We start from the raw sequence: 57,671 nt of genomic DNA on the forward strand, positions 1-57,671 counted from the left end.
TATTTTGATGCGACTTATCCAGCCGCAAATTTAACGCCTGTTATTTCTGGAGACACCCCCTCTTCTTACACCGGTCTTGGCACGGCTTTGGTTTATAGCGGAAACGTTTATAGTGGCACCACCTTAGGTGCAACAAACACAGGTTTTGCTGAAGATACAGGAATTACCGCCATAGCTACTGGGGAGATTTACACCTTTAATGGAGCCACTGGTAAAGGAGCGGACATGGGTGCTTATACCCCTGCCACAGACGCTATGGTGGGCCATGAAATTGGTGCTTGTTTTCTAAATAACTTAGGAGTTAAAATAACAGATGGCGATTGCACAATCATAATCCCCGAATCTTTAATTGTTAGTAGCTTACCAGAACTCTCATATGAAGCAGGTAGTTATGATGTTGAAGTTAGTGCGAATGTGAGCTGGACAGCATCTACAAGCGACGCTTCTTGGATATCCTTTACACCTACTTCAGGTTCTGGTGATGCCACAGTTTCCATTTCGGTTACAGAAAACAATGGTACGGAAAATAGAACAGGTTCCGTAATATTTACACAAGTAGCAGGTGGTGATAACATTGTTAGAACCTTGAATATTACACAAGCTGCGCCACCGCCGCCAGACCCTCGTGATGGCTTAAACTTAATTAACAAAACAGCTACAGATGTGAGTGTGGTTTATGTTACTAATGAGGAAATAGACCCATCAAAATCTAAAAACAATTTAGCAATACATAGTTTAGATAAGAATCCTAATACCCAATGGGCTTCGGACGCGAGGTTAGATCCAAACGGCAGTGGCTATTCCATCATCATTTATGATTTAAAAGGTGCTTTTGATTTGGATTTAGTAGATATTGCAACAACCAACGGAAAAACCTATAATTTACAAATTTGGGTTTCCTCCAAAGTCCCAGAGTCGCCTGCCTCTTATCCAGATGCAGCCGATTTTACACTTGTATATCCGGAAAGTGGATTCTTTACGCTTAGCACTACCCCCGAAGTAAAGGTTCCGCACACTTTAATTCCGCCACCACCTGCCACCAGGTATGTAAAAATTGTTGGCGATGGACAGCCAGCTGGTTCCCGATTTACAACCATTCATGAAATAGAATTTTATGGCTCGGCAAACAGCCTTTCTATTGATGAAAAACAATTAAATAACAACGTAAAACTGTTCCCTAACCCTGTTAGTGACTTATTAACTTTAAGTGGCATAAAAACACAAGTTAAAAGCATTCAAATTTTCACATTGGATGGTAGAAAAGTTAGGGAAGAAACCGTAAAATCCTTAGATAATGAAATAAAAGTAGATACGTCTTCTTTTTCTAACGGGGCTTATATTTTAAATATTATTCAAAGTGATGCCTCTAAACAATCTAAAATATTTCTTGTTTCACATTAATTATAGTTGCTGTTGACTTTAAGTGTCATTTTATTTAAATACAGTATCTTTGTTTTTAAATAAAATGACACTTTTTTATGCCCTTTAACATTGTACTGATTGAACCCGAAATCCCTAATAACACAGGTAATATTGGGCGATTAACACTAGCCTCTGGTTCCATATTACATTTGGTAAAACCTTTTGGTTTCGAAATTAGTGACGCCCGATTAAAACGTGCTGGTCTGGATTATTGGAAACATGTTAACATCATTTACTATGAAAGTATTGATGATTTCTTCAGTAAAAACAAAGACCAAAAGATGGTATTTCTTTCTAGCCACGGAACCAAAAACCACTGGGACATTCCGTTTGAAGAAAATCTATTTTTTGTTTTTGGAAAGGAGTCTGTTGGCTTGCCTAAATACATCCTTGAAACTTACGCAAATCAACTGTACAAAATCCCTTTATATAGTGAACATATTAGAAGTTTAAACTTAGCCAACGCCGTAGGCATTGTTGTTTATGAAGGCCTTAAACATTTTAATTAATATTATAAACATGACATTAAACTTTTTTATAATTTCATAGTCTAAAGCACAATAACATTGTAATAAACAATTAATAAAAAAATAAGGACATGAAATTAACAACATTAAAATTAGGCGTATTAGCATTAGGTTTATTCGCTTTCTCACAAGGGAATGCACAAGACAAACAAAAACAGCAACCAGATCCAGAAAAAATGTTTGCTGCCTTAGATACCAATAAAGATGGTGCTATGTCGTTAGAAGAATTTAAAGCTCGAAAAACAAAAAAAGAAGTGGCTCCGGAGATTTTAGAAAAACGCTTTGCTAAGATGGATGCCGATGCTAATGGTTTGGTATTTTTAGAAGAATTTAAAACTGCCATGGCAAAAAGCGGAGGAAAAGGAAAAGGCGAGGGCAATAAATAAAGACTCGCAATAGCTATTAAGACCAACAAAAAAGGTTCAAGTTAATTACTTGAACCTTTTTTGTTGTTTTTCAGCATGTTTAAATACATGGCTTCCACTTTGGTTCGTGCCCAAGGTGTACGCCTTAAAAACTTCAAGCTGGATTTTACCGAGGGATTATCTATAAAACACTTAATTTTTATAGTATAGCCCATATATTCCCAGCCATAATGCGCCACCAAATCGTTAATGATTTGTTCTAGTTTTATACCGTGTAGTGGGTTATTTGGTTGTTCCATTATTTTGTCTGGTCGAGCGCAGTCGAGACCTCATTAAGTACATAATAATAAAACACCTCTCGACTGCGCTCGAGGGGACAAATCAAAATTATGCTACTAATTTTAAAATTTTTACAGCCTTCTCAAAATGGTCTAACTTATGTTCCTTAATCCACCAAGTAGCCGCTTCCATTAAAAGATCTGGATTGCTATTTTTATTTTCAAAAAACGCATAAAACGAAAGGCCAACGCCGTCTCCTTTGGCTGCTATCTTTTCAATACAGACTTTTATAATTTTTGCTTTTAAACTTGGTGTCATGTGTTTTAATTACGTCGGTCGTTTCTGCGTCGGTCTGTATTTCGTTTTGGGCGACGGCTACTATCGGTTTTTTGCGTATTCGTATTCGCCGCTTTCTCATTATTTCTAGAACGACCTCTACCACCACCCGTACGTTGTTGGCGTTTTTCTGGTTCGGTTGAAGCATTCGGATCTGGTTCAAAACCTTCTACAATTTCAACAGGAATTTTTATTCCTACTAATTTTTCAATATCTCTTAAAAAGGTTGTTTCATCAGCACTTACCAAAGAAATGGCTTCGCCGCTAGCCCCTGCTCTACCCGTTCTTCCAATTCGGTGTACATAATCTTCAGAAATATTTGGTAACTCAAAATTAATAACATGCGGTAATAACGGAATATCCAAACCACGTGCCGCAATATCAGTTGCTACCAATACACTTACGGCCCCATTTTTAAAACCTTCTAAAGCTTTAGTACGTGCACCTTGACTTTTATTTCCATGAATAGCTGCCGCCTTGATACCTGACTTTGCCATTTTTTCACAAAGTTTATTAGCGCCATGTTTAGTACGGGTAAAAACTAAGACTTGATGCCAGTTTCCGTCTGTAATTAATTTAATAATTAAATCGGTTTTTAAACCTTTGGCAACGCGATATACTTTTTGAGAAATAGCATCGACGGTTGTGTTTTCTGGGGCTGCTTCAACTTGCACCGGATGATTTAAAATACCATGTGCTAGCTTTTTTATATCTGGTGAAAAGGTTGCCGAAAACATTAAGTTTTGTCGCTTTTCAGGCATTAATTTAATAATACGTTCAATATCTCGCAAAAAACCCATATCCAACATACGGTCGGCCTCATCTAAAACCAAAATTTCTACACGTTTTAATGAAATATGGTTCTGATTGATTAAATCTATCAAACGTCCAGGGGTTGCTACTAAAACATCAATACCCTGACGCATGGTTGCTACTTGCGGGTTTTGATTAACCCCTCCAAAAATAACAGCACTACGCAAATTTAAAAACTCGCTATATTCTCTAACATTGGCATATACCTGTGCCGCAAGTTCGCGGGTTGGTGTTAAAATTAGGGCACGAATAGGCTTATATTTTTCTTTTGGATTTTCTGAAAGTATATGTAAAAGCGGCAATGTAAAGCCTGCTGTTTTTCCAGTTCCTGTTTGCGCACTAGCCAATACATCTTTCCCCTGTAATATGGGTGGAATGGCTTTTTGTTGAATGGGACTTGGGGTAGTGTATCCCTTTTTGCTAATTGCTTTTAGCAAGGCTTGGGATAAGCCTAAAGAATTAAATGACATATAATGTGTTTTGAGACCTTACGCTATACTTGCATATAGAACATCTCTTTAGTTAAGCCGCAAAGGTACTATTTATTTATTAAGTTTAATGTTTTGCTTATTTCCATGAATTATTTTAAACATAATTGACAAATTATTCAGAAAACTTTACAGCCACGCGAATATTCATTTTACCAATTAACACAAGCCATGCGTATTAATTGCCTAGTACAAAAGAGCTAATAACAGAAAAAAATGGACACTTGTACTCAAACCCAACAAAAAGGTTATTTAAGTTTTATTTATTACATTAGAGAATTAAATACACCTTAATTTTCCAAAAACTATTTTTTGGAATTTAGAACTTCTACTAAATCATTCAACTCTTATAGCTCGTAATTCCGAAGCACATAAATTAATTATTATGAAAAAATCTATCATTTTTCTTCTTATCATCATAAGCACTTACGCTTGTAAATCCAATTTAAAAGCAAGTGGAACTATAAAAACAGTAGCCGTTAACAAAGATTATTTTATTTCTGAAAATATTATTGGAGGGATAACTGAAGAACAAATAAATTTAAATGGGCTTGAAACCTTATGCTATGTTATAAAAACACATTCCCAGGCTACAGAACACCAAATGGGGCCTTGGTGCCCAAGACACTTAGATGATGGTATGGAGAAAGCAGGTATTTGGTTTGATAACGGTAACGTTTATGATGTTTCCGGACACTTTATTGCCAATCTCGACACGTTTTATAGTGATGATAAGTGGAAACTATACCGAGAAGACGGTTCTATAAAAGTTACCGAAACTTTAGAAGGCTGTCTAAGCGCTGCAAAACCAGAAGTTGAAGAAGCCTACCAAAATTATTGCGTAGAATGTTTACCGGAATTTTTTGAACACCAAGTAACTACCTTTGTGATACCTGTACACCCAATTTACCAAGACATACCTCAAAGACTGGGAAGAAATGGCCTTGGAGTAGCCTTAAATGGTGTGAAGTTTGACCCTCCTGCACCTATGCACGCCATATTAGCGGCACATACGATTGCACCTTTAGATGACCACGGCGGACATGTTAACCCTCATGGGGGTTATCATTACCATGCCGCTACAGGGGCTACCAAAGAAATTAAACAGGCAGACTTACACGCCCCACTTATCGGGTACGCCATGGATGGATTTGGTATTTATGCTTTTTTGGACACCGAGGGCAACAAACCGAAAGCGTTAGATGATTGTGGTGGACATTCCGACGACCTAAGAGGATATCACTATCATGCAGGCGAACCAGGGAGCAATCAAATTATCAAATGCTTCCGAGGCATATCGGGTTACGCAAAGGTTACAGAATAAACACCCCGCAGCATGGCGGTTATTTTTATAACTTTTAAATGCGGCATTGAAAGGTTGCAAATAAATTACAAATCCTTTCCCAATAATTTAAAACAGACAAACATGGAATTAGACTATGGCAAAATTTCCCTTTTAATAATCCCAGCGATTTTTTTAATTATTCTTTTTATTTTTTGGATACTAACTGCCAATCATCGCAAAAAAGAATATGGTAAGCATATGTGGAAACTTTGGGGCGCAAGAACGTTCTATTGGGAAGGGGCTATATACCTGAGTACGGGTATAACCATTTTAATACTTTTTATTTTAAAATGGCTACATCTTATTAGTTTTTAAAAGTGAACCTAGCTGTTTGAGCTGTTTACCATTTGATCTATAATATCTAAATAAAAGCTTAAAAAACAGACTCCTGCACTTTTGTCTTTCTTGGTTCTTTTAAGGCTTAACATCTTAATTGTGTATTATTAAACTGTATTTTACTGGTTATTATAGCATTTTTTATACTAATAAACTCTTAATTATTGTCGTTATGAAAATAATTAATAACTAAAAAAATGAGCCCTATTAGAGCAACCAAATAAACTATTTTAGTCCCAAGCATCATGAATCAATTTTTATACCCAATGCTTTAAAGATGAATTTAATCTCGATAAAGCCATGACAAATACAGCCCCCTCAAAAAAACCACATAAAACACCATTATTTTATTCAACAACATTAGATTATACTTACCTTTAGACTATAAAACACCTGATGCTGTATGCCAATTAACAGCGTAAAAATTAGTTTTAAACTGTGATCGTATTTCTGGACAGGACACTGTTGACAATAATAATGGAAAACAAAAGAACATTTTTAATTTTAGCATTTACACTTCCTTTTTTTACTTTTTCTCAGAATGCCTACTTGGACTTTGGTATTGATAAAAACCATGACACGATTTATGGCACGATTAGAAATTTTATTTCTAAAAGAGCTGTTCTTTATGAAAAAAATACCAACCCTGACGAAGACCGAATTAAGTTTCGTAGTCACAGATTACAGAAATTCAAAAAAATAAGATTTAATGATAAAATCTATGTTTATGTAGAGCCTCCAAAAACGGACGGAATTTACACAACAGAACGAAACAGAATCATTACGAAAGATAGCACTGCTATCACATTAGGAGATTTTATCAACATTGAAAAAAGGCTTCCTGATTATATTGTAACAAAATTGAACGACACCATTTACGGAGAAATTAAAGACCCTGCTCTTGGAAAACTGCACCTTTTAGATGCATCAAACACAAAAATTAATATCGATAAAGACAGTATAAAATCATACAGACTCAATAATGAAATTTATATTCATAAAGAAAAAAGAAAAGCCACTATTTTTGATAAAAATGGTGCTTATTTGAAATTAGTATTAGATGGAAAAGTTAGGTTACATGAATATGAACATCATAGTAAGTTTTTCAACTTTCAAACAAACCAATATGAAGGTCGATCAATAACTTATTTTTATATCGAGAAAGGACAAGAAATCTTATTATTAGGCGAATTTTTACATAAGAAAAAATTAGCAGAATTATTCTCTGAAAATCAAAACTTAGTCTCTAAAATTTTAAATGAAGAATATATAATCGACAATATGTATCTGATTGTAAAGTACTTCAATGAAAATGAATAACTATTACCGATACCGCTAACATTTCACATATTCCTAGTTTCAAAATACAGAGGGACTGTTAGTAACATAATCCAAAAGAAAATCATTGTTTTGAAAATACAATGATTATATACAACAACATTAGTTTATACTTACCTTTACACTATAAAACACCTGATGCTGTATACCAATTAACAGCTTAAAAAATTAGTTTTAACCTGTAGCCATATTTCACGAAACTATTGTTTTAAAATGGCTAATTCTTATAACTTTTTAGAAACATAATACTACTTTTTATTAAAGTAGTATTTGCTAAATTTGACCACTATATGGATAAAAATTATCCGACATTAATTAACATAAACAAATAACAACAAACACATGAAACAAATTTACCTAGTAACCTTATTCATTTTATTATCATTAAATGCCTTAGCAATGCAAATTTTTGTTAAAACTCCAGCCGGAAAAACCATAGCGTTAGAAGTTGAAGCAAATGACACTATTGAAAATATAAAAGCAAAAATTCAAGATAAAGAAGGCATTCCACCTTACCAACAAATATTAACGTTTGAAGACAAGCTGCTTGAAGATGGGAGAACGCTAGCCGATTATAACATACAAAAAGAAAGCACACTTCAACTAACTATCTCTACGCTTAATGTTTTAGATTTAGAACACCAAAAAAAGGAATTGAATTTCTACCCGAATCCTGCAATCAACCATATAACTGTTTCTGGCTTAACAAAAGATGAGCATTACAGCATTTATAATATGAATGGTACCAAAACCAACCAAGGAAAAATTACTAATGGTGAAACTATTGATGTAAAAAACTTAAACAGTGGCCTGTATTTCTTAAAATTTGATGATGGCAACACATTAAAAATCATAAAAGAATAAACATCATAAGGCATTTTTACCCTACCCTCAAAACAATTAAAAAAAGCGCTTGGTTATATGCCAATAAACCCAAGCGCTTTTCAAAAAAAAACCAAAAAATCCAATAATTACTTTAAAAATTTTTCATGTCTTTGAGATTTAATTATTAGTAATTATTTAACACACACCCTTACTTAGCAAAAAACATAAGGCACACTTTTGTTAAAATTTTGTCAATGAAAATAGTTGTGCATTATTAAGCTAAAACATTACATTTGTATGATATAAATCATTGTATTATGAACCCATCAGCTAATGGCTGGATAAAAAAGCTACTTAAAGAAGTGGCCAAAAACAACTCTTATTTAAACGTTGAAAGCGAAACATTTTACAACGCTTTAAGAGATTGTGGGTTTATTTATGGAAGTAATTTTGATGTTGTTTGTAATGTTATTGTTAATAAAGACTTTACAGACGAAGAACTATCAAAAACAAATTTGTGTTTAGCTTTATTGTATACACATACTAACACTGAAAACAACATCCCTTTTATAGACAGTGTTATTAACTTTTACACTGAAATAAACGAACTTAAAACCTCGTTTTTTAATGATTTATTATCTGGCAAAAAATCGAGCGAACAACTTGAAAACATTTTACACAAGCGCATTCAAATAGATGATAATTTTATTACAAAAACCTTCAATTATTTTATAATAAACGTACTCTTATATATTGATGTTTTAGCGTATCAGGAATATTTAGTCAATAAAAAAATCTCAATTGATTACATAAAAAACTTAGAATCTGCCATTGAAACTATTTCAATAGGTGCATTAAACTCTAAAGCCTCTAAAAACCAATATGACTATAGTTTAATTAAACTTTTTGAATCTTCATTACGCTACCATGATAGCACCCCTATTGCATATGAGGAAGCAATTAAATTTTTAAAAACTGATTTAGAAAAGTATTATGTAATGGATATTGCATGCATGGCAACCTGGAGCGATAAGACCATTGATGATAAAGAACAATTGTTTTTAATTAAATTAAGTAACGATTTAAATATGGACACCATACATATTAGTCAGTCCATAAAAACAATTAACACCTTTTACAGCTTACACCGCAACCAAATCGCCTTATTAAACTCCAATAATATGGCCAGGAGTTTTTATAACAACTCAAGTAAAATGGTGAAAAAGCTAATAATAAGAAATAGCAAGCGCCTTTACCAAGAGTTAAAAGACAGCAAAGAGCTAATGGTTTTATTAACCAAATCCACCCAACGAGATTTAACGCCAATGGAACAAAAGAAGGTACAAGAGCAGTTATTAGATATTTTTAAATCCATTCCGAGTTTAGCTATCTTTTTATTACCTGGAGGCGCCATTTTATTGCCTCTGGTTATAAAATTTATCCCTAAGCTACTACCTTCTGCTTTTGATGATAACAGAATTGAAGAATAAAAATTCTTAGTCTCCTTTTTTTGATTAAATTTACGACTACTTCATATTAACCCATAAACCCAACAAAATTTTGAAGACATCGTACTCTATTGAGGAAATTAACAGCCATTTAAACGGCGAGTTGATAGGAACTACCACACAAAGCATTGAAGGTCCTGAACAATTACAAAACGCCAAAAGCAATCATATTTCTTTTATAGGAAGCCAAAAATATTTAAAATATTGGGCTGATTCCAAAGCCTGCGCTGTAATAGTAAACGATACATTAAAAATTGAACCCGCAGAAAATCGTGCCATCATTAAGGTGAAAAATGCCGATTTAGCCATGGCTAAGGTCCTGGAATTATTCAATCCGCCTGCACCTGTTTTTGAAACCGACATACACCCAACAGCCGTTATTCATGACACTGCAAACATTGGTTCGGGCTGTAAAATTGGGCCTAACTGTTATGTTGGTAAAGATGTTCAATTAGGCAATAATGTTATTTTATATCCAAACGTTTGTGTGTTTGATGAAACCACTATTGGAGATAACACTGTTATTTGGTCTGGAACTGTTATTCGTGAACGGTGCATTATTGGAAACAATTGTATATTCCACACCAATGTAAGTATCGGAGCCGATGGTTTTGGATACAGACCAAGTGATGATGGTCGAGGACTCGTAAAAATACCTCAAATAGGAAACGTTATAATTGGGCATTATGTTGAAATTGGCGCCAATTCGTGTGTAGATCGTGCTAAATTTAGCGCTACCATAATTGGTGATGGCTGTAAAATTGACAACCTAGTACAAATAGCCCACAACAGTGTTTTAGGACGCTCCTGTATTATGGCTGGGCATAGCGGACTTGCCGGTTCGGTAACTTTAGGTGATGGCGTTATCATTGGAGGCAGTGCATCTATAAAAGACCATACAACCATTCATTCTGGTGCTACTGTTGGTGCTGGTTCGGGAGTTGTTGGCGACGTTGCTGCTGGAAAAACCGTTTTAGGTTATCCTGCGCAAGATGCCAGAGATATGCTAAAACAATGGGTAGCCATACGTCAGTTCATGAAAAAACAATAAAAACAAACTAGAAGTTAACTAATTAGAAAATTAACAATCTATTAGAAGCAAAATAGACTTTACTTTTTCGTTGTTTATTGTTACTTTTCAAAAGTAAAATGAATTGTCTTAGGGATTATTCGTAAATTTCTAATTAAAAATTGAAATCGTGAAGACTTCACATATGTAATGCCACTTGTGGTAACGCCCTAATTAAAAAAATAAAAGAAAATAATTTACACATGATACGTAACATTGAAAATATTGAATTACAATTTTTAACACTTGAAGATTACCCAGCGTTAAAAGAAGTGATGATTGAAGCTTATGAAACCATGCCAGGTTCGTACTGGAGAGAAAGCCAGATTAAAACATTAGTTGAAAAATTTCCAGAAGGCCAAGTCATTATTAAAGTTAATGGTGAATTGGCTGGTTGTGCGTTATCAATTATTTTAGACTATAACCAATTTGACGATCATCATACATACAGAGATATTACAGGAAATTTTTCATTCAATACCCACAACGACCGTGGTGATGTTTTATATGGTATTGATGTGTTTATAAAAAAAGAATACCGGGGCTTACGATTAGGAAGACGGCTATACGATTACCGAAAAGAACTGGCTGAACGCGCTAACCTAAGAGGTATTGCCTTTGGTGGACGCATACCAAACTACCACAAATTTTCGCATGAGTTATCGCCAAAAGAATACATTGATAAAGTTAAACGTAAAGAAATTCACGACCCAGTTTTAAATTTTCAAATATCCAACGACTTTCACCCTTCAAAAATTCTAAAAGGCTATTTGGAAGGAGACAAAGCTTCAAACGAATTTGCAGTGTTATTGGAATGGGATAATATCTATTACGAAAAGAAAAGTAACAAAGCAATTACTAAGAAAAAAGTAATTCGCCTTGGCTTAATTCAATGGCAAATGCGTTTGTATAAAGATATGGAAGAATTGATGCAGCAAGCAGAATTTTTTATTGATTCCGTGTCGGCATACCGTTCAGACTTTGCCTTGTTTCCAGAGTTTTTTAACGCGCCTTTAATGGCAGATCATAACCACATGCCCGAAAGTCAGGCCATACGAGAATTGGCAGCACACACTCCAACTATTGTACAAAAATTTTCGGAGTTTGCTATTTCATACAACATTAACATCATTACAGGAAGTATGCCTGAATTAAGAGGCGATTTATTATACAATGTTGGTTATTTATGCAAGCGTGATGGTACCACGGAACGTTATGAGAAACTACATATTACACCCGATGAAGCTAAAGTTTGGGGTATGCAGGGCGGTAACGAATTAAGAACTTTTGATACCGATTGCGGAAAAATAGGCATCTTAATTTGCTACGATGCCGAATTCCCAGAATTAAGCAGAATCCTAGCTGATGAAGGTATGGATATTCTATTTGTACCATTCTTAACCGATACGCAAAACGGCTATTCTAGAGTGCGTCATTGCGCCCAAGCCCGCGCCATTGAAAACGAGTGCTATGTTGCCATTGCCGGTAGTGTGGGCAATTTACCAAAGGTGCATAACATGGATATTCAATTTGCGCAATCTATGGTATTTACCCCTTGCGATTTTGCATTTCCTGCAAATGGTATTAAAGCCGAAGCTACCACTAATACTGAAATGATTTTAATTGCCGATGTGGATATTGATATGCTTCGCGAACTAAATCAATTTGGTAGCGTAAGAAATCTAAGAGACAGACGTAAAGACTTATTTCAACTGAAGAAAAAATAATTAGAATCTGATTAGTATTTGACTACCTAAATAAACACCTCTAAAAAAATCACTAAAAACCAATGCAAAATAAATTCAATATTGCTGTACTAATAGATGGCGACAATGCGCAGCCAAAATTAATAAAAGAAATAATTGAAGAAGTTTCCAAATACGGTAAAGCAACGATTAGGCGTATTTATGGCGATTGGACTTCGCAACAAATGAATAGTTGGAAGGCCATAATAAATCAGCACTCCATAAGTCCAATACAAAAGTTTTCATATACCACAGGAAAAAACTCCACGGATGGTTCGCTTATTATCGATGCCATGGATATTCTGCACGGAAAAAACACCGAAGGATTTTGTATTGTTTCCAGTGATAGTGATTACACGGGACTTGCCAAACGCATTAGAGAGGAAGGCTTATTTGTAATGGGCATTGGTGAGAAAAAAACCCCTGAAGCCTTTGTAAAATCGTGTGAAGTTTTCACGTTTACCGAGAATCTAAAAAAAGAAGACAAGGAAGAAAAACCACAAAAATCGCAAAAACAAACAACACCAAAGGTTAAAGAAGTTGCTGCGAAAGTAAGCCTGTCAAAAGAAGATTTACAAACTATTGATAAAGCTTTCGATATTTCTACCAATGAAGAAGACAAAGCACACATATCTACTTTAGGCTTAAACATTAGAAAAATTGACCCAAGCTTTGACCCCAGAAGTTACGGTTTTAAAAACTTAACCCAACTTTTTGAACATATCGATAAATTTGAAGTTATTAAAAATGAAGTTGGTGGTTTAAATCATCCGTTGTTGAAAATAAAATAAGGTGATTTCTAGCACAATTAGAGCGAATCCTCCAAATAACTTTTAAATTTAACGGGATAGCAATACCATAAGTCATAAGCTCCTGTACCCGAAAAAGTGATTAAACTTTGTGATTTATTTAATACTTTCCGGACTCCAAAACTCATACTATAGTTAATATATTTGCCTGATTTTTAAAACGATAATTTTTAATCTCAAAATCGTAAAAAAGTGACATATTCGGGTGGAAAACTAGTTACAAAAGCGCTTAAAATTACGGGCATTTTTGTTGTTTCAATACTAATTTTTATTACTGTATTTCCGATGCTATTTCCGGAATACGTAGAAAACAAAATCAAGCAATTAGCCAACAACAATTTAAAGGGCGAACTTAGTTTCACCAAAGCGAACTTGTCGTTCTTCAGTCACTTCCCTTCCCTGACTTTAGACCTTGAAGACTTTTTACTTAAAGGTTCGGAGCCTTTTAAAAATGACACGCTCGTTTCTGCAAAACAAATCTCCTTGGGGATTAATGTAAGTCGTTTAATATTCTCCAAATCGGTGAATATAGATGGTATTTTTGTAGACAATGCCTTGGTAAACATAAAAGTCGATAAAAAAGGCGGCGCCAATTACAACGTATATGTTTCAGAAAATGAAGAAGTTGAAACCGAAGAATCATCTGCAAAAGTGCGACTAAGACGTATTAATATTACCAATACACACCTGGTTTACGATGATGCTTCAACCGATATACTTATTGATGCCAAGGGTTTTAATTACAGAGGAAAAGGAAAACTAGACGAGGCCATTTTCGATTTGCATACCGATGCACAAATTGAATCGTTCGACCTTCAATTTTCTGGCGAACAGTATCTAAAAAACAAAAAAGTAAACGCAAAGCTTGTTACGAAAGTAAACACCAATTCATTATCCTTTATTTTCGACCAAAACAACTTAAAAATCAATCAACTTCCAGTAGATTTTAAAGGTAAATTTGATTTTTTAAGCAATGGATATAATCTGGATTTTGTTGTGAAATCTGAAAAAAGTCAATTGCTAGATTTCTTTACCGCACTACCACCACAATACGTTACATGGTTGGAAAAAACACAAATCCAAGGAGAAACCGATTTATTCTTTTCACTTAAAGGAAAATACATTTCATCAAAAAACATGAGTCCCGATATTTTATTCAATATGAATATTAGAAACGGTTTAGTTGCGCACAACAATGCCTCAGAACCCGTTAAAAATATTTACATGAACTTAAAAACAAAACTACCAGCTTTAAATCCAGATAAACTGGAAGTTGCTTTAGATTCTATTTATCTGGATTTAGGAAAAGACTATTTCAGCGCCATATTAAATTTGAAAGGCATTACCACCCCAGAAGTTGATGCAAAAATAAGATCGAAAATTGATTTAGGAAAATTGCATAAAACTATTGGAATTTCAGGATTTGACTTAAAAGGAACCTTTTATGCCAACATCGCTTCAAAAGGCATTTATAATAAAGCAGAAAACAAATTCCCGAAAACGAATGGTAATTTAGAACTTAAAGATGCCTTCCTAAAAACAGTATATTACCCCAACCCGATAGAAGACATTAACTTCAAAGCTCAGGTTTCAAATACAACTGGTACTATGGAAACGTTGAGCTTAAACATTGAACCTGCGTCCTTTTCGTTTGAAGACAAACCATTTTATGTAACAGCAACTTTGAAAAATTTTGAAGACATCAATTACGCTATTAAAGCTAAGGGCGAACTTAATATTGCTAAAATTTACAAGGTTTTTTCTCAAAAAGGCCTAGAACTTGAAGGCTACGTAAACGCAGATGTTTCCTTTAAAGGCAAACAAAGTGACGCTACAAATGGCAATTATAATGCGCTGCAAAACAAAGGAACTCTAGAACTTCAAAACATAAAAACAACTTCCGAATTTTTGCCACAAGCCTTTGTTATAAACAAAGGGCATTTCACTTTCAACCAGGACAAAATGAATTTCACAAATTTCAATGCGAGCTACGGAAAATCGACTTTCCAGATGAATGGTTACATGGAAAACGTGATTAATTTTGCACTTTCTGAGAATGAAATTCTAAAAGGAAGTTTCTCAGTAAATTCCAATTATTTGAATGTTGATGAATTTTTAACTTCTGTAAATGAAAATGAAAAACAACCTGAGGACGAAGATTTAAGTGAGACTACTACAGTTTCAACAAACACAACAACAGCAACAACGGGCGTTATTATAATTCCGAAAATATTTGATTTCAACTTAAATGCTAATTTTAGGAATATTGATTTTCAGGAATTAAAAATCAATAATCTAATAGGAAACCTTAAAATAAAACAAGGCACTATTTCGCTTAACAATGTGAAGTTTGGCATTATTGGCAGCACCGCCAATATGAGTGCAACCTACAAAGATGAAGCCCTAAATAAAGCCGATTTCGACTTTTCTATTAAAGCAGAAGACTTTGATATTAAAAAGGCCTATACCGATATTAAAATGTTTAGAGACATGGCTTCAGCTGCCGAAAATGCTGAAGGTATTGTATCGTTGGATTATAAAATAAAAGGGAAACTAGACGGAAACATGACGCCTATTTACCCATCGCTTGTTGGTGGCGGCACATTATCTGTTAAGAGTGTAAAGATGAAAGGCTTTAAAATGTTTAACGTGATAAGCAAACAAACGGCAAACAATGCTTTTAAAGATCCTGATTTATCGAAAATAGAGATTAAAACCCAAATAAAAAACAACATTATTAATATTGAACAATTCCGTTTTAAAGTCGCAGGTTTCAGAACAAGAATAGAAGGACAAACGAGTTTTGATAGCAAGTTGAATATTAAAATGCGCTTAGGTTTGCCGCCGCTTGGTATTATAGGAATTCCTATTAAAATAACAGGCACACAAGACAACCCAGATGTAAATATTGGTAAAAAAACCGAAGACTTGGAAGAAACGGAATATAATGAAAGCGATTTACCTAAAACCGAAGTTGCTTTACCTGTTCCCGTAAACACCATTGAAAATGATTCCATTCCTAAACCTGTTTTAAAGACAGATACGGTTTTAAAAACTGACAATTGATTATTCTAACCAAGCTTTAAAATCTTTCACGCGTTCCCGCGCTACAATAACCTCATCGTCGTTATACGAATTTAGTTTTATCTGCAAACGGGAATTGGTATAACTTACCATATCCTTTATAGCATTAATGTTCACATAGAATTTTCGGTTTATTCTAAAAAATGTTTGTGGTTCCAATTCGTTTTCTAATAATTCCAAAGTGGTATCCAACAGGTAGTTTCTACCATCGGTAGTGTGTAGGTAGGTACCTTTGTTTTCACTATAAAAACACTCAATATCATCGATATTAATAAGTTTTAAATGCTGGCCTACTTTTACCGAAAATCGTTTTTTGTAATCGCGATCAATGGGATTAACAAGCAGTTTTTTAATATCATTGAAATCTAAAGTAACAGCTTGTTTTTGTGGTAAGCGCTCTTGGTATTTTTTAATGGCATTTGCCAGTTCATCATCATCAATTGGTTTCAAAAGATAATCGATGCTATTTAGTTTGAAGGCTTGCAGCGCATACTCATCATAAGCCGTTGTAAAAATGACTGCAGATTTTATGTCGACGGCTTCAAAGATTTCAAAGGAAAGTCCGTCGCTTAATTGAATGTCTAAAAATATTAAATCGGGGTGTTGATTTGTTTGAAACCATGCGATAGATTCTTCTACGGAATGGAGCATCGTTTCAGGCTCGATAGCTAATGAGACCAACATCCGTTGTAAGCGTCTAGCTGATGGTTTTTCGTCTTCTATGATGATTACTTTCATTTCCTTACTAAGTTAAAAAGTTGTATGATTTTCTAAGTCTTTAAAGTTGGTGCTTAAAATTGCAACTAAAATATACAATTTCAAACACTGTCTTGGCAACTAGAGATTAATCACACATTCTCTATTTCAAAAATTAAATAGAAAATGTGTGATATGTGTAATATAAAGAGCAATTACTTCCAAGATTTTTTATCCTTTTCCATAAGTTCCTTTATTTTCCGTTCCTCCCAGTCCTTACCAAGAATAAAACCTGGCGTAAAAACGGCGAGCCCGTGGGCCAACAATCCGATGCCCCAGAATACCAAGGTTATAAAATTATGCCATTGAAAATAGCTTTCGCCTTCTCCTAAATTTTGGATGTTTATTATTACAATCATAATATTAATTACCACGTAAACTAATGCGTGTCTATAAAAAGCTGCAATACGTTTTACTCGTTTTGCTGCGCGTTCGTAACGATCATTCTCAATATAATTTTCGCTCATTATTTCCAGGTTTTATTGTTTTCTGCTTGTTCCTTACTTAATATTTCTTGAATTTTACGTTCTTCCCACGATTTTCCGTAACCAAAAACTCCAAAGGCATGAAATACCAAGCCCATACCCCAGCCTAACATGGGGAACCAAAACCACTGGAACCCCCAATACGTTTGGTAATTAATGAATATTAGAAATGGGATAACTAAGCAATAGGAGATTAAATTAGAGTAAAAGCCTTTTATTTCTTCTACACGCTTTTTAGCCTTATAGTAGGCATCTTGTTCGTTGTAATGATGATTTGTTTCCATGTTATAAATTTGTTTCGTAAGCATCGGGATAGCCACTGCAAACCGGTTTGCTTCTTTGTTAATACTTATTTTTTTACTTGTTAGCAGATCGTAACGCTGCATAACATTGCTTAAGCCTACGCCGCTGCTCTTTTTTACTATCTGCTTAGGCTGCAGGTTATTTTCCACCACCAAACTATCGGCTTCTTCGTAAATTTTTATATGCAATGGCTTGTTGGATGTTACCGTGTTATGCTTTACGGCGTTTTCTAAAAGTAGTTGCAGAGACAGTGGTACTACCTTACTTTCTGGATTGTTTGCCTTATCGGGAATGTCGAAAATGATACTGTCTTCAAAGCGCATTTTTAAAAGTGACATATAGGTTTTTGCGAACTCCAGTTCTTCATCCACTAAAACCAATTCTTTGTTTTTTTGCTCTAAAACATAGCGATATACCTTTGATAGTGAGGTAGTAAACTTCTGAGCATTTTCCGGGTTTTCTTCAATTAAACTGGTTAACACGTTTAAACTATTAAATAGAAAATGAGGATCTAATTGGTTTTTTAAGGCATCGAACTTGGCACTCGCCGTTCCCGCAATAACCTTTTGTTCCTTTATTTTATTTTGCTGGTACCGGTTATAAAAGTAGATGGAGTGAAAAATGATGACGATGGTTAAAGTAATCCAAAGCCCGAATTGGTAATTCGCAAATTTTTCATTAGCCAAAAAGTCCTGAAACGAATTGCCGTTATAAATTACTGATGTGAATATCCTAAGTAAAAATAATCCAATTAAAGTAATGACTACAGAACCTACAATACCAACTACAATTCGTTTTATTCCATCTTTCCCACCCCAAGAGCGACGTTCCAAATAATCAAAAAAATACATATTTGAAAAACCTAGAACGAAGGAATACAATTGATAAAACATAAAATCCACTAAAGCTTCGTTAAAACTTTTAAAATAAAACTGATTATAAAGGAAGCTTCCTATAACAAACACAACACAGCCTATAAGGAATGATATGAATATATTTTTTACTAATGATTTCATTTGTATTTCTTGTGTTTTGATTAATACATGTTTACAGCAGCATAGATACGAGATATGCTTACTTAACCGGAGGTAGTGCCAATTGATGTTTAAAATAGATGAGAAACTCTAAAAAACTGTTTAATCACTTTGTTTTGAATTGGTCTTCTCCATTAACAAAAGCCCAAACTAATTAAACCTACTGAAAAATTACTGCTTTGGTATGCTTCTTAACTATAGTTTAATATGTTGTGTGATGCTTTGATTGCTTACTTCAAACTTAGCATCTTCCCATTTTGGTGGTCCAAAAACCCCTTTAGCATTGTTGGAACATCCGTAGGTTTCCTTAGGAATTCCCATAAAATTAGTATCCATTTTGCTATTATCATTTTCATCATGAAACATAGATATGGCATAAACCCCTTTGGGGACATCTTTAAAAGTAACACGGCAACTGTTATTTTCAATTTTAACAATGGCACCTTTCACCTCTTTACTTAAAAACGATTCTGGCTTATCATAAAGCGCAACAAAGGCCTGACCTTTATTACTTTTAAAATTTGAAATGTTTACAACCACATCATGTGATTCTTTTTGTTGCGCATGTGTGATAGTTATTCCTAATAAAAAAAGACTTAAAATTTTTAGTGATTTTTTCATAATACGTTTGGTTTTAATTACAGGACAAATATCTAACACCAATTCTTTTTCTTAAAAAGCGACTTACCCAATTGTTGTTTTTTTGTGACGAAGTGTAATCATCAAATATATTCCGATTATAAAAATAATAAAACAAAAAAAACCAAGAGTTAAAATAACTCTTGGTTTACTAACATAATTCAAAAAACCAATTTAACTATATGCCGTCGTCGTATTTAAAGTAAATTGGAACGGCATAAGATACTTTTACAGGTTTACCGCGTTGTTTACCCGGTTGCATGGTTGGTAATAAACTTATAATGCGTTCTGCCTCTTGTTCTAAAATTTTATCAGGACCTCTAGATCGAACACCCACTGTATGTCCTTTTCCATCTATTATGAAAATTACCGAAACACGCCCCTGAATACCCAAACTTAATGCTGTTTCTGGATACTTAAAATTCTTTAAAACGTGTTCCTGGACTTTCTTTTGAAAACAATCTTTAGTAGCTGCCTTAGATAAGCCTTCGCATCCTGGGAAAACGGGAACATCTTCAATAACTGCAAATGCAACCTCAACTTCTTCTTCAACAACCTCAACTTTTACCTCACCAATACCAATTACCTTTTGTTTATCGGCAATCGCTTCATTTTGGTTGGTTTCTGTACTCTCCATAACACTCTCTATAACATCCTCCACGTCTTCAACTATTTGAATATTTTCACTAACAGCCACAGGTGGTGGCGGTGGTGGCGGTGCATTAATGTGTACTATTGGAATATCTAGCTCGGTTTGAGCTTCCATAGATACAATCTCTATTTCGGCCTCTTCCTTATCGAAAGTTTTGTATTCCAAAGCTTGCCAAGAAAAAAATAGCATAAGATTTAACCCAATTGCAAAGTAAATACCGCTATTTCTTCCAATTTCGAATTCTGGGTTTTTTTTGGTTAACATGACTACTAAATTTATTACTTAAAGTTACTAAAATCAACATGTAATAAGTATGATAATTGTCATATCTAACCTGAGATTTCGTCACATTTTTAGGCTTAAATTTGTTAGTTTTTTCGAATCTAAAAATTGTTCCTTTTGTTTAATATGGAAGAAAAAACAGTTAGAAACAAGTAGGAATTTATAAAAGCAACCTAGTTAAAAAACTGAAGTTTTCTGTATACTGCTAATGTAGCGCTAGGCCTTTGTATTATTAACCGAAGCTTTTAACTATTCCGCATCCGCATCACTCCGCAAATACACTCTATTGGTTCTAATGAAATGTACCTATCAAATTATATTACACCAAAACAACAGTTTTTTTATTAGCATGTACTAATACAACATGATCTGTACCAAGATGATTCTTATTTTACACCCGTAAAAAACTTAAAAAAAAGACAAAAACATGCAACCATTTCAGATTAAGCTAGCGCTAAACTGATAGCAGAATTACTCAATTACCGCTTGCGGAAGTTTAAATGTTTTACTTGATATGGTATTATTTTGAAGATTCTCGTAATACATTTCAAGCGAATCATTAAACTTTTCAATTTGTGTTATACTTGTAGTTTTAACAAAACCCCGATTCATTACCACACCAAACTCTTTATTGTCCTTTTCGGTAGTTTTATGAAATTTTAATAAGGATTGAGCGTTTACCTCATTTTCGTTTTTAAAAACTTCAAACCACTTTAAGCGCTCCGCTTTCATCGTATCATTATATAGGGTGGTAGAGGACCATATTCTTGGTTCCAAAGGTAAATTAGTAATGTGTTTTTCGTTGCCATCCCAAACCAACTCAATAAATTTTAATGAGGTATTCCAATCGGCGATTACCATGGTAAATGGCTCTATATTTAGTAAGTCATAAACTTCAACCTCCGTTTCAAAAGCATGAAACATTAAAAAATCTAAAGTTACAAGGCCCCTGCTCTTTTTGTAATTTTGATTACGTTCATGAGTAGCAAATCCGCCATTTAAAGTACAAACAACACGATTTTTATCGCTAATACCAATCCATGTTCCACTAGACAGTTCATCCATAGGAAATAGGATATTCGCATCGTTTTTCAGATAGTAATTAGGTGGTAATGATTTTCTACTCGGTGCTTCATCTCTATTGGACGTTAGCACAAAATCATTGTTTTGCTTGGGTATAATAGTAACTGTGCACATAAAACTGTAGTCTGAAATCTTTTTAGCAACTTACAAAAAAAATATAAAATTTAACGCGGTTTTAAGAGCAATTCAACCCTAAATATCAATAGAAAATTCGTAGATTCGTGACTTATTTACTGATAATTCAATAACAAAAACAAACAAATCATGGGAAAAGGTTTTTTTAATGTACCAATTGCAGTCAACGAACCTGTTAAGAGTTATGCTCCAGGAACACCAGAACGCGATGCGGTACTTAAAGCATATAAGGAAATGTACAATAGCACAGTAGACGTGCCATTGTATATTAATGGAAAAGATATTACTACGGGGAATACCAGAACCATGTCTCCACCACACGACCACAAACATGTGGTTGGTACATACCATCTTGCCGATAAAACGCATGTTGAAGAAGCCATTGCTACTGCTTTAGAAGCTAGAAAAGCTTGGTCGCTAATGCCCTGGGAACAACGTGCTGCCATATTTTTAAAAGCTGCAGAGTTAGTTGCCGGACCATACCGTTATAAAATTAATGCCGCTACAATGATAGCGCAATCCAAAAACATCTTTCAGGCTGAAATTGATGCTGCTTGTGAATTGGTAGATTTTTTACGTTTTAATGTGCAGTACATGACAGAAATTTACAGCGAGCAACCAAAAAGCACTAGCGATGCATGGAATAGAGTTGAATACAGACCCTTAGAGGGGTTCACCTACGCTGTAACACCATTTAACTTTACTGCCATTGCTGGAAATCTTCCTGCTTGCATGGCTTTAATGGGAAATGTGGTGGTTTGGAAACCAAGTGACAGCCAAGTATATTCAGCTAAAATAATTATGGATATCTTTAAAGAAGCCGGAGTACCGGCAGGAGTTATTAATGTTGTCTTTGGAGACCCGGTAATGATTTCTGAAACTGTATTATCAAATCCAGATTTTTCTGGGTTGCATTTTACGGGATCTACCTTTGTTTTTAAAGAACTTTGGAAACAAATAGGAAACAACATCCACAACTATAAAACTTACCCAAGAATTGTTGGAGAAACAGGTGGAAAGGATTTCATAATGGCTCATAAAAGTGCCGACCCAAAACAAGTGGCTACTGCTATTATAAGAGGCGCCTTTGAATTTCAAGGACAGAAATGCAGTGCTGCATCTAGAGCTTACATACCAAACAGCTTATGGGCTGAAGTTAAAAAACTAATTATAGAAGATGTTAAATCTTTTAAAATGGGTTCGCCTGCTGATATGAGTAATTTTATAACAGCTGTAATTCATGAAGGGTCTTTTGATAAACTTGCCAAGTATATAGATCAGGCAAAAGCGGATGCCGACGTTGAAATTATCGCTGGCGGAAATTACGATAAAAGTAAAGGTTACTTTATTGAACCCACTGTAATTGTAACCACCAACCCGAATTACACAACAATGCATACGGAATTATTCGGTCCTATAATTACTATTTACGTTTACGAAGACGAGGCTTATGCAGAAACCTTAACATTGGTAGATAGTACAAGTGATTATGCCCTTACTGGAGCCATACTTTCAACAGACAGATATGCCATTACCCAGGCCACAACGGCTTTGCAAAATTGCGCTGGAAACTTTTATATAAATGATAAATGCACAGGAGCTGTTGTAGGACAACAACCTTTTGGTGGTGCACGCGCCTCTGGTACAAACGATAAAGCAGGAAGTCCTCAAAACTTATTACGTTGGGTATCTCCACGATTAATTAAAGAAACATTTGTAACCCCAACGGATTATCGTTATCCGTTTTTAGGTGAATAGTTATTTCATTACATAGAATTTAAAAAAACAGAAATGCTTCCGAAATTTGGAAGCATTTTTGTTTTAAAACCTTGAGAAGGACTAATTGATGATAATCTTTTTATTTAAAAGCCCTTCATCTGTATTTAGTTTAAGGATATAGGCACCTGATTTTAATGTTAATGGTATGGAAATACTTGAGGCATTATCATCAACAAGTAGAGATTTAACCTGTTGTCCGGCCATATTATAAATGCCCAAATTTAAAACCACTATATTTTCAGTATTACGTATTTCTAATTCCGAGCTGTTATCGTTATAATAGACTATTAAATCTTTAGTTTCATCCAAAAGTTGTGTTTGAGATAATAGGTAATTCTCTTTCGGTTGAAACACTATTTTAAATCTATCGTTGTAGACACCTGTTGCTAAATTCACCTCAAATGGGTCGTCATTTATTCTATAAGTTGAATTCGTTTCAGCATCTTCAATATATAGTGTTGTACTCGTTGGCAAACCTTCTAAAGAATCTAAAGCAATACTTACCAGTCCTGCTTTATTCACAATTAAACCTATTGGAAATTCTTGTGAAGCATTAAAGTTTCCAACGCCTTGAATAACAAATTCATCGTTGTTAATTATCCAATACATATCTTCCTTATTCACATCAGCCATATAAGCATCGTAGCCTAAATCGAAACCATTAGAAGCTTTTTCATTAGCTCCAATAACAATTTGTCTGTGATACCCCAAAGGCGAATTATACAATAGCCTAATTAATGGCTTTTGATTTTTACTTACTTCTGAAGTTTTGCTTCCTACTTTTGAATTGGCATTTTTAAAAAACAATGAGGTTGAACCATCTTCGGTTGCATAAACACGTTGACTATTTTTAAATATTACATTACCACCATCTACGCTAGATATTGTTCCGCTATTATCATTGGGGTTTACTTCTAACTTGGTTGAAACAAAAAAACCTTGATTTACAGGAACATATTGTCCTGGTACTTTTGTACCTGTAGCTGCACTTCCATTATCTGAAGTAGTATTAATTCTGGAATCGTTAGAAATTGCTGGTGCACCTCCGGTTAAATTATAAGTAGCATAACCTCCTACATATTCTTTTAATACATGCGAATTTTGCTCACCAAAATGATCCCAAAAATACAATGCGCCATTAATAACCGTTTGGGTATTAGTACCGCCTTCGGCGACACTGATATTATCTAGAATAAATTCATTAGCATCGATAGCCGATGGGTATGGATTTCCTATTAAACGTTCCACATCACCAGTTCCTGCTATTTTATCTAACGCTAACGTAATATCACCATTGTTTGGCAATCCACGGAATACATAATTTTGTTTTGTAGCGATGGAAACCTCACCTGAAGTTCCTTTCATTGTAAAACCTTCACCCGCCATCAATGGAGAAGATTCATTAATTTTTGACCAAGCCCAATAATTATCAGCAGCACCGTAAAACTTATAAGTCCAAGTAGTGCTAATTGTTTTTGCAAAACCAGGGGGTGGAGCTGTACCGCTTCCATTTGGATTCGTACTAAATATCAAATCATCATATAAACCAGAAATAGAACCATCTTTTAAAACATTTTCCAATGTGTGATTTCCGTTTGTGCTTGACACCCCAACACCACGTGTTAAAACATCTCCTGAAATAGGCCCAACTGAAGATGACCAATAATTATAATTAAACCCGTTTGCAGTGCCTTGCTGATCGCGTTCTATATATCCACCACTATCGGCATCTAAAACACAGCCTTCATTTTGAATAAATTGCGACTCCCCTATCAAATCTATAACGCCATCCAATTCTAAATAATGAGAAATAGTTAAACTTTGCCCGGAATTGGTTTCATCAAACGTTTCATTTGGGTCCGCCATGGTTAAAGTACCTCCAGTTTGAATTAAGCCTAAAAGGGAAATATCCCGGTCTTCAGAGGTAATTTCATCTGACAATTGAACAATGTTCCAATTTACATTCGTTCCATTTAGTCCCACAGAATTAGGAATTACTTGATTGGCACTATTGCTCCACGTTGAAGCCGAATCCCAGCTTCCATTAGCAACGGAAACGTAAGGCGTTGGCGTTGTTTGAATATTAACAATAGCTTTATCTTCTTCTAAATAATTTAATCTTAAAAAGTTTCTTTCATCAGTTTGCCCTTCTACTGTTGATCCGAAAATGGAATTAAAATCATAATACGCACTTAATTCACTCCATGGTATTGTTGCTACCTCACTACTTGAAGTTGCTTCTGGTATAACTTTACCACAAACCAAATCGCCACTTACTTTCTCTATTTCTTGATTCATTAAGTACCTAACCTGATTTTCTGATAAGGCCCGATTCCAAACATACACTTCATCTATGTCTCCTAATAAAGGATTAGTTACAGTTTGTTTGTTTAAATAGAAAGCACCGATAGATAAATGATTAAAATTAGGTGTGGGGGGCTCGATATTTTGTTCCGATTTATCTAGCAAACCATCAATATACAGAAAAAGAGTTCCACTTTTATAAACAGTCGTTATTTGATGCCATTTTCCATCATTTATAAGCATTGTTGAAGTTATTCTTGCTGAGCCATTATTATCCATATAAACTTCCACCTGATCTATGGTATTTAATCGCATTTGCAGTTTATCTCCTTTAGCAATAATGGTTCTTAAACTGTTATTAGAAGCACTTTTTACCCAAGCAGAAACCGTAAATGAATTTGCATTCAAATTCATAAAAGACTCTCCAACCATAAAATCGTTTAAACCAATGCTAACTCCTCTTTTACCAGTTACCCGTTGTGTTTTACCAAATGAAAAGTACTTGGTGTCATGAAAATCGTACCAAGTAACGTAAACCTCACTATTATTACTATCTAAAATTGGTGTTCCTGTTTGATCAACATTAATTTTTAGAGGAATTACATCTATTATTTCAGTTGCATTAAAAGAGTCGCTATTAGAAACTATTAAAACATACTCTTCATCTGCTGTTTTTGAAAAACTACTAAAAGCTGTGGTAGGTATTCCTATATAAACAGTTTCAACATCTCCATCTCCAACCTCTGTTGATTCAACAATTTTCCACTTCCGATTCATTCTAGTTATGCTCGTAGTTCCAAAACCAAGATCTACAGAAACCATATTTGAACCAGAATACGCACCATTGTTATTACCCCAAACTAAAAAATCTCCATCATCTTCAAATTCATTTGGATTAGCACTATTTTTTGAAAAAACACCTCCTAACCCAATGGTTATTCCAATGTTAGAATTTAAAGTTTTTGATTGTTTTTGGTTTAAATCGGATATAGAATCTCTTCCAATACCAGCAATATCATAATTATATCCCGCATTAGCGGTTACATCCCACACTTTAGTGTTGAATGAATTAATATAATCTTTATCTGCTTGATTAGATGCACCTAAGGTAATACCGTACTTTATAGCTAAATAAGATTCTATTTTTTGTCTATTGCTTTCTGTAACCCGATCTCCAAAGGTGAAAATTTCAGCAACGCTACCATTTAAACTTCCTTGGGCATCATAATTTCTTCCTATCCAGTATTTACTTCCTGCACCCCCATTAACATTTGCAAAAGAATTACCTGTTGTTGATGTAGCTAATTGACTTGAATTGTATAAAATATCTTGTGCCGTTGGTGAAGAAAAGCTGTCATTTCTAACATTTATAATGCCTGCTTTTGAATAAGGCGTATTAATTTGTGCCGTACCATTATAGCTTGCACTCCCCGGAACATCCTGATTATATGACAGTGTTTCGTTTGTGAATTCTGAAGAATAATCACCAAAACCAATTCCCGTAACATCTCCTGCTGCGCCAGAATCAATTCCTGCAAAAATGGTACTCCTAGCAGTAGTTGTTGATACTGTTGTATTTGGTTTCATTACAACAAATACATCCTGACTGTAAAAACCATTTGTATCATTACCTAAAAATTGCTCTATGGTAGAACCATTATTTTCAAATTTAATAACCGGATTAAAATTAATATTATCGGCAACATTATCTAAATAAGTAGGTTGGTTAGCAGAAACAAGTTGCTCAGCATCCTTTCCGTTAGTTCCCAAATCTTCCCAAAGAGACACTTTGGATGCCGAATGACTTATACCTCTTGTTGTTTTTAGCCATAGCCTAAAGTTAGCCGTTATTCCTCCCGGTCCTGGAATGTTGTAGTTAAACATTTCAGCACTTACATCAAAATTGAAAGTTCCATTTCCTGTGTTGGCAATACTAATGGTAGATCTTTGTGTACCCGATCCTGATGCGGGAGCTACAAAGGTAACACCAATAGTAATGTTGGATGAAAAACTTATTGGGATGGCAGATGAACTAAACACCGTAAAATCGGAATTAGAACTAGATAAAGCACTAACAGTTAAATCGCAATTCCCAACATTTGTAACTAAAAAATATCTTGTTATCGAGGCTCCTTCTTCAACCTGACCATAGTAAGTACCGTTAGTATCGGAAGTCATTGTTTCATTATGCAAAATATCTGCCCAAGGACTACCTCCTAAAACAAAAATTTCGGGCGAAGAATTAACTTCCAAGGTAAAACTGAAATTTGTTCCGTTTTTAATATCGATGGTTACTAAAGTATTAACAGAAGTACAACTAGTATTCAAATTCTCAATTTCAAAATCAAGATAATTTTCACCTTTACACCCATAAGGCTTAAGTTTATCACTGGGTTTGTTTGGAGATATACCAAAATCTGTAGTATTGTTAATAGCTATTTCATTAATTTGTAGATTTCCACAATTACCAGTTTCAACATTGGTAGCTCTAAAGGTTAAGCTACTACCAGCATTAATCACAACAACGTCACCTTGATTTACAACCGCACCACCTAACACTTCAATTTTTAACACTTGGGCTTTGGATCCAAAACTAATAAGCACAAAACCAAACAACAGAATAAGTCGACAAAAACTGAAACTAGCATTTTTTTTCATTGAGAGAAATTTTGAGAGTTAAATAAAAAATGCTTTAACATTAATTATAAAAGGTGGCAATATACGAAACAAAAATCGTTATTATGTATTTTTTATCGACAAAACGCATTAAAAGTCATTTTATAGTAGGTTTTAACTTTCTTTTTAGTTAATGTTGACAGTAATACTTTTCAATGAAAACTCATTAGGATTAACAACTAGCCATATTCCAAAAACAAAAAACTTAGAAAATATCACTAACTTTATTCAAAAAAAAGCATTTTACATTTACTAATTATGAAAAGAATTATTGCAATATTAATTTTTATCGCAACTTGTCATCAATTCCAAGGACAAGCAAGGAAATTTTTCCGACAAGCCAATAAAACCGATAATTTATCTGAAAAAATAGATCTGCTTTCAAAAGTAATTGATTTGGAACCAGACAATTTAGACGCCTATTTTTATAGAGCTATTGCAAAGAACGATTTAGGCGATTATTCTGGCGCTATTGTAGATTATTCTAAAATCATCCTTTTAAAGCCAGATGCAGACACGTATTACAACAGAGGGAACTCTAGATATAGCTTAAAAAACTATGTTGGTGCGAAACAAGATTACCAAAAAGCGGTAGAATTAGATCCCAATTTCCTCGATGCAATATACAGTTTAGCACATACAAAATTTGATTTAGGCGACTTTGAAGGAACCATAAAGGATATTTCAAAAATAATTGCAGTGGCACCTACCGAAATAAAAACTTATTTTTTACGAGCGGCAGCATATAGCGCATTAGAAAAATATCCGCTTGCTTTAAACGATTATTCGCTTGCTATTTTAGCGAATCCAAACGCAGATACTTACTACAATAGAGGCGTGTTTTATCTAGATATTAATTATTACGACAAAGCAAACTCCGACTTATCAATAGCGTTAAAACTAAATGAAAATAATAGTTTTGCCTACTTTTTTAGAGGCGCTTCCTTTATGTTTTTAGGTAATTACCCAAAAGCCATTAGTGATTACAACACCGCATTGCGTTTTGATTCCTTAGATTTTGATGCGCTTTTAGGTTTGGCCTTAACTTATTACAAAGCAAATGATTTAAACAACGCCAAACTGTATTTTCAAAAAGCAGCAAATATTATTTCACCTGAGGGAGACATAACACAAATAGAAACTTTCAATAACACGTATTGGTTTCAAAACCAACACTACTTTTTTAATGAAAACTTTAAAGGGTTATCTAGTTTATAAATTAACCCCTATATTTTAAAGGTAAGTGAACAACTTTTTTAGTTTCGTAAAATTCTTCAGTGTAAAAGTCGCTTATATTATAAATAGTTGCCGTTCTGTAATCTTGCAGTTCTTCTGTTAAATCGCCACCTTTCAAATACAAAATACCATTTTTGAGGTCGTGGGTTTGTTCTTTAGCAATTTTACCCTTTACCCAATGTACAAAGGTTGGCATAATAGCTACTGCACGACTTACTATAAAGTGAAAAGTATCGTCTATTTCTTCAACCCTACTATGAGTTGTTTTTACATTTTTTAAACCTAAACCTTGTACAACCTCATCAACAACTTTTAGTTTTTTTGCTATACTGTCCACTAAATGAAACGAACAGTTTGGGAACAAAATAGCCAGAGGAATACCAGGAAATCCGCCACCAGTTCCTACATCTAAAATTTTAGTTCCATCTTTAAATTGTATCACTTTTGCTATAGCCAAAGAATGAAGTACATGACGTAAATAAAGCTCATCTATATCTTTACGAGACACAACATTAATTTTCAAATTCCAGTCTTGATATAAAGATTCCAGCTTCTGAAATTTTTGGATTTGGTCTTCCGTTAGATTCGTAAAGTATTTAAGTATTAGCTCCATTCTTGTTAAATTTTGCACAAAAATATGACTTTTACATACATATTTTTACAAAAAAACAATATTACTTCACTTAGTTTATACTTATCTTTGCACCGTATTTAATATAGCCAACTAATTAACTACAAACGTTAAATTAATAGCATGACAAAACAAACACTGTCCTTCTCCAGAACGGACTCTGCAAAGTTTTTTAAAACACTAAACAAACGTGTTAACGATTACTTTAAAGACAACAATTTAAAAAGAACAGGAAACTGGAAGCTTTGGTTAAAAACCATCGTAATGTTCTCATTATTCTTAACCCCATATTTCTTATTACTAACATTGGATATTCCGGGTTGGGCACAATTATTACTAACCATAGTGATGGGAATTGGTATGGCTGGTGTTGGTATGAACGTGATGCACGATGGCAATCACGGCTCATTTTCTAATAAAGAATGGATTAACCGGTTAATGGGAAGCAGCATCTATATTCTTGCTGGGAATGTATACAATTGGAAAGTACAACACAATGTATTACATCATACGTACACCAATATCCACGGCATGGATGAAGATTTAGAAGCCGGACGCATTTTACGTTTCACCGAACACACCGAATGGCATTGGCACCATAGATTCCAACATTATTACTCAGTATTATTGTATGGTTTATTAACGATTAACTGGGCGATTACTACCGATTTTATTCAAATGAAACGCTACATGAAACGTAAGTTATCGTATGGTAAATTCCCAAACCCCGTTTGGAACTGGAGTAAACTCGTAATTTCTAAAATAATTTATATTGCTATTTGGATTGTACTTCCTATGCTCGTTTTAGATATTGCTTGGTGGAAAATACTTATTGGCTTTTTTGTAATGCATTATACTGCCGGTTTAATTTTAAGTGTTGTATTTCAATTAGCACATGTAATGGAAGACGCTGAAATGCCACTGCCAGAAGCCGATGGTACTATGAAAAATACTTGGGCTATCCATCAACTAAAAACAACTGTTAATTTTGGTGCTAAAAGCAAAATCATCAATTGGTTTACCGGCGGTTTAAACCACCAAGTAGAACACCATATTTTCCCACATATTAGCCACGTGCATTACACTAAAATTTCAGAGATTGTAAAAGCAACAGCTAAAGAATTTAACTTACCGTACAACGAGTACAAAACTACCCGTAAAGCCATCATTGCCCATTTCAAACATTTGAAAGAAATGGGAATGAAACCAGCTTTACACGTCTAACAATTAAATAATTATTATTTTATTTTAAATGCAATTACTATCCGATAGAATTTTAAACATGGCGCAGTCTGCTACTTTAGCAATGGCTGCAAAAGCAAGAGAATTAAAAGAAGAAGGTAAAGATATTATTGGCCTGAGTTTGGGAGAACCAGATTTTAACACGCCAGATTTTATTAAAGAAGCCGCTATTCAAGCCATTAATGATAATTTTAATTCGTACTCTCCAGTTGATGGTTACGGGGAATTAAAACAAGCGATTATCACAAAATTTAAACGTGATAATGGGTTAACCTATACTCCTAATCAAATTGTAGTATCTACAGGAGCAAAACAATCATTGGCTAATATTGCTGCGGTTATGACTAACAAAGGTGATGAAGTTATTATGCCTTGTCCTTACTGGGTTAGTTATGCCGATTTAGTAAAGCTAAACGATGGTATTCCTGTTGAAGTTAAAACAACTATTGCTACCGATTTTAAAATGACTCCAGACCAGTTAGAAGCCGCAATTACTCCAAAAACTAAAATGATTTGGTTTAGTTCGCCTTGTAACCCAAGTGGATCTATTTATAGCAAAGAAGAATTGCGTGGTTTGGCTGATGTATTAGTGAAATACCCTAACATTTATGTAGTTTCTGATGAAATTTATGAACACATAAACTATGTTGGCGGACATGCAAGTATGGCTCAGTTTGAAGATATGTACGACAGAACAATTACTGTAAACGGTGTATCGAAAGCCTTTGCTATGACGGGATGGCGTATTGGGTACATTGGTGCTCCTGAAAAAATTGCTCGTGCTTGTAACAAGATGCAAGGTCAAATAACCAGTGGTGCTAACTGTATTGCGCAACGCGCTACCATTACAGCTTTAAACGAATCGCCTAGTCGTGTACAATACATGATTGATGAATTTAAGGTACGTCGTGATTTAATTTTAAGTTTACTAAACGAAATTGAAGGTTTTAAAACAAATGTTCCTGAAGGTGCTTTTTACGTATTCCCTAACATTTCTTATTTCTTTGGTAAAACATTAAAAGGAAAAACTATCAACAATGCATCGGATTTTTCAATGTTCTTATTATCAGAAGCGTTGGTAGCTACTGTTGATGGTGAAAGTTTTGGAAACCCTGATTGTATCAGAATTTCTTACGCAGCTTCTCAAGAACAAATTATTGAAGCCATTAAACGTATTAAAGAAGCAGTTAGTTAAAAATTAACTTTTCAAAATATACTATACATAAAAAAAGACTGCTTTAGGGCAGTCTTTTTTATTATGTATATATTCTAGATTACTAATCTACAGCGTCTTCTACTTCATCGGCTACATCTTCGGCAGCGTCTTCAACGCCATCTCCTACTTCTTCAACGCCATCTTCTATTTTCTCGCCGGCTGTTTTCTGGTCTCTGCAGCTGGTAAAAATAGTTCCTGCTGTCATTAATACTAAAAATGTGTATGCTAATTTTTTCATTTTTTTTAAATTTTTGGTTAATTATTATTTGTTAAGATTCGCTATTGCTAAGCAAGATCTTCAAGTTTTTTTACAGTATTTAAAGCGGTTTTTATACTAACCATTTGCTGATAAATTAGCATATTGATATCGGAGTAATTACTAACTTTACTTAATTGTTTTTCATACTCTTCCACACTGGCTTTCTCTCCTCTAATACATTCTTCCAAAATAGCTTCATCTGTATTAGCACTTAAGGTTGTTTTTACATCTATCCATGCTCTATGCATAGATCCTAAAACGGTTCCATCTGTAGCTGGTGTCGCATTTAATTGACGTATTAAACCATCTAATTCATTGGCAAACTGACTTCTTTGTTTGGCCTTAACTTGTAACCAATTCTTTAAAAGACCATCCTCTGCTTTCTGCATTATTTGCTTATATCCTGCTTCTGCATCATAGTTCTTTTGAAGTAACTCTTGTAATACATCTACTATTTCTTTATTTACTTTTGTAATTTCCATAATTTCTAATTTTTTAGTGTTAAACTAATTAAAACTGATACCTGATTCCTAGGGCAATATCAAAGTCCAGATCGTTATTGTCGTAAACCTCATCACCAAAACCTATTTCAGGTCGGAAGTCTAGCGACAGTAATAATGGAATATCAAAATTGTACTCTATACCGATATCACCTGCAGCGAATGCAAAGGTATCTGTATAATCATTTCCATTATTATCGTTAAACCCATACGAGCCTAAGCCACCACCAACACCAGCATACCAATTGAAGCCGCCATCTATATTCCAAACCCATTGGTGTAATACTGCTAATTTAAAACCATCGTAGTTTTTGCTATCTCTCCAACCTAGATCGAACTCCAATCTTTTATTTTGGTTTAATGCTCTTTGATATGAAACTTCCGCTCCAAAACCATCACTGTCACCTAATCTTAGTCCTAATGCATTTTTGGATATTTCCTGAGCCTCCATGGATATGCTTGCTATTAATGCCAATATACCAGTTAATAAATATTTCTTCATTTTATAAGTTTTCGTTGTTATTTAGGTTCGTTATTATTTTTTGGCGTTTGCATTTTCATCCGATTTTGCTCCCATTCTATTAACAGTATACAAAGGGGCGAACTTTAATTTTAATGCTGCAATTTTTGTATTATCTGAAGTAGATAACCCTTCATTTTCAACGGTATTTTTTCGCGTGTCTATGGCTTCATATATTAATTTTATTTCATCCCAATCTTCACGAGAATATGAATCTTTATTTTTTTCAACCGTATCTACAAAGTTTTGGTATACACTTAAAATATTATCTTTATTAATCCACGCAAACTGCATATCTCCGCCCGTATATTCACTTCCTAACAACGATTTACGAATCATCATTTTAGAGTTTTCGGCCTCCATTCTTTCATGTTCTGCGGTAACTTCGGCTTTATATTTTTCATATTTTAAAGTCGCTTCATCCATTTCATTTTGTAATTCCGACTTATCATCTAAAGAATTTATTGAATTGCTAACATCGGCCTTCATTTCTTCATATTTACGCTCGATGGCTTCCCAATTTTCCGCAGACTCGTTTGCTGCTTCACGACTAAGAGAATCTATATAAAACTCGAAGTTATCAACTTTTTTTTCAGCCATCGTTTTTTGGCTATCTGTACAAGCAACAAACATGGTAGTTGCTGCAAATATTCCTATGGTTAACTTTATTGCTTTCATTTTTTTTAGTTATATAATTAATATTTATTCTTCACTATTAATACTCTTTATTCATCATCTACATGCACCTTTTTTGAAATAAAATTGGTTACTGTATACTGTAGAACATATCCTAAAACTGTTTTTACTAATGTATTTGACTTACCAACAATAAGTTTTCTTGAAAAATAACCTCCAGAAATACTTAATACGGTTTCAAACAAATTCATTTTTACGCCTGGAGTTTCTCGAAAATCTTTAATTACTTGATTGAATATATTTATAGGTTTTAAACTTTTGGCAGTTTCATCAAACTGTGTTTTTAGATTGTTATAATCCTGTTTCTGTTTAACTTCCAAAAAACGAATGGCATCATCTAGTAATTGCATCTGACTTTTATGCTGCTTCATGATGTTTGTTTTTAAGTTTATCGAAAATATTTAAATCTGAATGTTTAGATTTTAACAATTTCTTTATAATTAAATTGGCCACTGGCGATTTAACAAGCTGATCTCTATATGTATAAAGCAGTAAAGCCAAAACCAAATAAAAGGCTGATACTATAAAAAACCCTAAATAATAAGCGTTAAGCAATTTTCCTATTAGTAAACCTAAACCTATATTGACAAACAAAGTGAACATAGCAACAACGATTGCAATAAAAATGATTGCTGTTAGAGTTGATAATACATCGGCTAATTTATCTACAGCCTTTAGAGCCACTAACTCAGCACTGGTTTCTGTAAAATCTTTAGCTTTTTTGTAAAGCTTATCAAAGCTTGTTGCTATGTTATCTGTGTTTTCCATTATTAAGATTTAGAATTTACTGTTTTCTTATTAACTTCTTTTTTTCCTTTTTCTAGAATTTCTTCCCCATCCTTAACCACAGATTCGTATTTTTTTGATACGGTATTTAAAAAATTATCTAACTCTTCTTTAATCGTATCTTTAGTTTCTAAGGTTTTATCCTTAATCTTTTTTCTTGTTTTTGATCCTTTATCTGGTGCAAATAATACACCTAATAATGCTCCTGTTGCTATTCCTGCTAATACTCCTATTACATTTGATTTCATAATTTATTTTTTTTTAATTTATTTTTCTTTTAAACCATCAAACTTTTTGATGGCGGTTATTTAATTCCAGTTTCTATTAAAACTACACTCCTTTTCCTCCTATTAATCGCAGTAATATTGCTATCACTGCAATTACTAATAAAATGTGGATTAATCCTCCAGCACTGTAAACGAAGAACCCTAAAGCCCAACCTATTACAAGCACCACTGCTACTAGGTATAATAAACTTCTCATATTGTTAATTTTTAATGGTTAATAATCTGTTTTAATTGTTTTTTTAATTTGATTTAAATTGTAATTTAACCTAACGAGAGCTTTAACTGTTATCACTTTAAAATCTACATCGTTTGTTATTTTGGATAAATACTCTAATTGATTGGTTTCTCGTTCTGCTAAATCAAAAACGGTATTCAAATATGCTTTAACAAACACATCGCCGTCTAAACCTGACAACTTTACAACATCTGAATTATCAAAATTACCAGGTAGAAGTATGATTTTTTTTTCAGCCAAATGGTTTAAGTATTCCTTTATCTTTAAATGCTCAGTTATCAATTCCGTTGATATTTTTCTTACTTTGTAAGTCTCACTTTTCTTGAGTGCCAACTCGGCCAATTGAATAACATTTTCATTTAAACGAACCACATCCGACAGTACTTTTGCTTCTTCAATATTTGTTTTTACACGTGTTGAAGTTGTTTCGTTAGTATACAAGAACATATTGTTTTTTTCTTGTTTTAAATCGCAAGACACTATTGAAACCCCTGCCATAACAACTACTAATTTTACTTTACTTTTTTGGATGTTAATTTTAAATCTCACTGTTTGTTTGTTTCTACATTACAAAGATGCAACCATGAACTGCGTTTTACGTTACAGCATTTTTTATGTTTGTTATAGAATTTCAATACGGAAAGTTTAAAACACAAAAAAAAGCCTTAAACACCAGTATTTAAGACTTTTAAGTTTTACTTATTTTAAAGAATTTGCTTTTTAGACCGGAAGATAAATAGTAAATGTGGCACCTAAGTTAAGCTGTCCTTCGGCAAAAATAAATCCACCATGATTATCTGTAATTTTTTTACAAATGGCAAGTCCAACACCCGTTCCAGAATATTCATGCTTATTATGAAGTCTACTAAACAACTCAAATATTTGTTTAGCATACTGCGGATCGAACCCTATACCATTATCAGAAAATGAAATTTTATGAAAGTTTCCTTTAACAACTTTTTGCAGGGTTTCTTCCGTTTTAGAATTTACTATTGAATATTGTATTGTTATTAAAGGAGCCTCGTCCTTTTTCCTGTACTTTAATGAATTGCTTAGTAAATTTAAAAACAATTGATGTATTTGAAAAGGAATAACATGAAGTGTGGGCAACACATCATTAACCACCGTAGCTTGTGCCTCGGAAATGGATTCTGCAACATCCTGTTTGGCATTTTCCAAAAGCTCATTCAAATCGGTTTCAACAAATTCTTTATCTGGTTTATTAGTTCTGGAAAATTGAAGTAAATCGTCTATTAGAGAACGCATTCTAGTGGCTGCCACATTAATTCGTTCTAAATACTGACGACCAGAACTTGAAAACTTATCGGCTTCTTTATCTTCTAACCTGGATATAAAGGTTTGTATTTTTCTTAATGGTTCTTGCAAATCGTGACTGGCAACGTAATTAAATTCAGAAAGTTCTTTATTGTTCTTCTCTAATTCTAAATTGCGCTCTTCAATTTCTAAAAAGCGTTCTATTTCATCTGAAATATCTGTAACATTTCCTATAATTCGTTTTTCACCATCTTCATTAACTAAAAGTTTACCGTAGCCTTTTATATGCTTTATGGCCCCATCCTTTTGTATAATTCTATAATAAATAAATGGCAAATCTTCTTTCCTCATCATGTCCTCTACATCCTTGGCAAATTTCTCTTTATCTTCCGGATGAACAAACTCCATAAAACCTTCTAAGGTTGGCTGAAATGCATTCGGTTTTTCACCAAGTACACGGTATAAATTATCAGAAAAAGTAAAGGTATTTGTTGCAACGTGCCAAACCCAATTTCCATGTTTACCTACCATTTCCAGTTGAACTGCAGCTTCTTTAAATATTGATAATTGGTTATTTATTTCTTTTATATTCTTGAAGTCGTTTGTAATTTTATAATAAGAAATAATAATTAATACCAACGTAAACAATAACACTAAGTATAAAAATAAGGGGGTGAATTTTAAATTGCTTTTATGCTTTTCTTGATATTGTTTTAATAGAGAATTCTCTAGGTTTATCATCTCATCAAGCTTTTGCCTAATAGAGTCTGTTATTATTTTTTCTTCAAAAAAATTGGTCTTAAATGCTTCCGACAAGGTTTGATTTCGCTCTATAAACTCGGTTGTTTCAGAAAAATTAACAAAGAGTGCGTCAATATATTTACTTAAGGTTTTTAAATTATTTTTTTGTTCCTCACTGTCACTTGCTATTTCTTTCAATTGAGCAAAAGACTCATTTACTTTATCTCTACCTGTTAAATAGGGCTTTAAATAGATTGTATCTTTAGTTAAAATGTAATTTCTATGACCGTTTTCAGCATCTTTTAAGTAAGACATAACCTTTTCAAACTCCACATTAACTTTATACGTATTAACAATTTGCTTTGTGGAATCTGTTAGATTTTGGATATGCTTATAGGTAAACCCCCCAATAATAAGCACCAAAAACAAGCCAAGAATAAATATAATTCGTAAAAATAAAGCCGATTTTGAGAAGACCTTCCTATACATTACAACCTCATTAAAAAATTGTCTTTATTTAAACCATTAGTGTGGTATTGCCAATTCATAGATATTACTTCTGCTAAAACCTTTTTAAGCTGCTTGAAGCTGTTTGGTTTTTTTATGTAGATATTAGCACCTAAAACAAAGGTTTCTTCAATGTCTTCTTCGGATGCCGACGTGGAATAAATAGCAATGGCAATATCGGCCATTCTGCTATTGGCTTTAATTTCATTTAAACACTCAATACCATTCTTTTTAGGCATGTTCAAATCTAAAAAAAGCACATTGGGTAATCGCGCATCATCACGATTCAGGTAGTCCATTAGTTCCACGCCATCATTGTAGGTGGTTACTTTTGTATTCATATTTAACTCCTCAAATGCGTCGGTAAAAAAGAGTCTATCATCTTCATCGTCATCAGCAAGTATAATATGTATATAATCGTTTGGCATAAGTTACTTTTAAGTAGTTGTTAGTTTTTTTGTTGCGCTATATTCCTTCTTTTGGATATAATGCGCTGAAAGGCCGATGGCGTTATACCAGTAGCATTTTTAAATTGGGTACTTAAATGTGCTACGCTAGAGTAATTTAATTTAAAGGCTATTTCCGTTAAACTTAAATCTGTGGTAAGCAATAATTGTTTCGTGTATTCTATTTTTTGAATAATGATGAAGTTTTCAATAGATGTATAGGTTACTTCTGAAAACAAGTTGGAAAGATAACCGTAACTGTGCTCCAATTTTTCTGAGAGGTAAACAGAACTTTTAACGTTTACATTGGACTCTTCATTAAAAACCATATCTACAATAGCATCCTTAATTTTTTGAACTAAGATGCTTTTTTGATTTTCAACAATTTCGATACCGTAATCATTTAAAGATGCGTTTAACGTATCATAAACTTCGGGGGCTACTTTTTCTAATAACTCAACTTCTCCAAAAGCTAAATTTCTGTACTTTATATCTAGCTCTTCTAGCTTTGATTCTAAAACCTTTTTACAAATGGTGTTGAAATCGAACTTTATAAATAACTTCATTCTAAAATTTAAAAAATAATATCTTCGTAAAGTTAAGAAAGGAATTTGGTTTAACCTTAATTATTTTCTCACTAAGCGACTAACTTGACTTATTATTCTTTCAACTTATTATTCCGTTTCCAAGATTTTAATCGTAATCGAGCTTTACTTTGAAGATGTTTATCCACAGGCTCACCAATTAGAAAACCGTACGCTTCATAACCAGGAGTATTATCAAATAAAATTTTTAGTGTAGCTGTAATTGGCAAGGCCAAAATCATACCAGTAATTCCCCAAAGCATAGAAAACAAGATTAAGGAAGTAATAACTACAAAAGCATTAACACTTACTTTGGAACCTGTAATTTTTGGTGTAATAAAATTACCCTCTATAAATTGAATGAATCCAAAAACAGCAATAACTCCAAAAGCATACCAAGCCGAGTCTTTCGTTGCCAAAGCAATAATAGCTGGTAGTAAAGACCCAATAATAACACCTATATATGGAATTAACAATAAGAAAGCCGCCAAAAAACCAAAGAAAAACGGGTTACTGATGCCTAAAAACACCAAGCCCAAACTATTTAAACAACCCACTAAAATTATTACCTTAAGTAACCCTAACAAATAACTTTGCTGAATATGATATACTTTATTTAAAATGTTATTTATAAACGATTTTGATTTTGATTTGAATACTTTGTATAAGAACGTTCTAAAAAACGAACGATAATATAAGAAGAAAAATATGTAAATAGGTATCAATACTAAATCACTTAAAAGGCTTCCAGATTCAGACAATACAATTCCTATTTTATCTAAATTATCTTTTATAATGTTTTCGGTTTGAAATTCCTTATCCGAAAAAAGTCTATTGGTACCAATGTTAAATGTGCGTTCCAAGCTATTTAAAGATTTATTAAACAGTTCGCCCAGTTTTTGAGAATAAACCTCACTATTATCCAAAAAGTACATCAACCTCGTACTAATTAAATAGAAAATTAATGCAGTTGAGAAGAATAAAATCAATAAAGAAACCAAGGTCGCAAAAAGCCTATTGCAACGCCATTTCTTTTCTAGAAACCGCTGAATGGGAAATACCATAACACTCATTATTATGGCGAATAGAATAGGCACTACAAATGGCTTTAAAACATATAATATAAAAACCACAGCAATAATCGATACTAAGCTTAAAGCACTATGACTAACGTGATTTTTTGTATCCATATAATATTTTTAAAAATAAAAACTGTCTAGATGCCCTTATACATAATTTAACTAACCAACCAAACCATTATGCAATTTAACAATTCTAGACAGTTTAACACATTTACATATCTGAAATAATAGTATGAATTTGTTTTTTTGTTTTTCCAAACTTTTAATGCAGTCTTCCTACAAACTCATTTTATTTTTCTTCTACAAAAAATAAATTATTAACCGTTAATGCTACAAATTTCTATTCTAATTTTGTTCTTTATCTCTTTTCTGTTCTTTTGTAGTCTTGTAACATTCATGCTTATTTTTTTCTATAATTTCTACCTCCAATTATACCAATAAGAATAGATGCAAAACCTAAGCCAATAGTAATATAAGCATTGGAGTTATCCTGAACTTTCACCAAATCTAGTTCACCAACACGCACTAAGGTTTCTGGCTCCATTAAGGTGTAAACACCAAAAACAAACAGCACGACACCTACTATTATTAAAATTGCTTTTATATGCTTCTTCTTCATAATCTCTTTTTTCTTGTCTCAGTATTTAAAGTACAATACTATTTTTCACAAAGGTAAAACCGAGGTAACTATTACATGTTATACAATTATAGCCGTTTGTTACAGAATTTTAATAAACAATTGTTAGAAAGCTTTCACTTGTAACAAAGTATTGCTATAAAAAAACAAGCTACTTTTTATGAAAGCAGCTTGTTTTAACAGATTCTTTTTTAACTCTAGATAATTGGCTTACATCCCTAGATGAAAATGGATTATCATATTTTTAATAGCAAAAACTTTAATCTTCATCCATTTCCAAGATCAAATTACCTATAAGTGCTGTCCAACCTGTTTGGTGTGATGCGCCTAAACCTTTACCGGTATCGCCATCAAAAAACTCATAAAATAAATGCAAATTTTTAAAGTGCTCGTCTTTTGAAAACTGTTTATCTGGACTATCTGAATGGTACTGAAATTTCCCTTCATCATTAGCTTCAAAAAGTTTTATCAAACGTTTTGTTAGCTCGTTTGCAATTTGTTTTAGATTTAGTTTTATACCCGAACCTGTTGGAAACTCATAGATATAAGTATCTCCGTAAAAACGATAATATTTACGTAACGATTGAATAATCATATAATTTATAGGCATCCAAATAGGACCACGCCAATTGGAGTTTCCTCCAAACATATTAGAGCGACTCTCACCTGGCTCGTATTGAATTTGGTGATGGCCATGATGCTGGAACACAAACGGATGCTTTTCGTGGTATTTAGATAGTGAGCGAATACCATAGTCTGATAAAAACTCATCTTCATCCAATAGTCGTTTTAGCAAATGTTCTAACCTGAAACCGCGCATGATGGAAAACAAATAATTACCTTCCGCATTAGCTTCGTCAATATTAGTAATTAAAGATGCTAAATCTGGCCGTGTCCGTATAATTTCACTAGCTCTTAATTTAAAATCTTTTAATTCTTCAAATAAATCTTTATGGATAATTTCAACTGCAAACATTGGAATTACACCAACTAAAGAGCGCACCCTTAGCAAATTAGTTGCACCATTTGCCATTTCAACAACATCGTAATAAAAGTTATCTTTATCATCCCAAAGTGAAATATCTTTTTTTCCAATGTGATGCATTGCCCATGCAATGTTAAGAAAATGCCTAAAAAACTTGGCAGCCACCTCTTCGTACATATTATCAGATTTGGCAAGTTCTAGTGCCATGCGAAGCATGTTTAATGAAAACATAGCCATCCAGCTCGTAGCATCTGCTTGCTGCATCCTGGCAATACCTGGCGGCATGTGATTACGGTCGAAAACACCTATATTATCCAAACCTAAAAAACCACCTTCAAATAGGTCGGTGCCACTTTTATCTTTTTGATTAACCCACCATGTAAAATTTATAAGTAATTTTTGAAATGCTTTCTCTAAAAAAACAGTATCAGGCTTACCTTTTAGTTTCTTATCTTTTTCATAAACGTGCCAAACTGCCCAGGAATGCACTGGCGGGTTTACATCGCTAAAATTCCATTCATAAGCAGGTATTTGCCCGTTTGGATGCATGTAATTTTCCTTAAGAACTAACAACAACTGGTTTTTAGCAAAATTTGGATCTACTTCTACAAACGACGCCATATGAAATGCCAAATCCCAAGCAGCATACCAAGGATACTCCCATTTATCTGGCATGGAAATAACATGCCTGTTGGTTAAGTGTTGCCAATTATAATTTCGCATGTTTTTTCTATCGGGTTTTGATTCGCCTGGACCACCAAACATCCATTTAAAAACATCAAAATAATAAAACTGCTTAGTCCACATCAGGCCTGCAAAAGCACTTTTAACTATGGCTTGGTGTGTTTCAGGTATTTCTTTGTCGATTGTTTCATTATAAAAAGCTTCACATTCGCTCATTCTAAGATTAAAAAGCGCATCAAAATCAAACCACGGATCGTCTATTTTATTCTTACTTAAGCGTACTTTCACGCTTCGTTCTTCACCTGCTTTAAGTGTAAACTGTTCCCACACAGCAAACTTGGTACCACTCTTTTCAGGGTTTACAGTAGCTTCTCCCCGAATAACGTGGTCGTTTATACCATCTTTAACAAAAGGAGTGTCATTTGAAAAATTGTAAATACGCTTGTTATTCGTTTCATTTTCACAAAACAATTGTTTGCCTTTTTCATGATAAAAATAGTATCTACCGTTTCTGATGCTTCTAGACTGCACACAATTATCTGAAATTGAATTCATACTTGGGCGTGAATACCTCGTATTATGCTTCCAAAAATTACGAAACCACAAGTGCGGCAACACATGAATACTGGCTTCTTTGTCTCCTCTATTCACTACCGTTACCTTCATTAAGATATCATCAACATCTGCTTTAGCGTATTCAACAAAACAATCGAAATAAGCATTATCTTTAAAGGCTGCGGAATCTAGAATTTCGTATTCTGGTTCATACCTACTTCTTCTATTAGTTGAAACTAAATCGGAATAAGGGAATTCGTTTTGTGGATATTTATAAAGATATTTACAATATGAATGAGTTGGCGAGGAGACTTGGTGGAAATACAATTCTTTAACATCTTCTCCATGGTTTCCCTGATTATTGGTAAGCCCGAATAAACGTTCCTTTAAAATAGGGTCTTTACCATTCCAAAAGACAGGTGCCAAACATAAAATTTCTCGTGAGTCGCAAAAACCTGCAATACCTTCTTCTCCCCAACGGTAGGCATTACTTCTAGCTTTTTCATGATCAATAAACTCCCAGGACTCGCCATGTTCACTATAATCTTCTCTTACAGTACCCCACTGTCTTTCAGCTAAATACGGACCCCACTTCTTCCAATTCCTGTAATTATCGGGAACTGCCAATCGCGCTGCTTCTGCACCTTTCTGCTTCATAAAATATAAGGAATAAAAGTTAAATGTATTTTAAACTTAAAACATAACAACAACCGTTTACTTTGCACAGATATTTGTACGGTAAAATGATTCTGTTGTAAATAAAAATATGTTTTTTTTCAAGAAGTAAGCAAACAACAACAAACAATTGTTTAATTACCAATTTTGTTAGAATACATTTAAAATGTCGCAAAAAAAGACTCAATAATTTAAAAAACTCACAGTGAAGATTTTGCTACCACTCCCGCATTTTATTAAGAGCTTCTTGAGCTTCTATTTCTTTTTGAGGAATTACCTTTAAAAAAGACGGGTGCTGCTCTATGGCGTATTCTATTCGTTTTACTATTTCATCAGTACTTTCGTTATCATAATCAATATCCAATGGGGCCTTGATTTCGATAGTTTGAAGAATATTTTTCTTTTTAATTCGCAAGCCTTTTTTATCAAAGGATCTGCGGAACCCATCAATTACAATAGGTACCACTACAGGCTTATAACGTTTAATAATATGAGCTGTTCCTTTTCTAATAGGTTTAAAAGGTGTTGTAGTTCCTTGCGGAAAGGTGATAACCCAACCGTCATCAAGCGCTTTACCTATACTAGAAATATCACTCATTTTAACTTGACGGTTCACATCTTGCCCTTCAGATCTCCAAGTTCGCTCAATGCTAATAGAGCCAACATAAGCTAATATTTTTGGCAACAAACCATCTTTCATGGTTTCTTTAGCTGCTACGTAATAAATATTAAGTTTTGGATTCCATAGATATCCTACGTTTTTAATAGAGTCGGTTCTACCACTTAAACTAGCATTAAACACATGAAACATTGCCACTACATCGGCAAAATAGGTTTGATGGTTTGAAATGAAAAGAACATTTTTATCAGGTAAATTTTTAATCACTTCCGAGCCTTCAATTTGTAGCTCATTAAACCCACGAAAACGCCTATGAGTAAGTGTACCCAAAATACGTATGAGCCATTTCTTTACAAATAATATATGTCCGAAAGGATTTCGTTTAAACAATCCCATAATAAATCACGCTTCAAATTAGTTAGTTGCTACAAATGTAATAAATCTACAAACTACATGAGTTGTTTTAACATGTCTTTAATCTCGCTAAGCATCATAGCTGTAGCTCCCCAAACCACATGATTGTTTAACTTAAACGCAGGAACCTCTACTTCAACACTATAGGAGGCTCGCACTTTTTCGGTAATAATGTTAGAATCATCTAAAAATTGTTGCAAAGCCACCTCAATGATGGCTTCAACCTCGTCATCTTGTTTAGTAAATTGAGGTGTTTCTTCAGAAATAGCAATAAAAGGGTGTACATAAAAGTTACTTGGCGGAATGTAAACTTCAGTCAACGCCCGTATCACCTTAATATTTTGGGAAGGCACACCAACTTCTTCAAAAGTCTCCCTAACGGCTGCCGCTTCAATAGAAACATCAAAATGTTCCAGCTTTCCTCCAGGAAACCCAACCTGTGCAGAATGTACACCTTTATAGGTTTTCCTTAAAGTTAAAACCAAATGTGTTTTTTTATTTTTATCGGGATAAAACAATGCCAATACACCGGCACTTTTTGCGTGTTTTATAGCCTCTTCTTGTTGCCTTAGCAACTCATGCCTAAATGGAGGCACCATTTTAAACTGCGATGTTTGGGCTGGTAATGGTATATTCTTTATTTTTGAAATTGATACTAAAAATTCATCAAAATCCATCTTATGAGACCTATAATATTGTTATTTATTTTCATTTTATTTCTAAATTGTGAAGATAAGAAAAGTAAAAACAAAACACTTCCTAAAAAAGAAACAACTACAGTAGTAAAGGAAGATGTAGGGGTAACAGGAGATGAAGATACTACAGATGTGTCGAAAAGAGCTTTTCCAAAATTAAACTCGAAAAACGCCATGGAGTTTTTTTTACAATACGATAAAAAACACAAAGAAAACAAAGTGCGCATGACTACCGATTTTGGAGAAATTGATATTTTGTTATTTAATGAAACCAAATTTCACCGCTCTAACTTTATATTTTTAACGAAACAGAAATATTTTAACGGTACCCAGTTTTACAGAGTTATAGATAATTTTATAATACAGGGAGGAAGTAGTGATGATAGAAAAACAGGCAGAAAACGTGGTTACATTGGAAAGTATTTATTACCACCCGACACGAAACGAGGTTTCAAACATGACAGAGGCGTTATTTCCATGCCAAGTAGTGATATTGAAAACCCACATAAACTGGCATCGCCTTACGAGTTTTTTATTGTGCAGCAACAAGGAGGTGCTCACTTTTTAGATGGAGACTATACCATTTTTGGAAGAGTAATTCGTGGCATGGATGTGGTAGACAAAATTGCCGCTGTAGAAACTGATGATGCCGATTGGCCTTTAAAGAATATCTATATAAGAAATGTGGAGATTATTGATTAGGTGTTTAGGTGTTTAGGTGTTTAGGTGAAGTTAAAATATACACTTATAGACCAACTAGGATATCAGTTTTTAAACTTAAGATCTTTGTTAAGTGGATTCCCTAAAACATAATATGCCACATCCTAACCATCTATTTTCCTAACCTCATCCTTATACAAACTAGGAAGGGTAATTTTAAAAATCACAGCAACTAAACGAATAGCAATAACTACCGAACCAGAAATAACAAACACGATGTTATTATCTATTGGCAACTTACGGAGTAAAAAATAGGTGACGCCTCCCAATATACAAGCAGTAGCATACACTTCTTGTCTAAAAATAACAGGGATTTCGTTGCATAAAATATCTCTTATAACTCCACCAAAACAAGCTGTCATGGTTCCCAACGAAATGCAAATGATTGGATGTAAACCAATGTTTAACCCTTTTTGTACCCCTACAACGGTGTACAAACCTATCCCTATGGTATCAAATAAAAACAAGGAAACCCTCAAGATATCGAGTCTTTTTCTAAATATTATTGCCAAAACAGTCGCTATTAAAATAGCGTAAACGTACAGCATATTTACCATCCAAGTTACTGGAGTTATACCAATAAGTACATCTCTTAAAGTACCGCCTCCAACCGAAGTTACAAACGCTATAATAAGAACCCCGAATGGGTCCATTCTTTTTTCTAACGCAACTAATACACCAGAGATGGCGAAAGCAAACGTTCCTAAGATTTCAACAATTTGAAAAAACATCATATTTAGGAGTTAGGTGGTGGTTTTTGGATTTTCGGCAAAAGTATTGTTTTCGCCTTTTTATCCTTCTAACTTTTAGAATTTAATTTACATGTTTTGTGTATAGTAATTATAGTCTTTTAAAACGGTGTTTAAAAACTCTATATCATATAAATTAGATTCTACATTAAGCACACTTGCTACCTTATTTCTTAATAGCGTTAGTGTTTTATAATCTTTATTTTTCTTTGATAGGGTAAATGCTTCTTTTATAATGCGTACATCCTTATCGGTAAGTAAGGTAACATTATTAAAAACAGGCTCGTAATCGGCCTCTAAATCTTCTAAAATAGTGCTCGTTATTTTATGTTTCTTTTTAACACTTATAACAACTGTTCCTGCTGCAGCATCGCCAACGCGTTGTTTATAATCAGACAACAAGATACTTAAAACCCCAATTGACGCAAAAAACATCCAAATATCCACTATACGCAACATCCACCTAACCAATAAATTATACCACTGAGTCGGGCTACCATCTAAACGCACAACTTTTATTCTTAAAATCATTTTACCAATGGTTTGTCCGCCAAAAATAATATGACTAAGCACCGAATAAAAAAATGCAGGAAGCATTAACAAGGCTAAAATCCCACGACGTGTCCAGTCATCCGTACTAAATAGCTCTGAAAAATCTACTAGATTCTCCATAAGCGTAATATAAGTTAGTAGGATAAGGCCATCAATTAAAAACGCTACAAAACGCTCGCCCAACCCAATTAATTTGTAATCCAAATTAACATTTTGTGCTGTGTTAATTGCTAAATTGCTCATGTAGATGTATATTCGTTTCTAATTAAAAAAAATTTATGCGCGAAGCCTCTTTCGTGAAGCAAAATAAAGAAAAATGGCTGGTTTTTGAAAATGCATTACATAATAATGCAAAAATAAATCCGGACGACTTAGCTTCTTATTACATTCATTTAACTAACGACCTTGCTTATGCTCAAACCTATTACCCAGAGAGTAAGACTTTGTTGTATTTGAACTCGTTAGCTTCGGAGGCACATCAAAAAATATACATCACTAAAAGAGAATCCAAAAACAAAATCATATCATTTTGGAAATATGAATTTCCGTTATTTTTCAAAAGCTATCAAAAAACACTACTGTACACTTTTTTAATTTTTATGGCCGCTGTAAGTATTGGTGTGGTTTCCACATTAAACGACAATTCGTTTGTACGCTTAATTTTAGGTGATGGCTATGTAAATATGACTATTGAAAATATTGAAAAAGGAGAACCTATGGCTGTTTACAAAAGTGGTAGTAATATCGGATCTTTTTTAGGTATTACTATAAATAACATTCGCGTAGCCATAATAGCCTTTGCTTTTGGTGTGTTTTTTAGCGTAGGCACCGTTTACATACTTTTTAGTAATGGCATTATGCTTGGTGCATTTATCACTTTTTTTTACAACTATGGTATTTTAGAAAAAACATCAACTATATGGTTGCATGGCACTATCGAAATTTCGGTAATTGTAATAGCAGGTTGTGCTGGTTTGGTTATGGGGAACAGTTTTTTGTTTCCTAAAACCTTCTCAAGGCGGGTTGCTTTTACTAAAGGTGCTAAAGATGGCTTGAAAATAGTAGTAAGCACCATTCCGTTTTTCATTATAGCTGGTTTTATTGAAGGGTTTATAACTCGCTATGGCGAACAAATGCACTGGACATTATCATATGGTATAATTACCTGCTCCTTATTTTTAATCGTATTTTATTACGTTATTTACCCTTTAAAACTAAATAAGGCCTACCAATCTGAATTAAAAAAATGAAGAGATCCTACATAGAACTTCGTACGCGACATGATTTTGGTGAAATCATAAACACCTATTTCCAATTTCTTAAATATAACTTTAAAAAATATACCAGTTTATATTTGCGTTATAATGTTATAAGTATCATTTTACTTCTTATTGCATCGTATTTGTTAGTAACTGGCTTCATGGGTTTAGCAAGTAGAGATTTCAGATTTGGGATGAATGACGAAGGCGAACACATGGTTTATTTAATAGTTGGGGCCATCGTTTTAATCGTTATTTTATTTATTACGGCGCTTTTAAATTATAGTTTTTCAAGTTCGTATATGGCCAATTACGTAAATAGCGAAGGCAATGTTGAATCTAAAAACGTTTGGTTAAAAATTAAACAGAATTTGGGAACCATCGTTCTTTTCATTTTACTGGGTATTGGAATTTACATAGGGTATTTAATAGTTTCGGTAATTTTTGCCTTCATTCCTTTAATTGGAATGCTAATACAATACGGACTTAGTTTTTTATTAACCGCATTTTTTGGGTTATCGTTCATGTCTATTTTCACCGACAACAAAAATCTTAGTCTCGCTTTAGCGGAAGGTTGGTCGTTTACATTTTCTAACTTTGGTAAAGTGATTTTATACGGCCTGGTTATTGGCATATTGAATTTAATGATAACCATGCTTATTGCATCTATCCCTGGCTTTATCATTGGTGTGTATGTGTATTTTTCATTGGAAAGTAATGTGGATTTGGCAACGAGTGTGTTTGCTAGCGTTATATTCACTTTAGGGTTTGCCATGTTTTTATTGTCGTTTATTTATTCACAAGCATTATCACAAGTTGCCTACAGTGTTTTGTATTATAATCTTTATGAAGAAAAATACAACGTGTTTTTAAAAACTAAAATTGAACAAATTGGCATTAATGACTAAAAACAAACTTCCAATAAAGCTTTACACTGTTGGCTTATTTCTTAGTAATAATTATTGTTTTGCACAAGACACTATTCAAAGAGATTCTTCAAACCTAAAAGTAACCTATTTTAAAGAAGCTATAGAGGAGCGCTATAAAGGTGACGATTTCAATTACAACATTAATGATACGGGCGGTATTAATTTGTTGCAACGCCTAATAAAGAAATTTTTTGATTGGATTAATGATGTTTTTGGGGTTGATATAGACTTCATTAATTATAAAACGTTAGAATACATAGTTTATGCCTTTTTAGGAGTTGCTTGTTTGTATTTAATCGTTAAGTTTTTAATGGAATCACCCATTAATTCCGTTTTTAAAACGGAAACAAAAGACATTGATACTTTTAAATACGTTGAAGAAAACATAAAAGATGTCAATTTTGACACGTTAATTTCTTCGGCAATTAAAGAAAACAATTATCGATTGGCAACACGTTATTTATATCTTAAATCCTTAAAACTACTAACCAACAAAAACATAATTGATTGGCATTACGATAAAACCAATAGCGATTACATTAATGAAATTAAAGATGAAGACACAAAATCTGTTTTCAAGCGCATTTCCTACATATATGATTATGTGTGGTATGGTGAATTCCCAATTGATGAAGCTACTTACAACAAAAACCAATCTGATTTCAACAAATTAAATAGGCTTCCTAATGGATAAACGATCTAAAATAGCATTATATGCCATTGGAGCAGTTATTCTGTTAATGATGATTGCAGAGATAACAAAACCCAAAGCGTTAAATTGGCGAGATTCATACGCTGCTGCCGATAAAATTCCGTTAGGCTGTTATGTGCTTTTCAACGAATTGAAAACATTTTCCAAAGAACCAATATCAGTTTCAACTAAAACAGTATTTGAAAATTTGGAAGGATTTGAATCTGGAAACAAAACCGTTTGTCTTTTTATAAATAATGCCATTTCGTTTGATAAACAAGATTCTGAAGCTTTACTTAAATATGTTGAAAATGGTAATTCTGTATTTATAAGTACTAATTATATGCATGGTATTTTAAGCGATACCTTAAACATAAAAATTGGAACCAATTACAATAATTTTTTTAAAAAGCCTTCTTCAAACGGTTTTACAAGCCCTCGCCTAAAACAAAATGAAGGTCATTTTAAGGACGTAATTGAAAATAGTTATTTAACTAGTTTAGATACGCTTAATGCGATTGCATTAGGCACAACTAAAGTTGAAAATAATGAAACGGTTATAAACGAAACTAATCCAAAGATAAATTACATAAAAATCCCTTTCGGAAAAAACAATGGTGCATTTTATGTACATACCAATCCTTTTGCATTTAGTAATTACCACATGCTAAATGGCAATGATGTTTATGCGGCAACCGTACTTTCATTTTTGCCAAAGCACGCTATTATTTGGGATAACTATTATAAAAGTGGCCGAAAAATAATTACCAGTCCATTACGCTTCGTACTTCAAAATTCAGCTTTAAAATGGGCATTTTACACCGCTTTATTTGGGATATTCTTGTTCATAGTTTTCAAAGGAAAACGCACACAACGTATTATTCCCGTTGTTGAACCTTTAAAAAATGCCACTTTAGATTTTACGAGAACTATTGGCGATTTATATTATCAACATGGCGACTACACCACCATTATCAAAAATAAAATTCAATATTTTTTAGAACAAATACGTACCAAATACTACTTAAACACGAATGAATTAAGCGAAAATTTCATTTCTAAATTAGCCATAAAATCATCTAATAAAAAGGAAGACACTAAAACAATAATAGATTATATTGTGTATTTAAAATCGAAATCCACACATACTGAAACCGATTTAATTCAACTGAACAAACTTATAGAAACATTCACAAAAAACAACAAATAATGGAAGAACAACCAATAGAAAATCAAGATATAAATTTTGAAAGTAGACTCGATTTAAAACCACTTCAAGCACATGTTGAAGCCATAAAAAAGGAAATAGGCAAATTCATTGTTGGACAAAATGAAATGATTGAATTACTTATTATTTCCCTACTTTCAAACGGGCATGCGTTAATTGAAGGTGTTCCAGGTGTAGCTAAAACAATTACAGCTAAACTTTTAGCTAAAACTTTAGCTGTAAATTTTAGTAGAATTCAGTTTACCCCAGATTTGATGCCTAGTGATATTTTAGGGACTTCCATTTTTAACGTAAAAACCAACGAGTTTGAATACAAAAAAGGACCTATTTTCTCAAACATAATATTAATTGATGAAATAAACCGTGCCCCTGCAAAAACGCAAGCCGCTTTGTTTGAAGTAATGGCAGAGCGCCAGATTACAATGGATGGTACCAAATACATCATGCAAGAACCTTTTTTAGTATTTGCTACACAAAATCCAATTGAACAAGAAGGAACTTATAGGTTACCCGAAGCACAACTGGACAGGTTTCTATTCAAAATAAACGTGGATTATCCAAATCTTGAAGATGAAATTCAGATTTTAATAGACAATCATCAACGGCAGGATAGTTTAGATTTCAATGCTATCATCCCCGTTTTAAATGCACAACAAATTACATATTATCAAGGTTTGATAAAGCAAATTGTTGTTGAAAATCATCTTATCTCATACATCGCATCCATTATTAGTAACACCAGAACAAATGCCAATTTATTTTTAGGAGCATCACCAAGGGCCTCCATTGCCATATTAAATGCTGCCAAATCCAATGCAGCTATTCAGGGTAGAGATTTTGTTACACCCGAGGATATTAAACGTTGTACTAAAGCCGTATTAAAACACCGATTAGTATTAACGCCAGAACGAGAAATGGAAGGTTTTACCGTTGAAAAAGTAATTGAACAAATTTTAGAAACTATAGAAATCCCTAGATAAAAGACTTCACGCATTTGAGGAAAAAAAATATGAATCGGTTTTTTAAAAATATCTATTTGAATTCACGCTTTTTTATAGGCCTGAGCTTGCTTGTATTCCTATTTATTATGTCTTATTTATTTTCCGGATTATTGGTAATAGCTCAAATGCTTTTTTTTATATTCTTAGGATTGGTTATTATAGATTTTATACTGCTTTTCAAACAGCAAGGCATTACAGCCATTCGTATTTTACCCGAAAAACTAAGTAATGGTGATGATAATACCATTGAAATTTCATTAAAAAACCATTACAATTTTAAAAGTAATTTAAAGCTGATTGATGAGTTACCTTTCCAATACCAAAAACGGGATTTTGAAATAGACACTATTTTAGAAAAGCAAACAAGCAAAAAATTATCATACACGCTTCGACCAATAGAACGTGGTGAATATCACTTTGGCAACCTAAACCTATATGCGAATAGTCCAATTGGTTTAATTTCCAGACGTTTTCAGTTTGGGAAAGATGCGATGGTACCTAATTACCCTTCATTTCTACAATTAAAAAAGTATATGCTTTTAGCGTTTTCAAACAAGATATTTGAATACGGTTTGAAAAAGATTCGGCGTATAGGTCACACTATGGAATTTGAACAAATTAAGCATTACGTTCAAGGGGATGATTTACGTAATATTAATTGGAAAGCAACGGCAAAAAGCAACGAATTAATGGTAAATCAATATCAAGATGAACGCTCTCAACCCGTTTACAGTGTAATTGATAAAGGCCGCGTAATGAAAATGCCTTTTGAAGGTTTAAGCTTATTGGATTACGCCATAAATGCTTCATTAGTCATTTCCAATGTTGCTTTAAAAAAGCAAGATAAGGCTGGTATTTTTTCATTTTCAAGAAAGGTTGAAAACCGTGTGATAGCCGAAAGACGAACTTCACAAATGAATAGCATTCTAGAAACACTTTATAATTTGAAAACCGATTTTGTAGAATCGGATTTTTCTAGACTATATATTGATGTAAAACGCCATTTAAATCAGCGCAGTTTATTATTGCTATACACCAATTTTGAAACCTTGGATGCACTTTACAGACAACTACCCTATTTAAAGGCAATTGCTAAAAATCACCTCCTTGTAGTTATCTTTTTTGAAAACACCGAGCTTCAAAAACTCACTAAAACAACTGCAACAAACACCTATGATATTTTTGAAAAAACCATTGCCGAAAAATTTATTTACGAAAAAAAATTAATTGTAAATGAACTTCAAAAACATGGTATTCAAAGCATTCTTACAGCTCCCGAGCATTTAACTATCAATACAATTAACAAATATTTGGAGATAAAAGCGAGAGGTTTATTATAAAAAAAAGACCCTCAAAAATGAAGGTCTTTCTCGCTATTTATCAATTCAATTATTTAAACAGTTTCGCTTAACCAAGCTTTCATCATCCAAACTGTTTTTTCTTGTTCTGTAATAAAATCACTCATCATAGAGTTTGTACCTTCATCACTAGCATCGCCAGCCTTATCTAAAATGGCACGCTCAATTTTTAATAATTCTGATAAAGAATCTACAATTAAAGTAACTGCTTTTTCATCTTGCGATATATTTTTACCAACAGGAACCTGAGCATTATCTATATAATCTTTAAAAGTATGAAGTGGTGTTTCTCCTAAAGTCAATACACGCTCTGCAATTAAATCAACTTTCATATTAGCATCTGTATACAACTCTTCAAATTTCACATGTAAATCAAAAAAGCGCTTGCCTTTAATGTTCCAGTGGATACCTCTTAAATTCTGATAGTAAACTTGAAAATTTGCTAACAAATTATTTAAATCCTTTGCTAATTCTTTTGTCTTTTCAATGTCTAGTCCTATACTATTAAATTTCATTTTATATCTGTTTTAATTATACTACAAATTTAATCTATAATTAACGGTTATTATGATAAGTTTTATTGATAGTTTTTATACTTTTATAGCCTAAATTTATATACATGACGATTACACAATTATACTACGTTTTAGCTGTTGCCGAAAATCAGAATTTCACTAAAGCTGCAGAAAAATGTTTTGTTACGCAACCTACCTTAAGTATGCAGATACAAAAGCTGGAAGAAGAACTTGATATCCAAATTTTTGACCGAAGTAAAAAACCAATAGAATTAACGGAGGTTGGCAAAAAAATAGTGAATCAGGCAAGAAACATAGTAAATGAATCGTATAGAATACAAGATATTGTAGATCAACAAAAAGGATTTATTGGTGGCGAATTTAAGTTGGGAATAATCCCAACCATAATGCCAACACTTTTACCCATGTTTTTAAAGAATTTCATAAAAAAATATCCAAAAATAAAGCTTAAAATAGAGGAGCTTACCACCGAAGAAATTATTGAACGTTTAAAGGATGGACATTTAGATGCTGCAATAGCCGCAACACCTTTAGAAGACGAAAGCATTAAAGAGCGTGTATTATTTTTTGAACCATTTGTATCTTATATACCCTCAAACCACAGACTACACAACAATAATAAAATTAATGTTACTGATTTAGACATAAATGACATGCTGCTATTAGAAGACGGCCATTGCTTTAGAGACGGTGTTATTAATTTATGTAAAGCTTTAAAGAACAGTTCGGATGACAACTTTCAATTAGAGAGCGGGAGTATTGAAACGTTAATAAAACTATCTAACGAAGGTCTAGGAATGACACTTCTACCATATTTACATACTTTAGATATTAATGAAAAAGCAAAAGATAATTTACATTATTTTAACGAACCTGCACCTGCTAGAGAAGTAAGTTTAATTTATCATAAAAGTGAATTAAAAATGCAAATTATAGAAGCGCTACAAGATGTTATATCTGGAGTAGTACGCGGAGCAATAGCATTTCAGGACGTGAAAATTATTAGTCCGTTACCTTCAAAATAAAAAAAGCGACCAAATGGTCGCTTTTTTTTATCGTCTTAAATAAATTAAACTTTGATTTAATTCTGGGTTTTGCTGTACGAGAGAAAGAATAAAATGTTTTAGTTCTTCTAACTCATGTGGCAATAATCGTTGTGCTGCTTTTTGAACTTCTTTGCAAAACAACGAAACGTCAAAACTAACTTTATTAAGCACCGTTTTGGTATAATCAAGCATTGCTCTTGCCATAATATTATTGGAATTTGGGTTTATTTAAAGTAGATTTATTCTATAAGTGTATAATTTTATAACGTCTAAATTTAGTGAAAATTCTCATGTTTTTTTCTATTTTTTACAAAATTTAACAATAAAATATTTGTGCCTATTTCCGAAAAGCACCATATCCTATTGAGGAATTAAACCTTTAGAAACTAAGTTAATACTCACAATAACAACAAGTTACACTTCTAAATATCGTGTAAAAAAACAAGCTTCTTAACCCACTTATTTCAAAATAAACACCTAAAATCAACTCGTTGAAACGCAAATAAAACCGACAAGATGTTATTTATTCAAAAATATTTATATATTTGTGTTCAATACGTAATAAGTAATTTGCTATAACTCTCAATCTCTCAAATAATGAATTCTCTCAAATCTCAACTGGTTTGGATTGTATGTCTTTTTTTAAACTTTAGTTATTCTCAAACCGGCCCTGGTGGCGTTGGGAATAGTGCTAATAACGCTTTGTGGCTTAAAGCTGATAGTGGAACATCTACTACTATTAGTGGTCAACCAATAAATCTATGGAATGACATTTCCGGAAATTTAAACAATGCATCCCAAACAAACATTAACCAACAACCTTTGTACTATGATTCTGTAATAAACGGTTACCCTTCTATTTTATTCGATTACAGCCAAACATCAGGACAAAACGATTTTTTAAGTGGTGATGACGCATCAAATTTAGATAATACTAATGGATTAACAGTGTTTAGCGTTGTAAGGCCTACGCATCTAGGGAATGCCCGATCTATAATTTCAAAAAGAACTGATGTAGGTAATAATCAATCATACATGTTCTTCTTCTTTAATTCCAATTATTATTATGTAGATATTGATGGAAATAACAATCGATTTAGCACATCAAATACAACATTCAATTCCAATACCAACTATATTATTAGCACACTCTACGATGGAACATTACCAACCTCGTCAAGAGTAAAAGTGTTCAGCGGTGAAACGTTAATCACAACAGCCTCAGAATCTTCTGATTTTATTCCAGATTATAATTCGCCATTTACTGTTGGAGCTACACATAAAAATGACAGTAGAGGTTTTGGCGGATACATTTCGGAATTAGTAATTTATAGAAAGGCTTTAAATACTGCAGAAAGAATAATTGTAAACAATTATTTATCTTCAAAATACAATGAACCCTTAACAAGTAATGATATATACGTGCAAGACGATGCATCTAATGGTAATTTTGACCATAACGTAGCAGGTATTGGGCAGGCTACGGATGGTTCAAACCACACAGACTCGCAAGGAACAGGTATTGTGCGTATTAGCAACCCAACTGCTTTAAATAATAATGAATTCTTGTTTTGGGGTGAGGAAACTAAAAACCCAACTTACAATTTCTCGACGAATACCATTAACTACACAGAACAATTGAATTCTAGATGGCGAGTGAGCAGACAAGGGAACTTAG

At 33.3% G+C, this 57,671-nt stretch carries 56 protein-coding genes (2 of these 56 cut by a window edge); 24 read left to right on the top strand and 32 right to left on the bottom strand.

Going from position 1 to position 57,671, the window contains the following annotated elements; translation table 11 throughout:
• From ABYI63_RS02435 to ABYI63_RS02445, 3 genes are all read left to right on the top strand, one after another.
• A protein-coding gene (locus ABYI63_RS02435; protein WP_372753061.1) for a chondroitinase-B domain-containing protein crosses the window boundary here: on the top strand, nt 1-1,401 show its 3' portion. Its footprint begins 1,200 nt before the window's first position; only the last 1,401 of its 2,601 coding nucleotides appear in the window; its start codon lies beyond the left edge, outside the window; it ends in the stop codon at nt 1,399-1,401.
• A 77-nt stretch (nt 1,402-1,478) separates the two neighbouring features.
• On the top strand, nt 1,479-1,931 hold the full coding sequence (locus ABYI63_RS02440) for a tRNA (cytidine(34)-2'-O)-methyltransferase (RefSeq protein WP_372753063.1): 453 nt from the start codon (nt 1,479-1,481) through the stop codon (nt 1,929-1,931).
• Nucleotides 1,932-2,020: 89 nt separating this feature from the next.
• Entirely contained in the window at nt 2,021-2,335 is a 315-nt protein-coding gene (locus ABYI63_RS02445) for an EF-hand domain-containing protein (RefSeq protein ID WP_372753065.1), read from the top strand.
• Between the two features lie 41 nt (nt 2,336-2,376).
• Here ABYI63_RS02445 and ABYI63_RS02450 read toward each other — a convergent pair whose 3' ends face one another.
• From ABYI63_RS02450 to ABYI63_RS02460, 3 genes are all read right to left on the bottom strand, one after another.
• Nucleotides 2,377-2,613: a VF530 family DNA-binding protein gene (locus ABYI63_RS02450; RefSeq protein ID WP_372753067.1), complete on the bottom strand. Its 237-nt coding sequence runs from the start codon at nt 2,611-2,613 to the stop codon at nt 2,377-2,379.
• Between the two features lie 88 nt (nt 2,614-2,701).
• Complete coding sequence (locus tag ABYI63_RS02455; RefSeq protein WP_372753069.1) at nt 2,702-2,911, bottom strand: DUF6500 family protein; 210 nt, start codon at nt 2,909-2,911, stop codon at nt 2,702-2,704.
• Nucleotides 2,912-2,916: 5 nt separating this feature from the next.
• A complete protein-coding gene (locus ABYI63_RS02460; protein WP_372753071.1) occupies nt 2,917-4,212 on the bottom strand; it encodes a DEAD/DEAH box helicase in 1,296 nt (431 codons plus the stop codon).
• Between the two features lie 403 nt (nt 4,213-4,615).
• Here ABYI63_RS02460 and ABYI63_RS02465 point away from each other — a divergent pair, with 403 nt between their 5' ends.
• The 8 genes from ABYI63_RS02465 to ABYI63_RS02500 all read left to right on the top strand — a co-directional run bounded on the left by ABYI63_RS02465 (nt 4,616) and on the right by ABYI63_RS02500 (nt 16,271).
• On the top strand, nt 4,616-5,554 hold the full coding sequence (locus ABYI63_RS02465; RefSeq protein ID WP_372753073.1) for a YHYH protein: 939 nt from the start codon (nt 4,616-4,618) through the stop codon (nt 5,552-5,554).
• Nucleotides 5,555-6,388: 834 nt separating this feature from the next.
• Nucleotides 6,389-7,231: a hypothetical protein gene (locus tag ABYI63_RS02470; RefSeq protein ID WP_372753075.1), complete on the top strand. Its 843-nt coding sequence runs from the start codon at nt 6,389-6,391 to the stop codon at nt 7,229-7,231.
• 360 nt (nt 7,232-7,591) lie between these two features.
• The gene (locus tag ABYI63_RS02475; protein ID WP_372753077.1) at nt 7,592-8,113 is read left to right on the top strand and encodes a ubiquitin-like protein; all 522 of its coding nucleotides are present in this window, start codon (nt 7,592-7,594) and stop codon (nt 8,111-8,113) included.
• Nucleotides 8,114-8,391: 278 nt separating this feature from the next.
• The gene (locus ABYI63_RS02480; protein ID WP_372753080.1) at nt 8,392-9,564 is read left to right on the top strand and encodes an LETM1-related biofilm-associated protein; all 1,173 of its coding nucleotides are present in this window, start codon (nt 8,392-8,394) and stop codon (nt 9,562-9,564) included.
• Nucleotides 9,565-9,634: 70 nt separating this feature from the next.
• A complete protein-coding gene (lpxD, locus tag ABYI63_RS02485; RefSeq protein WP_372753082.1) occupies nt 9,635-10,633 on the top strand; it encodes a UDP-3-O-(3-hydroxymyristoyl)glucosamine N-acyltransferase in 999 nt (332 codons plus the stop codon).
• A gap of 221 nt (nt 10,634-10,854) precedes the next feature.
• Nucleotides 10,855-12,378, top strand: coding sequence for a GNAT family N-acetyltransferase (locus tag ABYI63_RS02490; RefSeq protein WP_372753084.1), 1,524 nt, complete (start codon nt 10,855-10,857; stop codon nt 12,376-12,378).
• 62 nt (nt 12,379-12,440) lie between these two features.
• A complete protein-coding gene (locus ABYI63_RS02495) occupies nt 12,441-13,187 on the top strand; it encodes an NYN domain-containing protein (protein ID WP_372753086.1) in 747 nt (248 codons plus the stop codon).
• 210 nt (nt 13,188-13,397) lie between these two features.
• Nucleotides 13,398-16,271, top strand: a complete 2,874-nt coding sequence (locus tag ABYI63_RS02500; RefSeq protein WP_372753088.1) for an AsmA-like C-terminal region-containing protein — start codon at nt 13,398-13,400, stop codon at nt 16,269-16,271.
• Here the strand turns inward: ABYI63_RS02500 and ABYI63_RS02505 are convergent, their stop codons facing one another.
• From ABYI63_RS02505 to ABYI63_RS02530, 6 genes are all read right to left on the bottom strand, one after another.
• Nucleotides 16,272-17,027, bottom strand: coding sequence for a LytR/AlgR family response regulator transcription factor (locus tag ABYI63_RS02505; protein WP_372753090.1), 756 nt, complete (start codon nt 17,025-17,027; stop codon nt 16,272-16,274).
• A 173-nt stretch (nt 17,028-17,200) separates the two neighbouring features.
• Complete coding sequence (locus ABYI63_RS02510) at nt 17,201-17,512, bottom strand: 2TM domain-containing protein (RefSeq protein ID WP_372753092.1); 312 nt, start codon at nt 17,510-17,512, stop codon at nt 17,201-17,203.
• Nucleotides 17,512-18,849 carry a 2TM domain-containing protein gene (locus ABYI63_RS02515; protein WP_372753094.1) on the bottom strand — a complete coding sequence of 446 codons (1,338 nt, stop codon included), beginning with the start codon at nt 18,847-18,849 and terminating at the stop codon, nt 17,512-17,514. The genes ABYI63_RS02510 and ABYI63_RS02515 overlap by 1 nt, the downstream gene beginning before the upstream one ends.
• A 213-nt stretch (nt 18,850-19,062) precedes the next feature.
• Complete coding sequence (locus ABYI63_RS02520; RefSeq protein WP_372753096.1) at nt 19,063-19,488, bottom strand: DUF2141 domain-containing protein; 426 nt, start codon at nt 19,486-19,488, stop codon at nt 19,063-19,065.
• Between the two features lie 196 nt (nt 19,489-19,684).
• Nucleotides 19,685-20,422 carry an energy transducer TonB gene (locus tag ABYI63_RS02525; RefSeq protein ID WP_372753098.1) on the bottom strand — a complete coding sequence of 246 codons (738 nt, stop codon included), beginning with the start codon at nt 20,420-20,422 and terminating at the stop codon, nt 19,685-19,687.
• 489 nt (nt 20,423-20,911) lie between these two features.
• Nucleotides 20,912-21,637, bottom strand: coding sequence for an NRDE family protein (locus tag ABYI63_RS02530; RefSeq protein ID WP_372753100.1), 726 nt, complete (start codon nt 21,635-21,637; stop codon nt 20,912-20,914).
• A gap of 150 nt (nt 21,638-21,787) precedes the next feature.
• On the opposite strand from ABYI63_RS02530, the gene pruA reads away from it, so the two are divergent.
• On the top strand, nt 21,788-23,416 hold the full coding sequence (gene pruA, locus ABYI63_RS02535) for an L-glutamate gamma-semialdehyde dehydrogenase (RefSeq protein WP_372753102.1): 1,629 nt from the start codon (nt 21,788-21,790) through the stop codon (nt 23,414-23,416).
• An 81-nt stretch (nt 23,417-23,497) separates the two neighbouring features.
• On the opposite strand, the gene ABYI63_RS02540 is transcribed toward pruA, so the two are convergent.
• A complete protein-coding gene (locus tag ABYI63_RS02540) occupies nt 23,498-28,399 on the bottom strand; it encodes a LamG-like jellyroll fold domain-containing protein (RefSeq protein WP_372753104.1) in 4,902 nt (1,633 codons plus the stop codon).
• Between the two features lie 276 nt (nt 28,400-28,675).
• Between ABYI63_RS02540 and ABYI63_RS02545 the strand changes: the two genes are divergently transcribed.
• Nucleotides 28,676-29,635: a tetratricopeptide repeat protein gene (locus tag ABYI63_RS02545; protein WP_372753106.1), complete on the top strand. Its 960-nt coding sequence runs from the start codon at nt 28,676-28,678 to the stop codon at nt 29,633-29,635.
• A gap of 1 nt (nt 29,636) precedes the next feature.
• On the opposite strand, the gene rsmG is transcribed toward ABYI63_RS02545, so the two are convergent.
• Nucleotides 29,637-30,266: a 16S rRNA (guanine(527)-N(7))-methyltransferase RsmG gene (gene rsmG, locus ABYI63_RS02550; protein WP_372753108.1), complete on the bottom strand. Its 630-nt coding sequence runs from the start codon at nt 30,264-30,266 to the stop codon at nt 29,637-29,639.
• A 141-nt stretch (nt 30,267-30,407) separates the two neighbouring features.
• On the opposite strand from rsmG, the gene ABYI63_RS02555 reads away from it, so the two are divergent.
• Together ABYI63_RS02555 and ABYI63_RS02560 are read left to right on the top strand one after the other, a co-directional pair.
• Nucleotides 30,408-31,508, top strand: a complete 1,101-nt coding sequence (locus ABYI63_RS02555; protein WP_372753110.1) for a fatty acid desaturase — start codon at nt 30,408-30,410, stop codon at nt 31,506-31,508.
• Nucleotides 31,509-31,536: 28 nt separating this feature from the next.
• Complete coding sequence (locus ABYI63_RS02560) at nt 31,537-32,721, top strand: pyridoxal phosphate-dependent aminotransferase (RefSeq protein WP_372753112.1); 1,185 nt, start codon at nt 31,537-31,539, stop codon at nt 32,719-32,721.
• A gap of 82 nt (nt 32,722-32,803) precedes the next feature.
• On the opposite strand, the gene ABYI63_RS02565 is transcribed toward ABYI63_RS02560, so the two are convergent.
• The 17 genes from ABYI63_RS02565 to ABYI63_RS02645 all read right to left on the bottom strand — a co-directional run bounded on the left by ABYI63_RS02565 (nt 32,804) and on the right by ABYI63_RS02645 (nt 45,906).
• Nucleotides 32,804-32,980 (bottom strand): hypothetical protein, encoded by a 177-nt coding sequence (locus tag ABYI63_RS02565; protein WP_372753114.1) that lies wholly within the window; start codon nt 32,978-32,980, stop codon nt 32,804-32,806.
• Nucleotides 32,981-33,027: 47 nt separating this feature from the next.
• Nucleotides 33,028-33,483 carry a PA2169 family four-helix-bundle protein gene (locus ABYI63_RS02570; RefSeq protein ID WP_372753116.1) on the bottom strand — a complete coding sequence of 152 codons (456 nt, stop codon included), beginning with the start codon at nt 33,481-33,483 and terminating at the stop codon, nt 33,028-33,030.
• 28 nt (nt 33,484-33,511) lie between these two features.
• Nucleotides 33,512-34,003, bottom strand: a complete 492-nt coding sequence (locus ABYI63_RS02575; RefSeq protein ID WP_372753118.1) for a hypothetical protein — start codon at nt 34,001-34,003, stop codon at nt 33,512-33,514.
• 33 nt (nt 34,004-34,036) lie between these two features.
• The gene (locus tag ABYI63_RS02580) at nt 34,037-34,699 is read right to left on the bottom strand and encodes a hypothetical protein (RefSeq protein ID WP_372753120.1); all 663 of its coding nucleotides are present in this window, start codon (nt 34,697-34,699) and stop codon (nt 34,037-34,039) included.
• A 47-nt stretch (nt 34,700-34,746) separates the two neighbouring features.
• Nucleotides 34,747-35,088, bottom strand: a complete 342-nt coding sequence (locus ABYI63_RS02585) for a hypothetical protein (protein ID WP_372753122.1) — start codon at nt 35,086-35,088, stop codon at nt 34,747-34,749.
• Complete coding sequence (locus ABYI63_RS02590) at nt 35,075-35,485, bottom strand: hypothetical protein (RefSeq protein ID WP_372753124.1); 411 nt, start codon at nt 35,483-35,485, stop codon at nt 35,075-35,077. Before ABYI63_RS02590 ends, ABYI63_RS02585 begins: the two co-directional genes overlap by 14 nt.
• A gap of 2 nt (nt 35,486-35,487) precedes the next feature.
• On the bottom strand, nt 35,488-35,751 hold the full coding sequence (locus ABYI63_RS02595; protein ID WP_372753126.1) for a YtxH domain-containing protein: 264 nt from the start codon (nt 35,749-35,751) through the stop codon (nt 35,488-35,490).
• A gap of 82 nt (nt 35,752-35,833) precedes the next feature.
• The gene (locus ABYI63_RS02600) at nt 35,834-35,986 is read right to left on the bottom strand and encodes a lmo0937 family membrane protein (RefSeq protein WP_372753128.1); all 153 of its coding nucleotides are present in this window, start codon (nt 35,984-35,986) and stop codon (nt 35,834-35,836) included.
• A gap of 18 nt (nt 35,987-36,004) precedes the next feature.
• Complete coding sequence (locus tag ABYI63_RS02605; protein WP_372753130.1) at nt 36,005-36,574, bottom strand: DUF4142 domain-containing protein; 570 nt, start codon at nt 36,572-36,574, stop codon at nt 36,005-36,007.
• Between the two features lie 171 nt (nt 36,575-36,745).
• A complete protein-coding gene (locus ABYI63_RS02610) occupies nt 36,746-38,530 on the bottom strand; it encodes a CHASE3 domain-containing protein (RefSeq protein ID WP_372753132.1) in 1,785 nt (594 codons plus the stop codon).
• Nucleotides 38,530-38,976, bottom strand: a complete 447-nt coding sequence (locus ABYI63_RS02615) for a response regulator (RefSeq protein WP_372753134.1) — start codon at nt 38,974-38,976, stop codon at nt 38,530-38,532. The genes ABYI63_RS02610 and ABYI63_RS02615 overlap by 1 nt, the downstream gene beginning before the upstream one ends.
• Nucleotides 38,977-38,996: 20 nt before the next feature.
• Nucleotides 38,997-39,560: a helix-turn-helix domain-containing protein gene (locus ABYI63_RS02620; protein WP_372753136.1), complete on the bottom strand. Its 564-nt coding sequence runs from the start codon at nt 39,558-39,560 to the stop codon at nt 38,997-38,999.
• A gap of 92 nt (nt 39,561-39,652) precedes the next feature.
• Nucleotides 39,653-40,768: an AI-2E family transporter gene (locus tag ABYI63_RS02625; RefSeq protein WP_372753138.1), complete on the bottom strand. Its 1,116-nt coding sequence runs from the start codon at nt 40,766-40,768 to the stop codon at nt 39,653-39,655.
• Between the two features lie 292 nt (nt 40,769-41,060).
• A complete protein-coding gene (locus ABYI63_RS02630; protein ID WP_372753140.1) occupies nt 41,061-41,279 on the bottom strand; it encodes a hypothetical protein in 219 nt (72 codons plus the stop codon).
• Nucleotides 41,280-41,556: 277 nt separating this feature from the next.
• Nucleotides 41,557-44,178: a glucosidase gene (locus ABYI63_RS02635; protein WP_372753142.1), complete on the bottom strand. Its 2,622-nt coding sequence runs from the start codon at nt 44,176-44,178 to the stop codon at nt 41,557-41,559.
• Nucleotides 44,179-44,413: 235 nt separating this feature from the next.
• The gene (locus ABYI63_RS02640) at nt 44,414-45,211 is read right to left on the bottom strand and encodes a lysophospholipid acyltransferase family protein (RefSeq protein WP_372753144.1); all 798 of its coding nucleotides are present in this window, start codon (nt 45,209-45,211) and stop codon (nt 44,414-44,416) included.
• Between the two features lie 53 nt (nt 45,212-45,264).
• Nucleotides 45,265-45,906, bottom strand: coding sequence for a CoA pyrophosphatase (locus tag ABYI63_RS02645; protein WP_372753146.1), 642 nt, complete (start codon nt 45,904-45,906; stop codon nt 45,265-45,267).
• 3 nt (nt 45,907-45,909) lie between these two features.
• Here ABYI63_RS02645 and ABYI63_RS02650 point away from each other — a divergent pair, with 3 nt between their 5' ends.
• Nucleotides 45,910-46,626 (top strand): peptidylprolyl isomerase, encoded by a 717-nt coding sequence (locus ABYI63_RS02650; RefSeq protein WP_372753148.1) that lies wholly within the window; start codon nt 45,910-45,912, stop codon nt 46,624-46,626.
• A 122-nt stretch (nt 46,627-46,748) separates the two neighbouring features.
• Here ABYI63_RS02650 and ABYI63_RS02655 read toward each other — a convergent pair whose 3' ends face one another.
• Nucleotides 46,749-47,375, bottom strand: coding sequence for a trimeric intracellular cation channel family protein (locus ABYI63_RS02655; protein ID WP_372753207.1), 627 nt, complete (start codon nt 47,373-47,375; stop codon nt 46,749-46,751).
• Nucleotides 47,376-47,462: 87 nt separating this feature from the next.
• Entirely contained in the window at nt 47,463-48,188 is a 726-nt protein-coding gene (locus tag ABYI63_RS02660; RefSeq protein WP_372753150.1) for an RDD family protein, read from the bottom strand.
• A gap of 35 nt (nt 48,189-48,223) precedes the next feature.
• Here ABYI63_RS02660 and ABYI63_RS02665 point away from each other — a divergent pair, with 35 nt between their 5' ends.
• Genes ABYI63_RS02665 through ABYI63_RS02690 form a run of 6 tightly spaced genes read left to right on the top strand, consistent with a single transcriptional unit; the run spans nt 48,224 to nt 54,393 of the window.
• On the top strand, nt 48,224-49,195 hold the full coding sequence (locus tag ABYI63_RS02665; protein WP_372753152.1) for a stage II sporulation protein M: 972 nt from the start codon (nt 48,224-48,226) through the stop codon (nt 49,193-49,195).
• Complete coding sequence (locus ABYI63_RS02670; protein ID WP_372753155.1) at nt 49,192-50,112, top strand: hypothetical protein; 921 nt, start codon at nt 49,192-49,194, stop codon at nt 50,110-50,112. Before ABYI63_RS02665 ends, ABYI63_RS02670 begins: the two co-directional genes overlap by 4 nt.
• Nucleotides 50,105-50,827: a DUF4129 domain-containing protein gene (locus tag ABYI63_RS02675; protein WP_372753157.1), complete on the top strand. Its 723-nt coding sequence runs from the start codon at nt 50,105-50,107 to the stop codon at nt 50,825-50,827. The genes ABYI63_RS02670 and ABYI63_RS02675 overlap by 8 nt, the downstream gene beginning before the upstream one ends.
• Complete coding sequence (locus tag ABYI63_RS02680) at nt 50,820-52,034, top strand: DUF4350 domain-containing protein (protein WP_372753159.1); 1,215 nt, start codon at nt 50,820-50,822, stop codon at nt 52,032-52,034. The genes ABYI63_RS02675 and ABYI63_RS02680 overlap by 8 nt, the downstream gene beginning before the upstream one ends.
• Nucleotides 52,034-53,032, top strand: coding sequence for an AAA family ATPase (locus ABYI63_RS02685; RefSeq protein ID WP_372753161.1), 999 nt, complete (start codon nt 52,034-52,036; stop codon nt 53,030-53,032). The genes ABYI63_RS02680 and ABYI63_RS02685 overlap by 1 nt, the downstream gene beginning before the upstream one ends.
• A gap of 29 nt (nt 53,033-53,061) precedes the next feature.
• Nucleotides 53,062-54,393 carry a DUF58 domain-containing protein gene (locus tag ABYI63_RS02690; protein WP_372753163.1) on the top strand — a complete coding sequence of 444 codons (1,332 nt, stop codon included), beginning with the start codon at nt 53,062-53,064 and terminating at the stop codon, nt 54,391-54,393.
• Between the two features lie 53 nt (nt 54,394-54,446).
• Here ABYI63_RS02690 and ABYI63_RS02695 read toward each other — a convergent pair whose 3' ends face one another.
• Complete coding sequence (locus ABYI63_RS02695; RefSeq protein WP_372753165.1) at nt 54,447-54,926, bottom strand: Dps family protein; 480 nt, start codon at nt 54,924-54,926, stop codon at nt 54,447-54,449.
• 104 nt (nt 54,927-55,030) lie between these two features.
• Here ABYI63_RS02695 and ABYI63_RS02700 point away from each other — a divergent pair, with 104 nt between their 5' ends.
• On the top strand, nt 55,031-55,972 hold the full coding sequence (locus ABYI63_RS02700; protein ID WP_372753167.1) for a LysR substrate-binding domain-containing protein: 942 nt from the start codon (nt 55,031-55,033) through the stop codon (nt 55,970-55,972).
• 27 nt (nt 55,973-55,999) lie between these two features.
• Here ABYI63_RS02700 and ABYI63_RS02705 read toward each other — a convergent pair whose 3' ends face one another.
• A complete protein-coding gene (locus ABYI63_RS02705; RefSeq protein WP_372753169.1) occupies nt 56,000-56,197 on the bottom strand; it encodes a hypothetical protein in 198 nt (65 codons plus the stop codon).
• A gap of 393 nt (nt 56,198-56,590) precedes the next feature.
• Between ABYI63_RS02705 and ABYI63_RS02710 the strand changes: the two genes are divergently transcribed.
• Nucleotides 56,591-57,671, top strand: partial view of a T9SS type A sorting domain-containing protein gene (locus tag ABYI63_RS02710; protein WP_372753171.1) — the 5' portion only. Its footprint extends 1,940 nt past the window's final position; only the first 1,081 of its 3,021 coding nucleotides appear in the window; its start codon is at nt 56,591-56,593; its stop codon lies beyond the right edge, outside the window.

Origin of the sequence: Mariniflexile sp., from assembly GCF_041583155.1 — a bacterium.
In the GTDB taxonomy this organism is placed as follows: Bacteria; Bacteroidota; Bacteroidia; order Flavobacteriales; family Flavobacteriaceae; genus Mariniflexile.

Coding starts and splice junctions, on each gene's coding strand:
- ABYI63_RS02525 (WP_372753098.1), bottom strand. CDS start 20,422: ATGTTAACCAAAAAAAACCCAGAATTCGAAATTGGAAGAAATAGCGGT.
- ABYI63_RS02445 (WP_372753065.1), top strand. CDS start 2,021: ATGAAATTAACAACATTAAAATTAGGCGTATTAGCATTAGGTTTATTC.
- ABYI63_RS02440 (WP_372753063.1), top strand. CDS start 1,479: ATGCCCTTTAACATTGTACTGATTGAACCCGAAATCCCTAATAACACA.
- ABYI63_RS02655 (WP_372753207.1), bottom strand. CDS start 47,375: ATGTTTTTTCAAATTGTTGAAATCTTAGGAACGTTTGCTTTCGCCATC.
- ABYI63_RS02650 (WP_372753148.1), top strand. CDS start 45,910: ATGAGACCTATAATATTGTTATTTATTTTCATTTTATTTCTAAATTGT.
- ABYI63_RS02595 (WP_372753126.1), bottom strand. CDS start 35,751: ATGAAATCAAATGTAATAGGAGTATTAGCAGGAATAGCAACAGGAGCA.
- ABYI63_RS02615 (WP_372753134.1), bottom strand. CDS start 38,976: ATGCCAAACGATTATATACATATTATACTTGCTGATGACGATGAAGAT.
- ABYI63_RS02575 (WP_372753118.1), bottom strand. CDS start 34,003: ATGAAGAAATATTTATTAACTGGTATATTGGCATTAATAGCAAGCATA.
- ABYI63_RS02580 (WP_372753120.1), bottom strand. CDS start 34,699: ATGAAAGCAATAAAGTTAACCATAGGAATATTTGCAGCAACTACCATG.
- ABYI63_RS02610 (WP_372753132.1), bottom strand. CDS start 38,530: ATGTATAGGAAGGTCTTCTCAAAATCGGCTTTATTTTTACGAATTATA.
- ABYI63_RS02450 (WP_372753067.1), bottom strand. CDS start 2,613: ATGGAACAACCAAATAACCCACTACACGGTATAAAACTAGAACAAATC.
- ABYI63_RS02460 (WP_372753071.1), bottom strand. CDS start 4,212: ATGTCATTTAATTCTTTAGGCTTATCCCAAGCCTTGCTAAAAGCAATT.
- ABYI63_RS02555 (WP_372753110.1), top strand. CDS start 30,408: ATGACAAAACAAACACTGTCCTTCTCCAGAACGGACTCTGCAAAGTTT.
- ABYI63_RS02625 (WP_372753138.1), bottom strand. CDS start 40,768: ATGGATACAAAAAATCACGTTAGTCATAGTGCTTTAAGCTTAGTATCG.
- ABYI63_RS02570 (WP_372753116.1), bottom strand. CDS start 33,483: ATGGAAATTACAAAAGTAAATAAAGAAATAGTAGATGTATTACAAGAG.
- ABYI63_RS02705 (WP_372753169.1), bottom strand. CDS start 56,197: ATGGCAAGAGCAATGCTTGATTATACCAAAACGGTGCTTAATAAAGTT.
- ABYI63_RS02690 (WP_372753163.1), top strand. CDS start 53,062: ATGAATCGGTTTTTTAAAAATATCTATTTGAATTCACGCTTTTTTATA.
- ABYI63_RS02675 (WP_372753157.1), top strand. CDS start 50,105: ATGACTAAAAACAAACTTCCAATAAAGCTTTACACTGTTGGCTTATTT.
- ABYI63_RS02685 (WP_372753161.1), top strand. CDS start 52,034: ATGGAAGAACAACCAATAGAAAATCAAGATATAAATTTTGAAAGTAGA.
- ABYI63_RS02515 (WP_372753094.1), bottom strand. CDS start 18,849: ATGAAATCATTAGTAAAAAATATATTCATATCATTCCTTATAGGCTGT.
- rsmG (WP_372753108.1), bottom strand. CDS start 30,266: ATGGAGCTAATACTTAAATACTTTACGAATCTAACGGAAGACCAAATC.
- ABYI63_RS02630 (WP_372753140.1), bottom strand. CDS start 41,279: ATGAAGAAGAAGCATATAAAAGCAATTTTAATAATAGTAGGTGTCGTG.
- ABYI63_RS02695 (WP_372753165.1), bottom strand. CDS start 54,926: ATGAAATTTAATAGTATAGGACTAGACATTGAAAAGACAAAAGAATTA.
- ABYI63_RS02545 (WP_372753106.1), top strand. CDS start 28,676: ATGAAAAGAATTATTGCAATATTAATTTTTATCGCAACTTGTCATCAA.
- ABYI63_RS02510 (WP_372753092.1), bottom strand. CDS start 17,512: ATGAGCGAAAATTATATTGAGAATGATCGTTACGAACGCGCAGCAAAA.
- ABYI63_RS02620 (WP_372753136.1), bottom strand. CDS start 39,560: ATGAAGTTATTTATAAAGTTCGATTTCAACACCATTTGTAAAAAGGTT.
- ABYI63_RS02585 (WP_372753122.1), bottom strand. CDS start 35,088: ATGAAGCAGCATAAAAGTCAGATGCAATTACTAGATGATGCCATTCGT.
- ABYI63_RS02495 (WP_372753086.1), top strand. CDS start 12,441: ATGCAAAATAAATTCAATATTGCTGTACTAATAGATGGCGACAATGCG.
- ABYI63_RS02490 (WP_372753084.1), top strand. CDS start 10,855: ATGATACGTAACATTGAAAATATTGAATTACAATTTTTAACACTTGAA.
- ABYI63_RS02600 (WP_372753128.1), bottom strand. CDS start 35,986: ATGAGAAGTTTATTATACCTAGTAGCAGTGGTGCTTGTAATAGGTTGG.
- ABYI63_RS02465 (WP_372753073.1), top strand. CDS start 4,616: ATGAAAAAATCTATCATTTTTCTTCTTATCATCATAAGCACTTACGCT.
- ABYI63_RS02455 (WP_372753069.1), bottom strand. CDS start 2,911: ATGACACCAAGTTTAAAAGCAAAAATTATAAAAGTCTGTATTGAAAAG.
- ABYI63_RS02660 (WP_372753150.1), bottom strand. CDS start 48,188: ATGAGCAATTTAGCAATTAACACAGCACAAAATGTTAATTTGGATTAC.
- ABYI63_RS02700 (WP_372753167.1), top strand. CDS start 55,031: ATGACGATTACACAATTATACTACGTTTTAGCTGTTGCCGAAAATCAG.
- ABYI63_RS02565 (WP_372753114.1), bottom strand. CDS start 32,980: ATGAAAAAATTAGCATACACATTTTTAGTATTAATGACAGCAGGAACT.
- ABYI63_RS02680 (WP_372753159.1), top strand. CDS start 50,820: ATGGATAAACGATCTAAAATAGCATTATATGCCATTGGAGCAGTTATT.
- ABYI63_RS02520 (WP_372753096.1), bottom strand. CDS start 19,488: ATGAAAAAATCACTAAAAATTTTAAGTCTTTTTTTATTAGGAATAACT.
- ABYI63_RS02530 (WP_372753100.1), bottom strand. CDS start 21,637: ATGTGCACAGTTACTATTATACCCAAGCAAAACAATGATTTTGTGCTA.
- ABYI63_RS02640 (WP_372753144.1), bottom strand. CDS start 45,211: ATGGGATTGTTTAAACGAAATCCTTTCGGACATATATTATTTGTAAAG.
- ABYI63_RS02560 (WP_372753112.1), top strand. CDS start 31,537: ATGCAATTACTATCCGATAGAATTTTAAACATGGCGCAGTCTGCTACT.
- pruA (WP_372753102.1), top strand. CDS start 21,788: ATGGGAAAAGGTTTTTTTAATGTACCAATTGCAGTCAACGAACCTGTT.
- ABYI63_RS02480 (WP_372753080.1), top strand. CDS start 8,392: ATGAACCCATCAGCTAATGGCTGGATAAAAAAGCTACTTAAAGAAGTG.
- ABYI63_RS02645 (WP_372753146.1), bottom strand. CDS start 45,906: ATGGATTTTGATGAATTTTTAGTATCAATTTCAAAAATAAAGAATATA.
- ABYI63_RS02475 (WP_372753077.1), top strand. CDS start 7,592: ATGAAACAAATTTACCTAGTAACCTTATTCATTTTATTATCATTAAAT.
- ABYI63_RS02665 (WP_372753152.1), top strand. CDS start 48,224: ATGCGCGAAGCCTCTTTCGTGAAGCAAAATAAAGAAAAATGGCTGGTT.
- ABYI63_RS02505 (WP_372753090.1), bottom strand. CDS start 17,027: ATGAAAGTAATCATCATAGAAGACGAAAAACCATCAGCTAGACGCTTA.
- ABYI63_RS02540 (WP_372753104.1), bottom strand. CDS start 28,399: ATGAAAAAAAATGCTAGTTTCAGTTTTTGTCGACTTATTCTGTTGTTT.
- ABYI63_RS02635 (WP_372753142.1), bottom strand. CDS start 44,178: ATGAAGCAGAAAGGTGCAGAAGCAGCGCGATTGGCAGTTCCCGATAAT.
- ABYI63_RS02590 (WP_372753124.1), bottom strand. CDS start 35,485: ATGGAAAACACAGATAACATAGCAACAAGCTTTGATAAGCTTTACAAA.
- ABYI63_RS02670 (WP_372753155.1), top strand. CDS start 49,192: ATGAAGAGATCCTACATAGAACTTCGTACGCGACATGATTTTGGTGAA.
- ABYI63_RS02470 (WP_372753075.1), top strand. CDS start 6,389: ATGGAAAACAAAAGAACATTTTTAATTTTAGCATTTACACTTCCTTTT.